The organism is Streptomyces sp. NPDC058955, from assembly GCF_042741435.1.
In the GTDB taxonomy this organism is placed as follows: Bacteria; Actinomycetota; Actinomycetes; order Streptomycetales; family Streptomycetaceae; genus Streptomyces.
This window is the reverse complement of record NZ_JBHYKM010000036.1, coordinates 22,905-63,759: the sequence shown is the minus strand read 5'-3', so window position 1 is coordinate 63,759 and position 40,855 is coordinate 22,905. Positions and strand designations below refer to the sequence as shown.

Annotated in this window: 40 protein-coding genes; 25 read left to right on the top strand and 15 right to left on the bottom strand. The window is 73.3% G+C overall.

Going from position 1 to position 40,855, the window contains the following annotated elements:
• Positions 1–119 precede the first annotated feature (119 nt).
• Entirely contained in the window at positions 120–1,883 is a 1,764-nt protein-coding gene (locus ACFW1I_RS16755; RefSeq protein ID WP_384670366.1) for a glycoside hydrolase family 6 protein, read from the bottom strand.
• Between the two features lie 17 nt (positions 1,884–1,900).
• Positions 1,901–3,454 carry a cellulase family glycosylhydrolase gene (locus tag ACFW1I_RS16750; protein ID WP_384670365.1) on the bottom strand — a complete coding sequence of 518 codons (1,554 nt, stop codon included), beginning with the start codon at positions 3,452–3,454 and terminating at the stop codon, positions 1,901–1,903.
• Positions 3,455–3,798: 344 nt separating this feature from the next.
• Between ACFW1I_RS16750 and ACFW1I_RS16745 the strand changes: the two genes are divergently transcribed.
• Both ACFW1I_RS16745 and ACFW1I_RS16740 read left to right on the top strand, forming a co-directional pair.
• Entirely contained in the window at positions 3,799–6,714 is a 2,916-nt protein-coding gene (locus tag ACFW1I_RS16745; RefSeq protein ID WP_384670364.1) for a glycoside hydrolase family 48 protein, read from the top strand.
• A gap of 180 nt (positions 6,715–6,894) precedes the next feature.
• A complete protein-coding gene (locus tag ACFW1I_RS16740) occupies positions 6,895–8,409 on the top strand; it encodes an alpha-N-arabinofuranosidase (protein ID WP_384670363.1) in 1,515 nt (504 codons plus the stop codon).
• 69 nt (positions 8,410–8,478) lie between these two features.
• Here ACFW1I_RS16740 and ACFW1I_RS16735 read toward each other — a convergent pair whose 3' ends face one another.
• Complete coding sequence (locus tag ACFW1I_RS16735; protein WP_384670362.1) at positions 8,479–9,363, bottom strand: ABC transporter permease; 885 nt, start codon at positions 9,361–9,363, stop codon at positions 8,479–8,481.
• Positions 9,360–10,337, bottom strand: a complete 978-nt coding sequence (locus tag ACFW1I_RS16730) for an ATP-binding cassette domain-containing protein (RefSeq protein WP_384670361.1) — start codon at positions 10,335–10,337, stop codon at positions 9,360–9,362. Before ACFW1I_RS16730 ends, ACFW1I_RS16735 begins: the two co-directional genes overlap by 4 nt.
• Before the next feature lie 133 nt (positions 10,338–10,470).
• Here ACFW1I_RS16730 and ACFW1I_RS16725 point away from each other — a divergent pair, with 133 nt between their 5' ends.
• The 6 genes from ACFW1I_RS16725 to ACFW1I_RS16700 all read left to right on the top strand — a co-directional run bounded on the left by ACFW1I_RS16725 (position 10,471) and on the right by ACFW1I_RS16700 (position 15,597).
• Positions 10,471–11,655 (top strand): sensor histidine kinase, encoded by a 1,185-nt coding sequence (locus tag ACFW1I_RS16725; RefSeq protein WP_384670359.1) that lies wholly within the window; start codon positions 10,471–10,473, stop codon positions 11,653–11,655.
• Positions 11,652–12,329: a response regulator gene (locus ACFW1I_RS16720; RefSeq protein WP_384670358.1), complete on the top strand. Its 678-nt coding sequence runs from the start codon at positions 11,652–11,654 to the stop codon at positions 12,327–12,329. Before ACFW1I_RS16725 ends, ACFW1I_RS16720 begins: the two co-directional genes overlap by 4 nt.
• Before the next feature lie 87 nt (positions 12,330–12,416).
• Positions 12,417–13,016: a DUF4328 domain-containing protein gene (locus ACFW1I_RS16715; RefSeq protein WP_384670356.1), complete on the top strand. Its 600-nt coding sequence runs from the start codon at positions 12,417–12,419 to the stop codon at positions 13,014–13,016.
• Between the two features lie 379 nt (positions 13,017–13,395).
• Positions 13,396–14,430, top strand: coding sequence for a LacI family DNA-binding transcriptional regulator (locus ACFW1I_RS16710; protein WP_384670354.1), 1,035 nt, complete (start codon positions 13,396–13,398; stop codon positions 14,428–14,430).
• Entirely contained in the window at positions 14,417–14,959 is a 543-nt protein-coding gene (locus ACFW1I_RS16705) for a SigE family RNA polymerase sigma factor (RefSeq protein WP_384670353.1), read from the top strand. The genes ACFW1I_RS16710 and ACFW1I_RS16705 overlap by 14 nt, the downstream gene beginning before the upstream one ends.
• A complete protein-coding gene (locus tag ACFW1I_RS16700) occupies positions 14,959–15,597 on the top strand; it encodes a hypothetical protein (RefSeq protein ID WP_384670352.1) in 639 nt (212 codons plus the stop codon). Before ACFW1I_RS16705 ends, ACFW1I_RS16700 begins: the two co-directional genes overlap by 1 nt.
• A gap of 120 nt (positions 15,598–15,717) precedes the next feature.
• On the opposite strand, the gene ACFW1I_RS16695 is transcribed toward ACFW1I_RS16700, so the two are convergent.
• On the bottom strand, positions 15,718–16,542 hold the full coding sequence (locus ACFW1I_RS16695) for a DUF2382 domain-containing protein (protein ID WP_384670351.1): 825 nt from the start codon (positions 16,540–16,542) through the stop codon (positions 15,718–15,720).
• A gap of 340 nt (positions 16,543–16,882) precedes the next feature.
• Between ACFW1I_RS16695 and ACFW1I_RS16690 the strand changes: the two genes are divergently transcribed.
• Together ACFW1I_RS16690 and ACFW1I_RS16685 are read left to right on the top strand one after the other, a co-directional pair.
• A complete protein-coding gene (locus ACFW1I_RS16690) occupies positions 16,883–17,737 on the top strand; it encodes an alpha/beta fold hydrolase (protein ID WP_384670349.1) in 855 nt (284 codons plus the stop codon).
• 52 nt (positions 17,738–17,789) lie between these two features.
• Complete coding sequence (locus tag ACFW1I_RS16685; RefSeq protein WP_384670348.1) at positions 17,790–18,191, top strand: VOC family protein; 402 nt, start codon at positions 17,790–17,792, stop codon at positions 18,189–18,191.
• On the opposite strand, the gene ACFW1I_RS16680 is transcribed toward ACFW1I_RS16685, so the two are convergent.
• From ACFW1I_RS16680 to ACFW1I_RS16665, 4 genes are all read right to left on the bottom strand, one after another.
• A complete protein-coding gene (locus tag ACFW1I_RS16680) occupies positions 18,188–19,087 on the bottom strand; it encodes a GNAT family N-acetyltransferase (RefSeq protein ID WP_384670347.1) in 900 nt (299 codons plus the stop codon). The two genes, ACFW1I_RS16685 and ACFW1I_RS16680, sit on opposite strands and share 4 nt — an antisense overlap.
• Before the next feature lie 291 nt (positions 19,088–19,378).
• Positions 19,379–20,230, bottom strand: a complete 852-nt coding sequence (locus tag ACFW1I_RS16675) for an RCC1 domain-containing protein (RefSeq protein WP_384670345.1) — start codon at positions 20,228–20,230, stop codon at positions 19,379–19,381.
• Positions 20,231–20,265: 35 nt separating this feature from the next.
• Positions 20,266–20,673: a DUF3224 domain-containing protein gene (locus tag ACFW1I_RS16670; RefSeq protein WP_384670343.1), complete on the bottom strand. Its 408-nt coding sequence runs from the start codon at positions 20,671–20,673 to the stop codon at positions 20,266–20,268.
• A 161-nt stretch (positions 20,674–20,834) separates the two neighbouring features.
• Positions 20,835–21,569: a hypothetical protein gene (locus ACFW1I_RS16665; protein WP_384670342.1), complete on the bottom strand. Its 735-nt coding sequence runs from the start codon at positions 21,567–21,569 to the stop codon at positions 20,835–20,837.
• A 77-nt stretch (positions 21,570–21,646) separates the two neighbouring features.
• Here ACFW1I_RS16665 and ACFW1I_RS16660 point away from each other — a divergent pair, with 77 nt between their 5' ends.
• Positions 21,647–22,219: an ArsR/SmtB family transcription factor gene (locus ACFW1I_RS16660; RefSeq protein WP_384670340.1), complete on the top strand. Its 573-nt coding sequence runs from the start codon at positions 21,647–21,649 to the stop codon at positions 22,217–22,219.
• Positions 22,220–22,297: 78 nt separating this feature from the next.
• Here the strand turns inward: ACFW1I_RS16660 and ACFW1I_RS16655 are convergent, their stop codons facing one another.
• Together ACFW1I_RS16655 and ACFW1I_RS16650 are read right to left on the bottom strand one after the other, a co-directional pair.
• Positions 22,298–22,543, bottom strand: coding sequence for a hypothetical protein (locus ACFW1I_RS16655; protein ID WP_384670339.1), 246 nt, complete (start codon positions 22,541–22,543; stop codon positions 22,298–22,300).
• Positions 22,540–23,004 (bottom strand): hypothetical protein, encoded by a 465-nt coding sequence (locus ACFW1I_RS16650; RefSeq protein ID WP_384670337.1) that lies wholly within the window; start codon positions 23,002–23,004, stop codon positions 22,540–22,542. Before ACFW1I_RS16650 ends, ACFW1I_RS16655 begins: the two co-directional genes overlap by 4 nt.
• A 94-nt stretch (positions 23,005–23,098) precedes the next feature.
• On the opposite strand from ACFW1I_RS16650, the gene ACFW1I_RS16645 reads away from it, so the two are divergent.
• The 5 genes from ACFW1I_RS16645 (at position 23,099) to ACFW1I_RS16625 (ending at position 26,580) form a co-directional block, all read left to right on the top strand.
• On the top strand, positions 23,099–23,938 hold the full coding sequence (locus tag ACFW1I_RS16645; protein WP_384670336.1) for a Scr1 family TA system antitoxin-like transcriptional regulator: 840 nt from the start codon (positions 23,099–23,101) through the stop codon (positions 23,936–23,938).
• Positions 23,935–24,117 carry a DUF397 domain-containing protein gene (locus ACFW1I_RS16640; protein ID WP_384670334.1) on the top strand — a complete coding sequence of 61 codons (183 nt, stop codon included), beginning with the start codon at positions 23,935–23,937 and terminating at the stop codon, positions 24,115–24,117. The genes ACFW1I_RS16645 and ACFW1I_RS16640 overlap by 4 nt, the downstream gene beginning before the upstream one ends.
• The gene (locus ACFW1I_RS16635) at positions 24,114–24,578 is read left to right on the top strand and encodes a pyridoxamine 5'-phosphate oxidase family protein (protein ID WP_384670333.1); all 465 of its coding nucleotides are present in this window, start codon (positions 24,114–24,116) and stop codon (positions 24,576–24,578) included. The genes ACFW1I_RS16640 and ACFW1I_RS16635 overlap by 4 nt, the downstream gene beginning before the upstream one ends.
• A 30-nt stretch (positions 24,579–24,608) precedes the next feature.
• A complete protein-coding gene (locus tag ACFW1I_RS16630; RefSeq protein ID WP_384670331.1) occupies positions 24,609–25,028 on the top strand; it encodes an Imm10 family immunity protein in 420 nt (139 codons plus the stop codon).
• A gap of 394 nt (positions 25,029–25,422) precedes the next feature.
• Complete coding sequence (locus tag ACFW1I_RS16625; protein ID WP_384670329.1) at positions 25,423–26,580, top strand: Cmx/CmrA family chloramphenicol efflux MFS transporter; 1,158 nt, start codon at positions 25,423–25,425, stop codon at positions 26,578–26,580.
• On the opposite strand, the gene ACFW1I_RS16620 is transcribed toward ACFW1I_RS16625, so the two are convergent.
• On the bottom strand, positions 26,540–27,106 hold the full coding sequence (locus ACFW1I_RS16620; protein WP_384670327.1) for a hypothetical protein: 567 nt from the start codon (positions 27,104–27,106) through the stop codon (positions 26,540–26,542). The two genes, ACFW1I_RS16625 and ACFW1I_RS16620, sit on opposite strands and share 41 nt — an antisense overlap.
• A gap of 197 nt (positions 27,107–27,303) precedes the next feature.
• Between ACFW1I_RS16620 and ACFW1I_RS16615 the strand changes: the two genes are divergently transcribed.
• The 3 genes from ACFW1I_RS16615 to ACFW1I_RS16605 all read left to right on the top strand — a co-directional run bounded on the left by ACFW1I_RS16615 (position 27,304) and on the right by ACFW1I_RS16605 (position 28,690).
• Positions 27,304–27,426 carry a hypothetical protein gene (locus tag ACFW1I_RS16615; protein ID WP_384670326.1) on the top strand — a complete coding sequence of 41 codons (123 nt, stop codon included), beginning with the start codon at positions 27,304–27,306 and terminating at the stop codon, positions 27,424–27,426.
• Positions 27,423–28,163: a hypothetical protein gene (locus ACFW1I_RS16610; RefSeq protein WP_384670324.1), complete on the top strand. Its 741-nt coding sequence runs from the start codon at positions 27,423–27,425 to the stop codon at positions 28,161–28,163. Before ACFW1I_RS16615 ends, ACFW1I_RS16610 begins: the two co-directional genes overlap by 4 nt.
• A gap of 218 nt (positions 28,164–28,381) precedes the next feature.
• On the top strand, positions 28,382–28,690 hold the full coding sequence (locus ACFW1I_RS16605) for a putative quinol monooxygenase (RefSeq protein WP_384670322.1): 309 nt from the start codon (positions 28,382–28,384) through the stop codon (positions 28,688–28,690).
• A 62-nt stretch (positions 28,691–28,752) separates the two neighbouring features.
• Here the strand turns inward: ACFW1I_RS16605 and ACFW1I_RS16600 are convergent, their stop codons facing one another.
• Both ACFW1I_RS16600 and ACFW1I_RS16595 read right to left on the bottom strand, forming a co-directional pair.
• Positions 28,753–30,333, bottom strand: a complete 1,581-nt coding sequence (locus ACFW1I_RS16600) for an arabinogalactan endo-beta-1,4-galactanase (protein ID WP_384670321.1) — start codon at positions 30,331–30,333, stop codon at positions 28,753–28,755.
• 121 nt (positions 30,334–30,454) lie between these two features.
• Entirely contained in the window at positions 30,455–32,476 is a 2,022-nt protein-coding gene (locus ACFW1I_RS16595) for a beta-galactosidase (protein WP_384670319.1), read from the bottom strand.
• A gap of 217 nt (positions 32,477–32,693) precedes the next feature.
• On the opposite strand from ACFW1I_RS16595, the gene ACFW1I_RS16590 reads away from it, so the two are divergent.
• From ACFW1I_RS16590 to ACFW1I_RS16575, 4 genes are read left to right on the top strand one after another with little or no spacing between them, the layout of a single operon-like run.
• Entirely contained in the window at positions 32,694–34,013 is a 1,320-nt protein-coding gene (locus ACFW1I_RS16590) for an ABC transporter substrate-binding protein (RefSeq protein WP_384670318.1), read from the top strand.
• Positions 34,010–34,993 (top strand): carbohydrate ABC transporter permease, encoded by a 984-nt coding sequence (locus ACFW1I_RS16585; RefSeq protein ID WP_384670317.1) that lies wholly within the window; start codon positions 34,010–34,012, stop codon positions 34,991–34,993. The genes ACFW1I_RS16590 and ACFW1I_RS16585 overlap by 4 nt, the downstream gene beginning before the upstream one ends.
• Entirely contained in the window at positions 34,990–35,928 is a 939-nt protein-coding gene (locus ACFW1I_RS16580) for a carbohydrate ABC transporter permease (protein WP_384670316.1), read from the top strand. The genes ACFW1I_RS16585 and ACFW1I_RS16580 overlap by 4 nt, the downstream gene beginning before the upstream one ends.
• Before the next feature lie 29 nt (positions 35,929–35,957).
• A complete protein-coding gene (locus ACFW1I_RS16575; protein ID WP_384670315.1) occupies positions 35,958–36,983 on the top strand; it encodes a LacI family DNA-binding transcriptional regulator in 1,026 nt (341 codons plus the stop codon).
• 79 nt (positions 36,984–37,062) lie between these two features.
• On the opposite strand, the gene xylA is transcribed toward ACFW1I_RS16575, so the two are convergent.
• Positions 37,063–38,235: a xylose isomerase gene (gene xylA / locus ACFW1I_RS16570; protein WP_384670314.1), complete on the bottom strand. Its 1,173-nt coding sequence runs from the start codon at positions 38,233–38,235 to the stop codon at positions 37,063–37,065.
• A 122-nt stretch (positions 38,236–38,357) separates the two neighbouring features.
• Here xylA and xylB point away from each other — a divergent pair, with 122 nt between their 5' ends.
• Both xylB and ACFW1I_RS16560 read left to right on the top strand, forming a co-directional pair.
• Positions 38,358–39,836 (top strand): xylulokinase, encoded by a 1,479-nt coding sequence (gene xylB, locus ACFW1I_RS16565; protein WP_384670312.1) that lies wholly within the window; start codon positions 38,358–38,360, stop codon positions 39,834–39,836.
• Between the two features lie 220 nt (positions 39,837–40,056).
• Positions 40,057–40,855: FAD-dependent monooxygenase (locus ACFW1I_RS16560; protein WP_384670310.1), on the top strand; the 799-nt coding region annotated here is incomplete at its 3' end.

Here is a 40,855-nt window from a genome sequence, read left to right as displayed (position 1 = left end):
GCGCGCCCCCCGCGCGCCGCGGGGCGGCGGGGCGGCGGCGCGCGCGCCCCCCCCCCCCGATCTGGGGGGGCTCCCGGCCCCGCCCCGGGTCCGCGGGGGGCGGGGGGGGGGCGGGAGGGTCAGAGCGCCGGGTGGGCGTTCCTCATGAGCTCCTGGAACTGGGCCGAGAACCACTGGCCCGCGAGGGGCGCGTCGGGGAGGGAGCCGGACATGCTGTTGCCGTTGCGGACGTTGCCCGTGTAGGTCGGGTCGCACATGCGGTCGAAGCCCTTGCCCTCGTCGTTCGGGATCTCCTTCGAGGCGCCGTCGGACTCGCCCGGGGGCTTCATCCAGACGTACGCGTCGATGCCGGCGGCCGGGGCCGCCTGGGGACGCTCGCCGAGGCCCGCGCCGGCCTGGTTGCACCAGTTGCCGGGGTTGATGCGCCGGTCGAAGCGGCCGCCGTCGACGTAGGTGTCGACGCTGGTGAGGGCGCCCGGGCCGGTGGGACGCGCGGTGCCGCCCCAGCCGTTGCGGGAGGTGTCGATCAGCATGCCGAGCTTGCTGTCGAAGCCGAGCGAGACCAGCTTGTCGCGCATCGCCTGGGCATAGGACAGCTCGTCGACGTACCAGTTCCAGTCGACCCACTTCGACTGGCGCACGGTGGTGCCGTTGACGGTGTCGGTGATCTTGAAGTTGTCCTCCTTCAGCGCGCTGTAGTTGGCGGTGTTGACGATGAAGCCGTGGACGTTGGCGACGGTCGAGCCCTCGGCGGTCGCGGCCTGCTTGAACAGCTCCGCGGAGGGGCCGAAGTTGGAGTCCCAGCCGAGCCAGCCGTGGTGGCCGGCGTCGACGTAGTTGTAGACGTTCGGGATCGCGCCGAGCTTCTTGAGCGCGTAGCCGACGCCCTTGATGTAGTTGCCGTTCTCCTTCATGACGTTGCAGTTCTCGGTGGCCGTGTCGCGCCCGGCCACGTTCGTCACGAGGTTCGGGAGGGAGTCGATCTCGACCGTGGTGACGATCCGGAGGCCCGCGTACTTCGGGTCCGCCAGGATCGCCGCGATCGGGTCGATGTACTCGGTCCTGTAGCGGTCGATCTCCGTCGGGCCCAGCTCGCCGTTGGAGGCGAGCGCGGCGCAGTCGCGGCCCGGCAGGTTGTAGATGACCAGCTGGACGACCAGCTCGCCGGAGCCCTTCTGGACCAGCGCCTCGTCGAGGTGGGCGCGCAGGCCCCGGGCGCTGCCGGTGCCGGTGACGGCGGCGATGCGGTCCAGCCAGATGCCGGTGGGCTGGTTGGAGATCCGGCTGCCGCCGGGCTCGGCCTCGGCCTTGGCGCGCCAGTCGGGGTTCACGTACACCTTGGCCCCGGCGTACGGGTTGTCGGCCTTCGCACCGGCCGGCGGGGTGGTCGGCGGCGTCGTGGGTGGGGTGGTGGGCGGGGTGGTCGGGGGTGTGGTCGGCGGGTCCGTCGGCTGCGTCGCGGTGTTGCAGGTGACGCCGTTCAGCTTGAACGTCGCCGGCACGGCGTTGGTCCCGCTGTAGGAGGCGTTGAAGCCGAAGGAGGTCGAACCTCCGGTCGCGAGCGCGCCGTTGTACGACATGCTCGTGGCCCTGACGGCGGTGCCGGACTGCGTGACGGTGGCGTTCCAGCCCTGGGTGACCTGCTGGTTGCCGCCGTAGCTCCACTCCAGCGTCCACGCGGTCACCGGGTCGCCGGTGTTGGTGACGACGACGTTGGCGCCGAAGCCGGTGTTCCACTGGTTGGTGATCGTGTAGTCGACCTTGCAGCCGGGGGTGGCGGCGCCGGCGGTGGTGCCGAAGACCGTGGCGGTGGCCCCGGTCGCGGTGATGAGGCCGAGGGCCGCCAGGAGGGCGGTGCGGCTGGTGTTCCGGGTGCGGCTCATGCGGGTGGGGATTCCTCTCAGGAGGTGCGGGCGCGCAGGTGGTCGCGGAGCCCGATGCCGAAGGACGTGGGGGTGCCGTCGTACGAACTGATCAGCGCGGGACCGGAGTTGCAGTTCCAGGTGTTCCAGGTCCAGCCCAGGTACGAGAGCCCGCGGTCGTCGAACCACTTCATGACGCGGTCGATGAACGCGTGCCCGCAGGTGTTCTCGCCGATCTCGCCCGCGAGGAGGGGCACTTGGGCGGCCACGGGGGCGAGGGTGTCGTTCCAGCACGTCTCGGTGGAGCAGGTGTTGAAGTTGTAGACGTGCCAGGCGGCGGCCAGATTCGCCGCCGGATCCGTGGGGCGGTACGTCAGCCACTGGCTGAGGTCGTTGGCGTACGCGAGGCCCGGGACGAGGACGAGGTTCTTCGCCCCCGTGGCGCGGACCGCGTCCACCAGGTCCTGCATGCCGGCGACCTCGTACCCGATGCCGGGGCAGGTGCCGCCGTCGCGCCAGCAGGTCCACGCCTGGGTCGCGGTGGAGGTCGCCCGGTCCGGATAGGGCTCGTTGAAGAGGTCGAAGACGACTCGCTGGTCGTGCTTGAAGGTGTTCGCCACCGAGGTCCAGAACGCCGGGGTGTACCGGGCGTTCGGCATCGGCTTCTGGCAGCTGGCGTGCACGTCGGCGCAGCCCGAGGAGTTTCCGGTGTACTGGCCGTGGGTCCAGTGCAGTTCGACCACCGGGGTCATGCCGTGGGCGAGGACCTTGGTCACCAGGTCCTTCACGGCGTCGATGTAGTTCGCGCCCCGGTACTCGGGCTTGATGTTGTCCAGGCCGAGCCAGCACTCCTCGTTGAGGGGGATGCGGACCGTGTTGGCCTTCCAGTCGGCGATCGCCCGCACGGAGGCGTCGTCGACCGGACCGTCCCAGATGCCGTGGCCCTGGACGCACATGAACTCGCCGCCGGAGCGGTTGACGCCGAGCAGCCGGCGGACCGCGCCGTTCTGGTCGGTGAACGTGTTGCCGGTGACGGAGAGTTCGGGCGCGCCGGAGACGGGGGTCGGCGGCGGGGAGGTGGGCGGTGTGGTGGGAGGTGTGGTGGGCGGTGTGGTCGGGGGAGTGGTGGGCGGGGTGGTCGGGGGCCCGGTCGTCGGCGGGGTGGTCGGCCCGCCGGTGGCGCAGGCGACCCCGCCGAGCGTGAACGCGGTCGGGGCGGTGTTGGTCCCCGTCCACGAGGCGATGAAGCCCGTCGTCGCCGTCGCGCCGGTGCCCAGCTGGGCGTTCCAGCTCTCGTTGGTGACGGTGACGGCGTCGCCGGACTGGGTCCACCTCCCGCCCCAGCCCTGGCCGACCCGCTGGCCGGCCGGGAAGGAGAAGCCGAGGCTCCACCCGTTCAGCGCGGTGCTGTTGTTGGTGACGGTGACGGCACCCTGGAAGCCTCCGGCCCACTGGTTGGTGACCGAGTACTCCACGGTGCAGACGGGTGCGGCCGCGGCTCCTGAGGCCGTACCCACGACGGCGAGCGCGGTGCTCGCCGCCATGACCGCTGCTCCTGCGAGCAGCGCGGTGAGACGTGGGGGATGTCGCATGAGCGAGTCCTCGCAGCGAGGGCACGCCCCCTACGGCGTGCCGACTGGATGGAATCGCTCCCACTGGTCGGGCAGACCGTAGCGGCAACAAGCGCCAAGCAAAAGAGGAGTTGTGGAAATTCCTCGTTGCCCGCCTTCGACTCTTCACGCATCTTGACGCGGTTGCGTCACGCTTGCACAGTGGGAGCGCTCCCACTGGTTCAGGGCTTGTTCTCCATGCCCGCCCCCGCACCACAGAGCACCGCCCCCGCGCCGCCCGACCACCGCGCGAGCACCGCCCCGCACTCCCCGTACGGCCCGCTCTTCGCACACCCGACCTCCCGAGCCGCGAGGAGATCCACCGCATGCCACGCTCGAGACCACGCCGCCCCCGCAGGCACCTGACCGCCCTGACCGCCGCGCTCTCGCTCCCCCTCGGCCTGCTGGCCGCCGGCGCCGGCGCCGGGACCGCGCAGGCCGCCGCCGTGCAGTGCAGCGTCGACTACAGGACCAACGACTGGGGTTCGGGCTTCACCGCCGAACTCACCCTGACCAACCGGGGCTCCGAGGCCCTGAACGGCTGGACGCTCACCTACTCCTACGCCGGCGACCAGAAGCTCACCAACGGCTGGAACGGCGTCTGGTCCCAGTCCGGGAAGAACGTGACCGTCACCAACGCCGACTGGAACCGCACCGTCGCCGCCGGCGCGGCCGTCACCGCGGGCGGCCAGTTCACCTACACGGGCGCCAACACCGCACCCACGAACTTCGCCGTCAACGGCACCCTGTGCGTCGGTGCCCACCAGCCGCCGGTCGCCGTGCTCACCAGCCCCGCCGCAGGCGCGGTCTACACCGCGGGCAGCGCCGTCCCGCTCGCCGCCACGGCCGCGGCGGCCGACGGCGCCACCGTCGACAAGGTCGAGTTCTACAGCGACACGACCCTGCTGGGCACCGACACCACCGCGCCCTTCACGCACAGCGCCACCGGTCTCGCCGCCGGCGCCCACTCGCTCTACGCCAAGGCGTACGACAGCCAGGGCGCCTCCGCCGAGTCCGCGCCGGTCGGCATCACGGTGGCCGCCGGAGCCGCGCTGGTCGCCACGCCGGGCCAGTTGGCGGTACGCCAGGGCGCCACCGGCACCTTCGACCTCAAGCTCTCCACGGCCCCGACGGCGAACGTCACGGTCACGGTGGCCCGCACCTCGGGCAACACGAACCTCACCGCCTCCCCGGCCACCCTGACCTTCACCCCGGCGAACTGGAACACCGCCCAGAAGGTGACCGTCACCGCGGGCGCCACCGGCACCGGCGTCGCCGTCTTCGCCGCGACCGCCCCGGGCCACGCCAAGGCCGAGGTCCAGGTCACCCAGCTCGCCGCGGACTCCACCTACGACGCCCGCTTCCTCGACCTGTACGGGAAGATCACCAACCCGGCCAACGGCTACTTCTCGCCCGAGGGCATCCCGTACCACTCCGTCGAGACCCTGATCGTCGAGGCCCCCGACCACGGGCACGAGACGACCTCGGAGGCGTACAGCTACCTCATCTGGCTCCAGGCCATGTACGGCAAGATCACCGGCGACTGGACCAAGTTCAACGGCGCGTGGGACACCATGGAGAAGTTCATGATCCCGACCCACGCCGACCAGCCCACCAACTCCGGTTACAACGCCGCGAAGCCGGCCACCTACGCCCCCGAGTGGGACCTCCCCTCGCAGTACCCGGCCCGCCTCGACTCCGGCGTCACCTCCGGCGCCGACCCGATCGCGGCCGAACTGAAGAGCGCCTACGGCACCGACGACATCTACGGCATGCACTGGATCCAGGACGTCGACAACGTCTACGGCTTCGGCAACGAGCCGGGCAAGTGCTCCGCGGGTCCGACGGCGACCGGCCCCTCGTACATCAACACCTTCCAGCGCGGCCCGCAGGAGTCCGTCTGGGAGACCGTCACCCACCCGACCTGCGACAACTTCACCTACGGCGGCAAGAACGGCTACCTGGACATCTTCACCGGGGACGCGTCCTACGCCAAGCAGTGGAAGTACACCAACGCGCCCGACGCCGACGCCCGCGCCATCCAGGCCGCCTACTGGGCCGACCTCTGGGCCAAGGAGCAGGGCAAGGGCGCGCAGGTCGCGGCCACCATCGGCAAGGCCGCCAAGATGGGCGACTACCTGCGGTACGCCATGTTCGACAAGTACTTCAAGAAGATCGGCAACTGCGTCGGCCCGACCGCCTGCCCGGCCGGCACCGGCAAGGACAGCTCCCACTACCTGCTGTCGTGGTACTACGCCTGGGGCGGCGCCGTCGACACCTCGGCCGGCTGGGCCTGGCGGATCGGCTCCAGCCACAACCACAGCGGCTACCAGAACCCGCTCGCGGCCCACGCCCTCAGCTCCTACGCCCCTCTCAAGCCCAAGTCGCCCACGGGGCAGACGGACTGGGCGACCAGCCTCGACCGGCAGCTGGAGTTCTACCGCTGGCTCCAGTCGTCCGAGGGGGCCATCGCGGGCGGTGCCACCAACAGCTGGCAGGGCCGCTACGCCACCCCGCCGGCCGGCACCCCGACCTTCCACGGCATGTTCTACGACGAGAAGCCCGTCTACCACGACCCGGCGTCGAACCAGTGGTTCGGCTTCCAGGCCTGGTCGATGGAGCGGGTCGCCGAGTACTACCAGCAGACCGGTGACGCCGAGGCGAAGACCGTCCTCGACAAGTGGGTCGCGTGGGCGCTGTCGGAGACCACGGTCAACCCCGACGGCACCTACCGCATCCCGGCCACGCTCCAGTGGTCCGGTGCCCCGGACACCTGGAACGCGGCGAACCCCGGCGCCAACGACGGCCTGCACGTCACCGTCGCCGACTACACGAACGACGTCGGCGTCGCCGCCGCCTACGCCAAGACCCTGACCTACTACGCGGCCAAGTCCGGCCACGCGGAGGCCAAGCGGGTCGCCAAGGCCCTCCTCGACGGCATGTGGGACCACCACCAGGACCCGCTGGGCATCGCCGTGGAGGAGACCCGCGCCGACTACAACCGCTTCGACGACCCGGTGTACGTGCCGACCGGCTGGACCGGCGCGATGCCGAACGGCGACGCGGTCGACTCCACCTCCACCTTCGCCTCGATCCGCTCCTTCTACCAGGACGACCCGGCCTGGCCGAAGATCGAGGCGTACCTGGCGGGCGGCGCCGCCCCCGTCTTCACCTACCACCGGTTCTGGGCCCAGGCGGACATCGCCCTGGCCATGGGCTCGTACGCGGAGCTGCTCGAATAACAGCCCGCCCCGCGCGAGGGGTTCCGCGTACGACGAGGCCGGGCGGTCCCCGAAAGGGGGCCGCCCGGCCCTCGGGCGGGCGGGGCGGTGATCCATTGACGCCCGGGTGCCCCGCTCCTACGTTCTCGTTCGGACATACGGCCGTTGGTCGAACACCGAGCGAGAACGAGAGGGATCCGCGTGTCACTTCCCGAGCACACCGCCCGCTTCACCCTCGACCCCGACTTCACCGTCGGTCCCGTCGACCCCCGCCTCTTCGGCTCCTTCGTCGAACACCTCGGGCGCTGCGTCTACACCGGCGTGTACGAGCCCGGCCACCCCGCCGCCGACGCCGACGGCATCCGCACCGACGTCCTCGACCTCGTCCGCGAACTGGGCGTCACCGCCGTGCGCTACCCGGGCGGCAACTTCGTCTCCGGCTACCGCTGGGAGGACGGCGTCGGCCCGGTCGCCGACCGGCCGCGCCGACTCGACCCCGCCTGGCGCACCACCGAGTCCAACCGCTTCGGCCTGAGCGAGTTCATGGGCTTCCTGCGCAAGCTCGGCCCGCAGGCCGAGCCGATGATGGCCGTGAACCTCGGCACCCGCGGCATCACCGAGGCGATGGAGCTGGTCGAGTACGCCAACCACCCCGGCGGGACCGCCCTCTCCGACCTGCGGGTGGCCCACGGCGACAAGGAGCCGTTCGGCATCCGGCTGTGGTGCCTCGGCAACGAGATGGACGGCCCCTGGCAGACCGGGCAGAAGACCGCCGAGGAGTACGGCCGGCTCGCCGCCCAGACCGCCCGCGCCCTGCGGCAGATCGACCCGGGTCTCGAACTCGTCGCCTGCGGCAGCTCCGGCCGCGACCTGCCCACCTTCGCGGCCTGGGAGGCGACCGTGCTGGCGGAGACGTACGAGGTCGTGGACCACGTCTCGCTGCACGCCTACTACGAGGAGACCGACGGCGACCGCGACTCCTTCCTCGCCTCCGCCGTCCACATGGAGGCGTTCATCGAGGAGGTCGTCGCCACCTGCGACCACGTGGCCGCCCGGCTGAAGTCGGAGAAGCGGCTCACGCTCTCCTTCGACGAGTGGAACGTCTGGTACCAGCGTCGCCCCGCCCCGCACCCCTTCGAGGACTGGCAGGAGGCGCCCCGCCTCCTGGAGGACGTCTACACGGTCACCGACGCGGTCGTCCTGGGCTCGCTCCTCATCACGCTGCTGCGGCACGCCGACCGGATCGCGGTGGCCTGCCTCGCCCAGCTGGTGAACGTGATCGCGCCGATCATGACCGAGCCCGGCGGCCCCGCCTGGCGGCAGACCACCTTCCACCCCTTCGCCCAGGCCGCGCGGTACGGCCGGGGGACCGTCCTCGACGTGCGTCCGGTCTCGCCCGCGCACCGCACCGAGAAGCACGGCGAGGTGCCGCTGCTGCACGCGACCGCCGTGCGCGCCGAGGACGGGAGCGTCACGGTCTTCGCGGTCAACCGCGACCGGGAGAGGCCGCTGCCGCTGGAAGTCGCCCTGCGCGGCTGCGCCTTGACGCGGGTGGTGGAGCACAGCGCGCTCGCCGACGCCGATCCGGAGGCGTGCAACACGGCGGCCGCGCCGGACCGGGTGGTGCCGCACGAGGTGACCGGCGCGGAGCTCGTGGACGGGGTGCTGACGGCCGTCCTGGAGCCCATGTCGTGGAACGTCGTACGGCTCGCCTGACCCCCCCTTGGATCCTTTCGACGAAGCGCCGCACGCCCTCGTTTCGAAGCGCTTCGACCGGCCCGGCGCTCAGACGTCGCGGTGGTGGACCGCCGCCATCGCGACGGCCAGCCCGAGCACCCCCCAGGCGCCGAGGACGGTCCACGCCTCCGCCGCCGTCGCCGGGTACTTCTCCGTCACCGGCAGCGCAGGGTCGTGGACGAGCGTCGCCCAGGCGTCCAGGGGCAGCAGATGGCCGGTCTCCCTGACCCAGCGGTACGTGTCGCCCTGGAACAGCGCGGGCAGCAGCAGGAGCACGCCGATCACGGTGACGGCGGCCCCGGCCGCGTGGCGCACCAGCGCCCCCGCCGCCATGCCCACGAGCCCGCACACCGGCGCGAGCAGCGCGGACGCGACGACGGCACGCGCCGCGCCCGGATCCGACAGCGACAGGCCGCCGTGGTCCCGCAGCAGCGCCTGGGTCGCCGCGAACGAGGTCAGCGCCACGCAGGCGCCGAAGACGAGCAGCACCGCCGTCACCACGACCGCCTTCGCCGCGACGACCGACCGCCGGTCCGGCACGGCGGCGAACGTGGTCCGCGCCAGGCCCGTCGCGTACTCGCCGGAGAGCGCGGCCGCGCCGAGGCAGGCGGCGAGGACCATCAGCAACTGCCAGGCCGGATCGACGAACGCGGTCCCCAGCGCGTCGAACGCGAACGCGGGGAGGCCGGAGTCGGCGTCGGCCGCCGCCCCGGGGTCGGGGCCGGGCCCGGGGCGCGGACCCCGGTCGAGCCGGTCGGCGTTCGACCGGGCCGCGTTGACGCAGATCCCGGTCACCACGAGGCCGCCCGGACCGAGGACGTACGGGGTCGAGCGCAGCGACCGGAGTTTGATCCACTCCGAGCGGAGCAGGTGCCGGAAGCGGGCCGGCACCTCCGGCGGGGCGAGGTGGCGGACGGATGCGGGGGCGTTCATCGGGCGGACTCCTCACGGGCGGACACGGGCAGGGGCACGTCGGGGCGTTCCGGCCCCGGCCCGGCGGACTCCGAGGCGCCGAACTCGACCCGGTCGGCGGTCAGTTCCAGGAAGACCTCCTCCAGCGGAGCCGTCCGGGCGGTCAGCGCGTGCAGCCTTACCCCGTGCGCGTGCGCCAGGTCGCCGACGCGCTCGGCGCCCACGCCGGTCACCGTCCAGCCGCCGTCGTCCGCCGCCCGGAGCGCCGCCCCGGGCTCGGCCCGCAGCGCGTCGGCCAGGGCCGACGGGTCCGGGGTGCGGACCGTGACGGTGGCGCCCCCGCCCCGCGCGGCGAAGACGGCGAGCGGCTCCGCCGCGACGACCCGGCCCCGGCCCACCACGAGCAGGTCGTCGGCGGTGTGCTCCATCTCGCCCATGAGGTGACTGGAGACGAGGACCGCCCGGCCCTCCGCGGCCAGGGTCCGGAACAGGCCCCGCACCCAGCGCACGCCCTCCGGGTCGAGGCCGTTGAGCGGCTCGTCGAAGAGGAGGACCGGCGGGTCGCCGAGGAGCGCGGCGGCGATCCCGAGCCGCTGCTTCATGCCCAGGGAGAAGCCGCCGATCCGCCGGCCGGCCGCCGAGGCCAGCCCGACGGTCCCGAGGACCTCCTCGACCCGGCGGGCCGGCAGCCCGTTGCCGTGGGCCAGCGCGGAGAGATGGGCGCGGGCGGTGCGGCCCCCGTGCACCTCGTGGGCGTCGAGGAGGGCGCCGACGTGCCGGAGCCCGCGCGGCCGGTCGCGGAACGGCCGCCCGTCGACCGTGACCGTGCCGGAGGTCGGCGTCGTCAGGCCGAGGACCATCCGCAGGGTGGTGGACTTGCCCGCCCCGTTGGGGCCGAGGAAGCCGGTCACGCGGCCCGGCCGGACGGTGAAGGACAGCCGGTCGACCGCCGTGACAGCGCCATAGCGTTTGGTGAGTGCGTTCGCTTCGATCACGCCGTCCACGCTGCCGCCGGACGCCCCCTCCCGGCATCGGCCGACGGGCGCGCTCCACCGCCCGCCCTGTCACCCACGGGTGTAAGCCCGTGGGCCGATGCGCCGCCCGCGGGGCACTTCCTAGGATCTCGTCATGACCGTTCCTCCGGCGGTGACCGGTGCCCTCACCTGGGCCGCCGCCCTCGCCTACCTCGTCGTGCCGACCGTCCTGGTCCTGCACACCGTGGAGCCCACCGGGGCGCGGCTGGTGCTGCCCGTGCTGTCGGCGGCGCTGGTGGCGCCGCTCCTCCCGCGCCGGCCGGGGATCGCGCTGGCCGTGCTGCTGGCCGGTTCGGCGTCGGCCGCGACAGCGGCCTCCTCGCGGATCGCCGCGCTGTACGCGCCCGGCGCGGGCGCCGGCTGGCAGCTCGGCCAGGCGCAGGCGCTCCTCGCCGACCTCGTCGTGGCGTACGTGGCCGCCACCCGCCGCCCGCTCGCCGCCGGCGCGGCCGCCGCCGCGACCCTCGCCACCCACGCCGTCTCCCTGGCGTACGCGCGCACGGGCTCGGACGCGTACCTCTCCCAGCTCGTCGTCCTCGCGCTCACCACCGCGCTGGCCTGGACGGCCGGCCACCTGCTGCGGGAGCGGCGCCGGCACGCCCGGGAACTGCGGTCCAGGGAGGCGGCCGAGGCCGTCACGGCGGAACGGCTCCGCATCGCCCGCGAACTGCACGACATGGTGGCCCACAGCATCGGCGTCATCACCATCCAGGCCGGCGTCGGCCGCCGGGTCGCCGGATCCCGGCCCGAGGAGGCCCAGCGGGCGCTCGCCACGATCGAGAGCACCGGGAAGGACACCCTGGCCGGGCTGCGCCGGATGCTCGTCGCCCTCCGCGCGGACGACCCGGAGGCCGCCCCGCGCGAACCCGCACCCGGTCTCGCGGACCTCGACCGGCTGGTCGCGGCCACCGCCGACGCGGGCGTGCGCGTCGGCCTGGAGCGGCGCGGCGCGCCCCGCGGGCTTCCGCCGGACGTCGAACTCGCCGCGTACCGGATCGTGCAGGAAGGCGTCACCAACGTGGTGCGGCACGCGCACACCGACGCCTGCCGGGTCGTCGTCGACCTGGGCGACGACGCCGTCAGCGTCGAGATCACGGACGAGGGACCCGGCCTCCCGGCCAGAGGCGGCACCGGTCACCGGGGATCCGGCGCCGGCTACGGCATCACCGGCATGCGCGAGCGGGCCGCGCTGCTGCGCGGGCAGTTCACCGCCGGGCCCCGGCCGGGCGGCGGCTTCCGGGTCGCCGCCCGGCTGCCGCTCCCGCAGGAGGCCCGGTGAGCACCCCTCCGGTCCGGCTCCTCCTCGTCGACGACCAGCCCCTCATCAGGGCCGGCCTGCGCCTGCTCGCCGCCGAGGCGCCGGACCTCGACGTCGTCGGCGAGGCGGCCGACGGCGCCGCGGCCGTCGCCCTGGCCGAGGAGACCCGGCCCGACGTCGTCCTCATGGACGTACGGATGCCCGGCATGGACGGCATCGAGGCGACCCGGCTCATCACGACCGGGCCCAGCGGCGCCCGCGTGCTCGTCCTCACCACCTTCGACGACGACGAGAACGTGTACGGGGCCCTGCGCGCCGGAGCCGGCGGCTTCCTCGTCAAGGACATGGACCTCGACGACATCCTCGGCGCCGTGCGGGTCGTCGCGGGCGGGGACGCGCTGATCGCCCCCGCGGTCACGAGCCGGCTCATCGCGGCCTTCGCGCGGCAGCAGGACCCCACCCACACCGCCTCCGCGCCCCGCCCCCTCCCGGCGGCCGTCACCGACCGCGAGCGGGAGGTGCTCACCCTCGTGGGGCGCGGTCTGTCCAACCAGGAGATCGCCGGGGAACTCTTCATCAGCCCCGCCACGGCGAAGGCGCATGTGGCCCGGCTGCTCAGCCGGCTCGGCGCCCGCGACCGCATCCACCTGGTCATTCTCGCCTACGAGTTCGGACTGGTGGCCCCGGGCCGGTGAGCCGCGGGGCGGCCGTAGGATGCCGCTCGTCACCGCCGCCGTGCCCGGTCACGGCGGCGCCACCGTATCCCGGGGGGGAAACAGTTCATGGACGCGTACAACGTGCCCGTCGGCCCGGCCGCCGTGCGAGGGCCCCGCTACAGATTCCGGAATCCGGCGGGGCCCGCGCTCGTCGTCCAGTCGCTGATCGCCACCCAGGCGCTCACCGACGTCTACATCATCGCCTCGGGCGGCAAGGACTCGCCCTGGCTCGCCGAGGACATGGTGCCGTTCCCGGCCGTGCTCCAGGTGGCGTGCTGGATCTCGTTCCTGGTCTGGTTCCACCGCGCCCGCTGCAACGCCGAGGTGCTCGCCCCCGGCAGCCACAGGTACACCCCGCCGTTCGCGCTCGGCGCCTGGATCATCCCGCTCGCGATGTGGTGGGTGCCGCGCCGCATCACCCTCGACATCCGCCGGGCCGGCGGCCCGCCGCGTGACGCCTGGCTGATCAACGCCTGGTGGATCGCCTGGCTCTGCGACGGGCCCCTCTCGGTCGCCTTCCACTTCCTGGTCCTCGACCACTTCGACTACCGCAACCCGGTCGACCAGGGCCTCAACATCCTGACCGCGGTCCTCGCCATCGCCGTGATCCGGCGGGTGACCGCCGACCAGCCCGCCGGACCGCTGCCCTACTTCAACATGACCTGAGCGGCGCGAAACGACCTGAGCGACGCGAAACGACCTGAGCGGGGCGAAGGACAGCGAGCAGGACGCCGGGACGGCCTCGAAAGTACCCAGTGCCCGGGCACGGTGACGGTCCGCCGTGGGGCGCGGAGAAGGCGCGGGGGGCGGACACCCGCCGGAATGCGCTTGCGCGGCGGCTTCCCTCCCATCGCGCCGCACGCCCCCGCACAACCCCGCGAGAAACCCGGGCCCTTGGACTCTTCGTGCCCCGCCTGGACAGTGCGGCGAGCGGCCGCTTAGGGTCGGGGGTCCCCGTCCTCCGACGGGCACTCCCCATCCACCCCGGACGCCGCTCCGGGGAACCGCCCCGGAGAACCGCCCGGACCAGCCGAGGAGCACGCACGTGGTCACCCTCGCCGACGTCGCCCGTCACGCCGGTGTGTCGGCCAGCACCGTCAGCTACGTGCTGAGCGGCAAGCGCTCCATCTCCGCCGCCACCCGCGAACGCATCCAGCACTCCATCGACGCGCTCGGCTACCGCCCGCACGCCGGCGCCCGCGCCCTCGCCGGCGGCCGGACCAGCGTCCTCGCCCTGATGATGCCGCTGCGCACCGGCCTCTACCTGCCGGTGATGATGGAGATCGCCATGGCCGTCACCGCCGCGGCCCGCGCCCACGGCTACGACGTGCTGCTGCTCACCGGCGAGGAGGGCCCCGAGGCCGTCCGCCGTGTCGAGGGCAGCGCCATCGCCGACGGCATGATCGTCCTGGACGTCGAGCTCGACGACCCCCGGCTGCCCTGCCTCCAGGAGGCCGAACGGCCCTCCGTCCTCATCGGCCTGCCCGCCGACACCGCCGGACTCGACTGCGTCGACCTCGACTTCGCCGCCGCCGGCGCCCGCTGCGTCGACCACCTCGCCGGCCTCGGCCACCGCCGCCTCGCCGTCCTCGGCGAACCCCCCGCCGTCTACGCCCGGGGCACCGGCTACGCCGAGCGCACCCTCACCGGCATCCGCGCCGCCGCCGCCGAGCACGGCCTCGACGTGCTCCACCGGCCCGTCGACGGCACCTACGCGGCCGTCTCCGCCGCCGTCACCCGGATCTTCGAGGAACGCCCCGGCACCACCGCCCTCGTCGTCCAGAACGAGGCCGCCGTCGAACCCCTCCTCGCCGTCCTCCGCCACCAGGGCCGGGCCGTCCCCGAGGACGTCTCCGTCGCCGCGCTCTGCCCCGACCAGGTCGCCGCCCACGCCTCCGTACCGCTCACCGCGGTCGCCGTGCCCGCCCAGGACCTGGGGCGGATCGCCGTCGAACGGCTCGTCGCCCGGCTGCGCGGCGAACCCGCCCGCGGCACCGAACTCCTCACCCCCCGCCTCACCGTCCGCGCCGGCACCGGACCTGCGCCCACCCCGCCGGGGGACGGCCGTGACCGTCGCTGACCCCCGGCGGGACGGGGACAGCGACGCCGAGTTCCGGGACTTCTTCGACCGCCACTACGCCGAACTCGCCCGCCTCGCCCACCTCCTCACGGGCGAGACCGACGCCGCCGACGACCTCGCCGCCGACGCCATGCTCGCCCTCTGGCACCGCTGGGACCGCGTCCGCGCCGCCGAGCACCCCGCCGCCTACGCCCGGGGCGTCGTCGCCAACCTGGTCCGCACCCGCATCCGCGGCGCCGTCCGCGAGCGCCGCCGGATCGCCGCCTTCTGGGACCGCCGCCCCGAGCACACCGAGGACCCGGACGTGCCCGCCGTCGTCGACGTACGGACCGCGCTGCGCGCCCTGCCGTTCCGCAAGCGCGCCTGCGTCGTGCTGCGCCACGCCTTCGACCTCTCCGAGCGGGACACCGCCCTCGCCCTCGGCGTCTCGGTCGGTACGGTCAAGAGCCAGACGGCCAAGGGGATGGCGGAGCTCCAGCGGCTGCTCGGCGGCCGGGCCGCCACCGAACTCGCCGCGGGGAGGCGCTGATGGACGAGACACGGCTGCGCGGCGAGCTGCGCGAGGCGGCGCTCGCGCACCGGCCCGACCGGGCCCGGATGCTGGCCCGGGTCGAGCGGGGCATGGCCGGCCCGCCGCTGGCCCGCGCCGGGCTGCCCCGGCGCCGCTGGACGGTCGCGGTCGCCGTGGCCGCCACCGTGGCCGCGGTCCTGGGCCTCGGCGGCCTCGCCGTGACGACCCTGAAGGACCCGCCCGCGCCCCCGCCGGCCGTCGCCGCCCAGCCCGGCCCGGTGGCCCGGGCGGCCGGCACCGTCGACGCCGGCAGCAACCGCTGGTGGGCGCAGAGCGACCTCGCCGTCACCACGGAGGCCGAGGTCGCCGGCCTCACCGTCGAGCTGCGGGTCGCGCTCACCGGCGGGATCGCGAGCACCGGCCACTGGCAGACCCGCCCCGCCGAGGACTTCACGGTCACCGTCGCGGAGGAGGCCGGCGCCCTGGTCTACCGCTGGACCCTGAAGGAGGGCCGCGCGCTGCCGCCGGGCCCGCACACCTTCGCCGCCCAGTACAACCACGCGGAGGGCACCCGGAACGCCTCGGCCGACGCGTACACCGTCGTCCTCACCGCCCCCGACGGCGGCCGCACCACCCTCAGGGGCGGCTTCGACTGACCGGCCGGTGCGGGACGGCCCCCGGACGGCACCCTGCCCGGCTGGTCTGATGCCCTGTGCCGGGGCCGGGTGGTGTGGCGGCCCGGCCCCGGCGGCGCGGGGCCGCGGACGGCGGGTGCGTCACATCCCGCCGCGTTCGTCGGCCTCGCGGGCGACGACGGTGTCGTCCGCCTCGACCTCGATGCGCTCCTTGCGGATCTCTCCGGTGACCGTCCGCTCCTCGGTCACCTCGTCCGTCACCAGGCTGACCCGCTCCACGGGCATCGCCCGGGTCTCGATGACCGGGCGCTCCTCGTGGAGGGTCACCTCGTGTTCGGCCTCGGCGATCTCGGGGCCGGACAGGGCCGCGTCGCGGTTGGCCTCGGTGATCGGCTCGCGCACCACGCGCACCTCCTCGTGGTGCACCGGCACGGTCTGCTCGACCTCCTCGGTGACGACGTACTTGCGCAGCCGCACGCGGCCGGTCTCGACCTGCTCCGTGCCGACGTGCATCCGCTCCTCGGAGCGGGTCATCGCGTCCGCGGCGGGCCCGAGGTCGCCCTTCATCCCCGGGGCGCCCGCCATACCGGCCGATCCGGTCGTGCCGGTCGTGCCCGCGGTGCCGCCGTGGGCCTTCCAGGCGTCGTCCCAGTCGATGCCGTAGTAGGCGTAGAGGCGCTGTTCCTCGCTCTCGTCGAGATGCCCGCCGCCGTCGACGTCGACGTGCGGAGCCCCCTTGACCCGGTCCTTCGGGTAGGGGACCTGCAGGTGGTCGTGGACCAGGGAAGCGTCCCTGATCGGCACGAAGGACTCGCCAGTGCCGAACAGGCCGGTCCCGACGGTGACCCATTCGGGGCGGCCGGTGGCGTCGTCGAGGTAGACGCGCTTGGCGTCGCCGATCTTCCTGCCCTCGGTGTCGTAAACGGGATGGTCCAGCACAGTCGCAATCTGTTCCTGGGCGATCATGTTCACCCTCCAGGCGTTGTCGCGGTCTCCCGGCGACTAACCGGAGCAACGAGGGGAAAACCCCTTCCGAGTCGGTAAAAATGGTTGATTCCCGACCAGTTGACCGTTGAATCGAAGCCGGTGGCGGGTTCAGTCCCTCGTCCAGCCGGTCCGCGCCGTCCGGCGAGACGCGCCCCGCTCAGCATGCAGGCACGGGCCGCGAACTCGACCGCAAACAGGCCGAGTTCGACATCGACGACCCAGGGGGGCGCACTGGCCATCGACTCCCTCGTCGGGATAATTGCTGAGCGGGCCTCACACGAGGACGGCGGCTGTTTCGAGACCAGCAGGGGGCAGGACCATGGAGCAGGGCGGCCCCGGTGGCCAGGCGGCTTTCCTCGCGGCGTACGACGCCCTGCTGCGGCGCTGGCCCGCGGACGTCACCGGCGTCGACGTGCCGACGCCGTACGGCAGCACCCGGGTCCACGTGTGCGGTCCGGAGGGCGGCGCCCCGCTCGTGCTGCTGCCCGGCGGCGGCACCACCTCCATGGTGTGGTTCGGCAACGTCGGGGACCTCAGCCGCGACCATCGGGTGTACGCGGTCGATGTGATGGGCGACTACGGCCGCAGCGTCCACGACGGGGCGCCCCTGCGTGGGGCCGGGGACCTGATGGTGTGGCTGGACGCGGTTCTGGACGGGCTCGGCCTGGGGGAGGCGCGGCTGTGCGGCCACTCCTACGGGGCCGCGATCGCCCTGCGCTACGCGCTGCGCGCGCCCCACCGCGTCAGCAGGCTGGCCCTCCTCGACCCCACCAACTGCTTCGCCGGGCCGAGCCCCCGCTATCTGCTGCGCGCGCTCCCGTCGCTGGCGAGACCCACCGTCGCGCGCCAGCGGTCCTTCCTGCTGTGGGAGACCGGCCGGCCACCCGAGGACCCCGAGTGGCAGCACTTCCTCGACAGCACCACGACGGCGGTGCGGTCCAAGGTCGTGGCCCTGCGCCGCCCCTGGCCGAAGGAGCTCAGGGCCTGCACGATTCCGACCCTGGTCCTCCTGGCCGAACGCAGCCGGACCCACGACGCGCGACGCGTCGCCGCCAGGGCCCGCGACCTGCTGCCCGCGGCCGACGTCGCCATCCTGCCGGACGCCTCCCACCACTCCATCCCCACCGAGCGGCCCGCCGAACTCAACCGCCTGCTGGAGCGGTTCCTGGCGTGACACCCCCCGGTCCGGGAACTCTTGAGGCCGAGCCGAGGACCTGGGCCGCTTCGTGCTCCCGGACGGCACGATCGGGCACGCCGAGCTGCGGATCGCAAACGGCCGGATCATGGCCTTCGACAGCCCGCCGGGCTGGGCGCCCACCCCCGCGTTCGTCCGCCTGTACGTGGACGACGCGCGGGCCGTCCACCGCCGGGCGGTCGAGGCCGGCGGCACCTCGGTCACCGAGGTCACCCACCTCTTCTTCGGCGACCTCGTCGGCCGCGTACGCGACCCCTTCGGCAACCTCTGGTGGATCCAGACGCACATCGAGGACGTCGACGAGGCAGAGATGAACCGCCGTCTGGGCGACCCCGTCTTCACGAAGGCGATGGAGTACGTCCAGGGCGCCCTGTACTCCCCGCCGGGCGGCGGGGAGCCGGACGCCCGGGGACGCGGGCCGCTCGGCGGCTAGTCCCCGCTGCTCACCGGACGGAAGTTGATCCGCTCGCTGGTGACGGGGAAGCCGGCCTTGGCGAAGTTCGCGGCCATGGGGACGTTGCCCCGGTCGGTCGCCGCGCTGATGGACTCCGCGCCGTGCGCGACGAGGTGGTGGACGCACTCCGCGAGCAGGTCGTAGGCGTAGCCGTGACCGCGGTGTTCCGGGACGACGCCGATGAAGCCGATGGTCGGCCCGGACGGGTTGTGGGCCGGGATGTGGATCCCGGCCAGTTCGCCGTCCGGCGTACGTGCGACCTGCCACCACTCCCGCGGGGACGGGCACCAGTGGAAGAAGTCCAGCTCCTCCTGGGCGGCCCGGTCGAGGCCGCCCTCCTCGATGGCCATGAGCGCGTGGGCGTCCAGGGTGACCGAGTGGATGCGCCGCAGCGCGTCGAAGAACACGGCGTCGTCCGGTTCGGCGTCGAACCGCAGGCGGCCGGGCCGCGCGGGCATACCGTGCTCCGGCGTCCAGCGGTACAGGAAGCGTTCCACCAGGAGTTCGTACCCGGCGGCCCGCGCGGCGGCGAAGCGCGCCTCGGCGGCGGCGCGCGGGCCCGCCTCCTCCCGCCAGCCGCCGGGCAGGTTGATCTCCAGCTCGACCCGCCAGGGCGCGGAGCGGAGCAGCTCGACCCCGGCCTCCTCCTCGCCCTCGGCGACGTCGAACCAGTTGATGTTCACGGGCTCCGCGTCGTCGGGCCCGCCCCACCAGGCCCCGCGCGCGACGACCTCGCCGTCGCGCAGGGCGACCCGCTTCCACTCGGGGCGGAAGCGGGTGCGCCGGTGGTTCTCACGGGCGCCGAGGGGATCGGGGAGTGCGTCGAAGAGAGGGGCGTCGTTCGCGGAAAGCGTGCGGATGACCAGACCGGTCATGGAATTCCTCCGGGTTGCAGGCTGCGGGGCGCGCTCCCGGCCGGACGTCAGAACTGACGGACCACCACGCCGGAACAGCGGAAGCGGGAGCGCTGGAAAGGTGTGAACTGCACGGCACTCGCCTCCTTCCGACCGTCTCAGGGCGTGAACCCACACCGTAGGGGAACCGGCACGCGCCCGTCCACGCATTTCCCGCAGGCGTCCCGGGAAGCGCACCCGCCTCGTCGGCCAGGACCCCCGTCCGGCGTGGTCCCCCGTCGAGGTCCCGTCGCGTGGGCGCGGCACGGAGGCTCAGGGAAGCCGGATCGCGGTCCAGGCGTCGACCGCGCACTGTGCGTCGGCGTTGTTCCCCGTGGAGACGACCGTGCCGTCGGCGCGCAGGCCGAGGGTGTGTGTCGAACCGGCCGCCACGGCGACGACGTCGCGCCAGTCGTCGACGTCGCACTGCCCGTGGCTGTTGTCCCCGGTCGCGAGGGCCCGCCCGGAGGCGGTGACTCCGACGGTGTGGTAGCTGCCCGCGTCGAGCGCCACCACGTCCTCCCACGCGTCGACCTCGCACGCCCCGGTCGTCCGGTCCCCGGTCGCCACGGCCCGCCCGTCGGCTCTGAGGCCGACGGTGTGGCAGTACCCGGCCGTGATGGCGGCGAGGTCGCGCCACCCTTCCACGGCGCACTGCCCCCGCCGGTTGTTGCCCGTGGCCAGTGCGGAACCGTCCGACCGCACGCCGACCGAGTGCCAGTCACCGCACGAGAGGGCGACCATCTCGCGCCAGGACCGCACGTCGCACTGCCCTTCCGCGTTCCGGCCGGCCGCCAGCACGCGGCCGTTCTCCAGCAGCCCGAGCGTGCGGCGCCAGCCTGCGGCCAGGGCCGTGACCCCGCGCCAGTCGGCGACGTCGCACTGTCCGTCGCCGTTCCACCCCGTCGCCAGCACCGTGCCGTCCGAACGGAGCCCGACCGTATGGGACTTGCCCGTGTTCCTCGCGGTATGGACGTTGCCGGCGGCCACCTCGACGACGTCCTCCCACCGCTCGACACGGCATTCACCGGCCGCGCCGTCGCCCACGGCGAGAACCGTTCCGTCCCGGCGCCGTCCGACCGAGTGGCGCCGTCCCGCTGCCAGCGCCGACGGACGAGTGAGCATGCTTCCTCCTTGTGCCGGCGTATCCCGTCCCCGGGCTACGGGCCGAGCTCGTAGTCGAACCAGATCCGGTGGGTGCCGTCCGCGTCGACCGCGAGGCCGCCCGTCCCGGTGATCCCCGCCATCGCGCCCGTCCCGCTGGCCGGCACGATGACGAAGAACTCGCTCTCCCGCCCCTCGCCCAGGGTCGTCGCGGAGTGCGCGAAGTTGAAGGCGCCCGCCCGGCCGTGGAGCGTGCCTTCGAAGGACTCCATCGCGACATACGTCCCCGTGCCGGTGGACTGGTCGAACGCGGCGGTGAACAAGGTGACGGAGCGCCCGACGACCTCGCCTTCGTACTGCTTCTCCAGCGTGGCCACACCGACGGGCAGGGCCGTCCCGATCGCAGGGCTGGGCACCGGCGCCGGAGCGAAGTCGGCGACCTGGAAGGTTCCGGAAGCTCTCATCCCCGGATCGTATGCCGCACCACTGACATCGCCCCCGGGAGATGCGCCCGCGACCCGTCGGACCGCCCTACGGCGCCTCTTTCCGGTCACCGATTCCTCGGCCTGATCGGGCCGTTGGCCGACCGTCAAAGATGCGGACAGCGGGCGGCCTGCCTCCGGACCTAGGCGTAGGGGCGGATGGCCACCGTGACGTCCATGTGGAAGACGTTCGACCCTGCCGCGGACGGCAGGCCCAGGACGCGGTCGAGTGCGCGGCCCAGGGGGCCGCAGCCACTGGTGCCGGGGGCGGCGAACTCCGCGTCCTCGGCGCCGAAGGCGACGACCAGGGGGTTCCTGGATATCACCCGGGTGGGAGCGGTGTCCTTGAGCACCAGATGGACCGCGTCCTCAGCGCTGCCCACCGAGCAGCCCGACGACGCCAGGGCCGGCAGGCCGTGCGCCGAGCCCAGGGCGAACGTGACGTCGAACTCGCCGCGCCGGGTGTCGTCGGACAGGAAGTCCGAGTAGCCGCCGTACTGCGGAGTCAGGGTCAGCGGGGTGCCTCCCACCCGGATGGGCGCGGCGGTCATCCTCCCGAACACCTGGCGGAACTCGCCGCCCACGCGGCCTTCCGCGAAGGCGATCTTCATGGGTTCGGTCAGCGGCTCGTCGACGGCGCCCATGCGCAGGTGCCCCGTGGCGTGCATGACCTCGCAGCGCCAGGTCCCGGGGTCCGCGCCCGCGGGCAGCTCGTCGACGGCCGGGCAGGCGGAGAAGTCGAATTCGGGCAGATCCGCGGCCGGTTCGGCTCCGTGCGCGGGCGCCGCGCCCAGGGCGAGTCCGGCGAGAAGTACCGCCGCGGCAGCACTGGTGAAGCGGCGGACGGTGCGATGTGAGGTCACTCGGTTCGTCGTCATGCATCCAGCATTGCAGAGATTTCTCTGCAGAGGAAGCTCTGCAGAGAAAAACCCGCCATCCGGATAGACTGGCCACCATGACGAACCAACCCGGAGCGGAAGCCGCAGGGCGGCGGACGGTCGACAGTCCCGAGATGCTCAAGGCCCTCGCGCACCCCCTGCGCCTGCGCATCCTGCGCCACCTCGGCGCGTCGGGCCCGGCCACCTCGACCACCCTCGCCGCCGCCCTCGGCGAGAACACCGGGACGCTCAGTTACCACCTGCGCATGCTGGAGCGCAGCGGCCTCATCGAGGACATCCCCGAGCGTTCCACCGGGCGCGAGCGCTGGTGGCGCGGAGTGCGCGGCCTCGACATCCGCAGACCGCCGCAGGCCGAGATGACGGAGGCCGAGCGCGCCCTGTCCTCCGAGCTGGACCGGATGAGGCTGGAGGAGGACGTCGCGCTCGCCCGGCAGTTCACCGCCGCACAGGCGGAGTCCGACGGCTGGATGCGGGGTTCACGCAGCCTCGTCCACCTCACGAAGGACGAGCTGGACGCCTTCCACGACGACTATCTGGCCCTGCTCGCGCGCTACGCCCGCGGTCCCGAGGACGCCCCCGACGGCGCCCGTCCCGTCCTCCTCCGCTGGTTCGGCCTGCCCGCCGACTGACCGGGCGACCGGTGGCGTCTCCGCCTCGCCCCGTGCGCACCCGGGTGACGAGGTGACGAGGTGGCGCTGGTGGCCGCGTCAGCCACTGCCTTCCTCGCTCCCTGCCGCCCCGGCGGTCACCAGCGCGATGTACTCCAGACGGACCGCGAACGTCCCGTGCCCCGTGGCGGCCGAGTGCGCCACGCAGCCGGCCGCGCCGGCCGTCGGCCGCGGCGTCGGCGCCGACTCCCACGCGCACCCGCCGTCCATGCAGCGCGCGGTCATGGTGAGTTCGGACTCCGGCCCCGGGTGCCTGGCCATGCGGTAGACCGGGACCGCGGTCACGGCAGCTCCCGGGGGAGCGTCAACTTCGGTTCCGTGTGCGGGTGGTTGCGGATCTCGACCCGGAAGTCCGCCGCCGCGGAGTGGTCGTGCGTCCGGCGGTGGTGGCGCTCGTGCGCGGCGGCGATCGTGCAGGTGACGCAGCCCGGCGTCGGCACGGCCGGCGGTACGGGGCCGACGGAGAGGACGACCGGTGGCTCCGGGCACCGCTGCGGTGGCGGATCGGCCGCCGCCGTCGGCACGGGCGTCGTGAGGACGCGGATCAGTACGCGCTCGTCCTCGGTCGGCCGGCGCAGCTCGCACGGCGCCGCCGTCCACTCGGCCCCGCCGCCGGGCCGCCGGAGGTGGACGAACTCCCCGTCCCAGGCGGTCACCTTCCCGAGGCGGGGCCGGCCCTCGGGCGTGTCCGCCGCCATGAATGTTCCGAGGTCGGGGACCGGGCCTGGGTGGTCGCTTTCAGGCATGGATGCTCCTCTCTGTAGCGGATTCGCTACGGGGTGCACCCAGCGTGACCTACAGTCGGAAGCCCTTCAACGGACAAACGGCTGAGGGAGAGTTGTGGTCCATCGCAAGGTGCTTGAGCCGGACAGCGGGCCTTTGGCGGCGTACGGGGCACGTGTGCGCAGGTTGCGCGAGGAACGGGGCTGGACGCAGGAGGAGCTGGCGGCCCGTACGAAGTACTCCAGCAAGCACATCTCCGCCGTGGAAACTGGCAGCCGACCCTCAACTCTCAAATTTTCGGGAGCTCTCGACGCGGCGTTCGGACTGACGGGGACGGATCAGTCGTTCGACCGCGAGTGCCAGCAGCTGCGGCACGGCGTGCTCATGGAGGGCTTCCCGGAGTACGTCCACCAGGAGCGCAGGGCCATCGAGATCCGTCTCTTCGAGATCGGTCTCGTCCCGGGGCTCCTGCAGACGCCGGAATACGCTCAGGCGTTGGCCGACGCCTCGGTGGCGCGCGGAGCGGCAAGCGCGGACCAGGCCGCCGGGCGCCTGACCTTCCTGTTCGAGCGTCAGCAGATCCTGGAACGGGAGCGACCGCCGATGCTCTTGGTCGTAATGGACGAGAGTTGCATCCGCCATCTGGTCGGTGGTCCTGACGTCATGGCGGCGCAGCTTCGTCGGTTGGCGGAGTTCGCGGCGCGGCCCTACACGGTCCTCCAGGTCGCGCCGTTCGCCCTCGGGGAGCGGCGTTCGTTCAACCGGCCCGTGACCCTGCTGACCCTGCCCGATCGGTCCGTGCTCTCCTACGCCGAGTCGCAAGCCCAGGGCAACCTGGAGCGGGAGAGCGGAGCCGTGACGTCCATGCTCACGCATTACCATCAACTCGCGGCGGAATCGCTCTCCCAGGCGGACTCCGTGGCCATGATCGAGGAAGCACGAAAGGGCATGTTGTGACCCCCCATTGGTTCAAGTCTTCCTACAGTGCCGACGGCGGACAGTGCGTGGAGGTCGCCCACAACCTCGTCCCCACCCACAACCTCGTCCCCCTCCGCGACTCGAAGGTCCCGGCTGGTCCCACCCTCACCGTCTCCGCCGCCGTCTTCACCGCCTTCATCGAATCCGTCAAGCGGTGACCGGCGGCGCCGTTCCGCCGCGCGACCGCGCGCAGCGCATCGCGGACGTACGGGACCGCCTGGAGCGGGAGGTGGACCTCTGGGTCGCCTCCGCCGGTCCCGACGGCCTGCCCTACCTCGTGCCGCTCTCGTTCTTCTGGGACGGGGCGGACGTCTGGCTCGTCACCCGGGCGGCCAACCCCACCGGTCGCAACCTCGCCGCCCACCCCCGTACCCGTCTCGCCCTCGGCGACACCAGGGACGTCGTCCTGCTCGACGGCGAGGTCACCACGTACACGCACGACGAGGTCCCGGCGGAGGCCGCCGACGGCTTCCACGCCAGGACGGGCTGGGACGCGCGCCGTTCGGGTCCGGCCTACCGCTGGTACCGCGTCCGCCCGACGGACCTCCAGGCATGGCACGAGGAACCCGAGCTGGCGGGACGGCAGTTGATGACGGACGGGGAGTGGGCCGACGCCTGACGGGCGCACCGGGTCTGGTAGAACACGCGCATGACCTACAGGTTCGTGGCGAACGTCGCCTACGGCTGGCACCAGGAGCTTCCCCCGGGCATAGGCGTCCCGACGGCCGGAATCGCCGAGTCGGAGGGCGACGAGGGCTTCGCGCTCGAATTCCAGGGCGGCGTCGAGGAGCCGGACGAGCAGGCCGTCCGCCTCGGCATGGACTCGTACTGCGTCGTCACCCCCGACCAGAACGCCGCGTACGGATGCGTGCGCACGGTGGAACTGGAGCGCAACCTCCTGCGGGTCACGTTCGACCCCGCCGCCCTGGACGACCTGGAGTTGGACGATCCCGTGGTCGAGGCGGTCCTCAACGCGCCGGCCGAGGACGTGGCCCGCATACGAGACGCGCTCATCCACGCGCTCAGCTACGGCCGCTCCGCCGCGCTGCCGATCGTGCTCGTGGTCTGAACCGGCGGGTCGCTGCCCCGGCCACCGGGCCGTTGGTCCGGTCGGTTCAGTCGTCCCGATGAGCGCGGCGAGCAGCTCCGCGTCGTCGGCGGCCTCCTCGAGGAGCCGGAAATGCGGATGCGGGGGAGTGGGGGCGGGGCGTAGCCTGCCGCGCATGTCCAGTCCCGAGGCATCCAGAGTGGGGGGCTTTCGGTCACGCCGTCAGCCCCTGAGCCTCCGCATCCCCTGAGTCGGTGAACAGGCACCGGCCCCCCCGCAGCGCTCAGCGCCGTGCGGGCGGTCGGGCGTGTCCGCGCGTCCCGAGGGGGCGGGGGAAGCGGGCCGACGGCGGTGACGCGACGACGTTCTTCGTCCTTCTCGTCTCGTCCCCTCCCGCCTCGCCTCGGAGTTCTTTGTGGCACTTCCCCTTCCCCTTCCCCTGTATCTGCTCGCCCTGGCCGTCTTCGCCATGGGCACCTCGGAGTTCATGCTCGCCGGTCTGCTGCCGGACCTCGCCCGCGACCTGGGGGTGAGTGTCGGTGCCGCCGGGGCGCTGACCTCCGCCTTCGCCGTCGGCATGGTGATCGGCGCGCCGCTGATGGCCGTGCTCGCCAGGAGGTGGTCCGGGCGGTCCGGGCTGCTCGTCTTCGTGGTGGTCTTCCTCGGCGCGCATGTCGTCGGTGCCGTGACGACCAGCTTCGCCGTCCTGCTCGTCAGCCGGTTCGCCGCCGCCCTCGCGAACGCGGGCTTCCTCGCCCTCGCCCTCACCGCGGCCACCGCCATGGTCCCGGCGGACCGCAAGGCGCGGGCGCTCGCCGTGCTCCTCGGCGGGACGACCGTCGCCACCGTGGCCGGCGTCCCCGGCGGCGCGCTGCTCGGCTCGCTCGCCGGATGGCGGGCGGCGTTCTGGGCGGTGGCGGCGCTGTGCGTGCCCGCCGCGCTCGGCGTCCTGCGGGGCGTTCCCGCCGGCCGTGGCGAACGGGCCTCGCTGCGGGCCGAGTTCCGTGTGCTGCGTACGCCCCGGCTCGTACGGGTCATGGTGCTCGCCGCGCTGGTGAACGCCGCCACCTTCGGCGCCTTCACCTTCCTCGCGCCGGTCGTCACCGGGCCGGCCGGGCTCACCGCGCCCTGGGTCTCCGTGGCCCTCGTGCTCTTCGGCGCGGGCTCCTTCGCCGGGGTCACCCTGGCGGGGCGGTTCGCCGACCGGCACGCGGAACGGCTCCTCGCCGTCGCCGGCCCGCTGCTCCTCGCGGGCTGGCTCGCGGTCGCGGTGCTGGCGGACCGTCCGGCGGCCCTGCTGGCGCTCCTGCTGGTCCAGGGGGCCCTGTCGTTCGCCCTCGGCGGGACGCTCATCGCCCGGATCCTCTACGAGGCGGCCGGGGCGCCCGCGCTCGCCGGGGCCTACGCCACGGTCGCCCTCAACGTGGGGGCCGTGGCCGGGCCGTTGCTCGCGGCGCCGGTCCTGGAGCGGCCGACGGGGCCGTTCCTGCTGAGCGCGGGGCTCGTCGCGGCCGCGCTCGCCGTCGCCGTCGTCAGCGGTAGTCGTCGGGGTGGTCCTGCATCCACGTGTTGATGAAGTCCCGGGTGCCGATCAGTTCCTTCTTGTACTTCGCCAGGTTCTCGAAGGAACTGTCCCCGGCGAGGGTCCTGTTCAGCTCCGCGATCCTGGCGATCGGCTCGGGGAAATGACCGGGACCCTTCGGGTCGGACTTCATGGCCATGTCCATCTCCTGGATCTCCTTGTTGACGCGGCCCAGGAAAGAGGAGCAGTCCGTCGTGCAGGAGTCGTAGAGCGTGGCCTGGAGGGTCGCGAAGGCGTCGCGGACCTTCTCGCCGGAGAAGGGCGCGTACGGGTCGGCCGATCCGGCCGCGGTGGGGGGCAGGGAGTCGTCGGGCAGGGCGTCGGTGGCCTCGGGCGCGGCCGTGGGCTCCGCCGACGCCGTCGCCGACGCGCTCCCGGCCCCCGCCGCGGCCGTGGCGGAGGGACGGGGAAGCTCCACCGTCCGGTCCGGCTCCGGCGTGGTCACGCACGAGACGGCGAGTGCGGCGAGTGCCGCCGCGAGCAGGGCGGAGCGGCGTACGGACGTCGTGCTGGTCATGGGACCCCCAAGTGGACGATCGAGAGAGCCTAGCCGTCTTGACCCGCCGCGTTGTCGGTGCGGCTGATCGGGAGGAAGCACGACGGTCTGCGCCGAGGCGACTTCGGCGTCTTCGCGATCGGCGGCAACCTTCACGCCGTCGGCGGCGACAGAGACGTAGCCCCTGTCCCGGGGCGCGGAAGGAGGCGACCGTCGCCGTGGGCCCCGAACCGGAACGTCCCCCGGACGACCCGGCCGCCGGGCTCGTCCGCCGACGCGCGCACCGGGCCGCCCTCACCCTCGACCGCTTCGGCGCCGCCGTCCTGGAGGAGCACCCATGAACGGACCCGCGCACGGCACCTGGGAGCCGTCGCCCGCCACTCGCCGGGGAGAGGACGCCTTGGTCGTCGGGAACGGTCGGCACGGGGCCCTGGTGTACGGCGACCCCCGGGACGACCGGGTGATCGTCACCCACCACACCCTCGTACGCCCCGACCACCGGCCCATCGACGCCGAACCGCCGCAGTGGATCCAGTCCTCCCACCCCGGCTTCCGGACCCGCGTCCGCGCCGACGACGTGACCGCCGGCCCCGGGGCGCGGCGCGCGGTCGACCTCGCCACCGGGGTCGTCACCGCCACCGCCGGCGAGCGCACCAGCCGGGTCCTCGTCTCCCGGGCCGACGACGTCCTCGTCCAGTACGTCACCGAGCCCGGCCCCCGCGTGCGCGTCGAACTCGACCACCGCCTCGACGGCGCCCCGCCCGGCCTCACCGCCGCGCGCGGCATCGCCACCGCCCACGGCGAGACCGTCCTCACCCTGAGGGTCGGCTGTCCCGGCGCGAGCCACGGCTACACCGGCGTCACCCTCGTCGTCGCGGACAGCGGCCGGACCACCCTCACGGATCGGGGCATCCGCGTCGACGGCGCCGGTCGGCTCCTGCTGCTCACCCGGCTCCGGCGCCACGACGGCCCGTACGACCCCGCCGGGGCGACCGCCGCCCTGCGCGCGCTCACCGGTGAGGACGGGCCCGCCGCCGCGTACACCCGGCTCCTCGACCGGCACACCGCCCTCCGGTGAGCCGCAGGCGGGCGGCGGACCGGAACCGGCCCGCGCGGTCAGCCTCAGGACCGCCCGCAGCGCTTGACGGAGGGGCCACGGCCATCGACAGAACGGTTCAGTATTGACACTGAACTGGTCGGTGTAGTTCAGTCGTCGGCGGAGGCGGCGCGCGCGGCACGGGCGGCGCATGCGACAGGGGCGGCTCGGCCGCCGTACCGGACGAGGGAGGCGGAGAGATGTTCGCGGTGATCTACCGGTGGAAGGTGCGGCCGGGGCGGGAGCAGCAGCTCATGGACGGCTGGCATCGGGTGACCCTGGCGATCCATCAGGAGTGCGGCAGCTACGGCTCCCGCCTCCACCGCTCGGATGACGACACCTGGGTGGCGTACGCCCGCTGGCCCGACCGCGAGACGCGCGAGAAGTGCGGGACCCCGGACCCCGAGGGCGAGGCGATGATGCGCGAGGCGATCGCCGAGTACTTCCCCGAGACCCGCCTCACCCTCGTCGACGACCTCCTCGCCGAGCCGGAGTTCGAGACCCCCTGAGGGGGCCGTACGGCGGGTGCGCGCCGGACTCCCTTGAGGAGTCCGGCCCTTGACCTGAGTTTCTACCGGTGGGCGAGCCAGTTCGCGGCCGGCAGCAGTCTGCTGTCGTAGTCGAACAGCGCCTGGTTCTCCCAGGCGTTGCCCGACGACGGGTCGGTCGGGTCCCAGCCGTTGCCGGTCGCCGCGGTCCAGGCCGGCTCCCAGTAGACGACGCCGAGCCCGCGGCCGCCCGGGACGGCCTCCACCACGTTCATCACGTCGCGCAGCCACGCCGACTGGCCCGCCGGGGAGGCCGGGTAGCCGGAGACCAGCTCCGAGGGCAGGTCGATGATGTTCTCGTGCGCGTCCTCGCTGTCCAGGCGGAAGGGGTACGCCGTCTCCGCGACCAGCACCTTCTTGCCGTAACGGGCCGAGATGTCGTCCAGGTTGGCCTGGAGCGAGGACAGCGCCCCGTGCCAGTAGCCGTAGAAGGACAGCGCGATCACGTCGTAACTCACGCCCTGCGCCTTGGCGTTGTCGAACCAGGTGCGGTACAGCGCGTTGTCGCCGCCGTTCGCCAGGTGGAGCGCGATCTGGGTCGTGGGCGACACCGCCTTCGCCGCCGAGATGCCGGAGTTCAGCAGCCCCGCGAGCTGCGTCCAGTTGCTCGTCGAGCCCTCCGGCCACAGCATGCCGGTGTTGATCTCGTTGCCGATCTGCACCATGTCGGCCGTGGTGCCCTGCGCCCTCAGCGCGTCGAGGACGTCGAACGTGTGGTGGTACACGTCCGCCTTCAGCTGCGGGTACGAGTGCCCGGCCCAGGCGGCGGGCTTGCTCTGCGCGCCCGGGTCGGCCCACACGTCCGAGTAGTGGAAGTCCACCAGCAGCTTCATGCCCTGCGCCTTGATGCGCTGCGCGGTGGCGAGGACCCGGGCCTTGTCGTTGTAGCCGTCGGCAGGGTTCACCCACACCTTCAGCCGGCCGTAGGTGGCGCCCGCGCCCTTGAGGAGCGCGACCGGGTCGCCGGTCGTCCCCGAGGCGTTCTTGTACGTGGCGCCGAAGTCCTCGTTCTTCTTGAGGGCGGACAGGTCCACGCCCTTCACGGCGAGCCCGGTCGAGCCCGGGGTGAAGGCCAGGTCGTCGACGTTGAGCCAATTGCCCGCGTTGGCATCGGAGTTGACGCTGATCGTGCAGCCGCCGCCGACCACCCTGACGGAGGTCACGACCCGTATCCAGGAGCCGGTCGTCACCGGCAGGTCGGTGCGCTGCTCGGCGGAGCCGCAGTTGCGCAGGGCGAGGTAGGCCGCCTTCTGGCCGCCGCCGGAACGCACCCAGGCGCTCAGCGTGTACGTGCCGTCGGCGAGCCCGCTGAGGTACTGGTACGTCTCCACCTTGTAGGCGGACGACGACCAGTGCGACAGCCGGTACCCGCCGCCGCGGCCGCCGGCATGGGAGAACGAGGCCGCGTTCTGTCCGGCGGCCGAGTAGGTGGACCAGCCCGACGGCGTCGCCGTGCCGGTCCCGTCGGCCTCGAAGCCGGTGTTGGTGAGCGTGCCGGCGGCCACGGCCTGCCGTGCGGGCAACGGCCCGAGCGACAGCCCCGCGCCGAGCGCGGTGACGAGAACGGCGGAGCGAAGCCGGAAACGGCCTCGGACGATACGCATCGCCGATGTCCCTTCGACGGTGACGGATGGGGGAGTGGTGGTGCGGTGGCGCCGTTCCTCGGGGAGATCGGGGGCCGGCCCCGTGACGGGGCCGGGTGCGGGGCCGGGGGCCGCGGGTCCGTCAGTCGTCCAGTCGGACGACCCTGGCGCCGCCCGCCGGGACGGTGAGGGTGCCGCTCGCCCCGGTGCCGGTGAGGAGGTCCGTGCCGGTGCCGTCCAGGGGGACCTTCGCCTCCTCGGGGGTGTGGTTGAGGGCGAAGAGGTAGTGGCCGTGGGCGCCGGACCGGCGGACGACCTCCACGTCGTGCGGGATGCCGACGCGGGTCGGGAGGCCCGCGTCCTCGGACGCCGCCGCGACGATCGCGTCCAGGGAGGCCGCGTCGAGGCGGGTGGAGACGTACCAGGCGGTGCCCCGGCCGAGGCGGTGCCGGGTGACGGCGGGGCCGCCGGCGGCGGGGCCGTCCGCGTACGTCCAGACGGTCTCGGCCCCGCGCGGGCGGACGAACTCGGTCCACAGGTCGGCGGTGAGCGCGGCCCCGCCGGGGCCGGTGAGGCGGACCTGCTGGTGGTCCAGGAGCGGCGACCACTCGTCGACGGTGAGGCCGAGGACGTCCCGCAGGGCGCCGGGGTAGGCGCCGGGGTGGACGGCGTCGTGCTCGTCGACGATGCCGGAGAAGTACGAGACGACGAGGGTGCCGCCGTTCTCCACGTACTCCCGCAGGTTCTGCCCGGCGGCCTCGGTCATCAGGTACAGCGCGGGGACGACGACCAGCGGGTAGGCGGAGAGGTCGGCCTCGGGGTGGGCGAAGTCCACCGTGAGGTGCCGGTCGTAGAGGGTCTCGTAGAAGCTGTCGGCGCGCTCGCGGGCGTCGTGGGCCTCGTGCGGCCGCCACTCCAGCCGCTGCGCCCACCAGGACTGCCAGTCCCACAGCATGGCCACGTCCGGGACGGTCCGGCTGCCCCGGATCTCCTCCAGGGCGCCGAGGCCGGCGCCGAGCTCGACGACCTCGCGCCAGATCCGGGTGTCGGTGCCGGCGTGCGGCACCATCGCCGAGTGGAACTTCTCGGCGCCGCGCCGGGACTGCCGCCACTGGAAGAACATGGCGCCCTCGGAGCCGCGGGCGACGTGGGCGAGCGAGTTGCGGGCCATCTCGCCGGGCCGCTTGGCCGGGTTGCGGGGCTGCCAGTTCACGCCCGAGGTGGAGTGCTCCAGGAGCAGCCAGGGCGCGCCGCCGGCGACGGAGCGGGTGAGGTCGGCGGCCATGGCGAGGTTGACGTGGGTGCGGCGGCCGTCGGTGATCAGATAGTGGTCGTTGGTGACGACGTCCACCTCGCGGCCCCAGGCCCAGTAGTCGATCGCGTCGCACTGGCTGAGGGCGGTCATGAAGTTGGTGGTGACCGGGACGCCCGGGGACAGCTCGTGGAGGATGTCCCGCTCCGCGCGGAAGTTCTCGCGGAGGGTGGCGTCGGCGAAGCGCCGGTAGTCGAGTTGCTGGGCCGGGTTGCCGGCGGTCGGGGTGGTGCGGGGCGGCAGGATCTCCTCGTACGCGCCGTACCGCTGGCCCCAGAACGCGGTGCCCCACGCCTCGTTCACCGCCTCCACGGAGCCGTACGTGCCGTCCAGCCAGCGCCGGAAGTGCCCGGCGCAGCCGTCGCAGTAACAGGCGCTGACGGGGACGCCGTACTCGTTGTGGACGTGCCAGAGGGCGAGCGCCGGGTGGTCGGCGTACCGGCGGGCCAGCTCGGTGGTGATCCGGGCGGCGGCCTCGCGATAGGCGGGGGAGCTGTGGCAGATCGCCCCGCGCGAGCCGTACGTGTGGCGGACGCCGTCGGCGGTGACCGGCAGCGCCTCGGGGTGCGCGCGGTAGAACCAGGCGGGCGGCGCGACCGTGGGGGTGCCGAGGTCGACCCGGACGCCGTGCGCGTGCAGCAGGTCGAGGACCCGGTCGAGCCAGCCGAAGTCGTACCGGCCCCGCTCGGGCTCCAGGAGCGCCCAGGAGAAGATTCCGACGCTCACCATGGTGACGCCGGCCTCCCGCATCAGCCGTACGTCCTCCTGCCAGACGCCCTCCGGCCATTGCTCGGGGTTGTAGTCCCCGCCGAACGCGAGCCGGGTCAGGCCCTTGGGGGTCGTGGCTGGCATGGGTCTCTCCTGAGCGCCGGTGAAACGGAAGGGGGTGTTCGGTGGCCGTATCTGTGAACGTACACACACCACATTTCGAAGTGGCAACGCAACATAACCGCACAGGAACAACCATTGACAAGTGTCCGGAACGTTTCTCTACTGTGAACGCTCACAGATGCATGGTCGGCCTCTCCGTCCGATGGAGAGGCCCCTTTCGGTCAGGGAGAACCCACCCATGCCCCAGATCACGCGCCGCAGCCTCGCCGCCGCCACCGCCGTCCTCCTCGGCGCCACCGCGCTCACCGCCTGTGGATCCTCCGACTCCGGCGACGAGGCGGGCGCCGGGTCCGGCCCCGTCGAGCTCACCTACTGGGCGTGGGCCCCCGGCATGGACAAGGTCGCCGCGCTCTGGAACGCCAAGCACCCCGACGTCCGCGTCACCGTGCAGAAGCAGGCGTCCGGCGACGACCTGGTCACCAAGATCATCACGGCGGCGAAGGCGCACAAGGGCCCCGACCTCGTCCAGGCCGAGTACCAGGCCCTGCCGACCCTCGTCAGCAACGACGCCCTCGCCGACATAGCCGGCGAGGTCAAGGGCGTCGAGAAGCAGTTCGCCCCCGGCATCTGGCAGCAGACCACCTTCGGCGGCGACGCCGTCTACGCCCTGCCGCAGGACTCCGGCCCGCTGATGTTCTTCTACCGCGAGGACCTGTTCGAGCAGTACGGCCTCACCGTCCCCACCACCTGGGGCGAGTTCGCCGAGACCGCCCGCGCGCTGAAGAAGAAGGACCCGAAGAAGGCCCTCACCACCTTCTCCGCCAACGACTCCGGCCTCTTCGCCGGCCTCGCCCAGCAGGCCGGCGCGAAGTGGTGGACCTTCGAGGGCGACGCCTGGAAGGTCGGCATCGACGACGCCGCCACCCGGAAGGTCGGCGACTTCTGGGGCGGCCTGGTCGAGGAGGGCGCCATCGACAACCAGCCGATGTACACCCCCGCCTGGAACAACGCCCTCAACACCGGCGAGCAGATCGCCTGGGTCTCCGCCGTCTGGGCCCCCGGCACCCTCACCACCGCCGCCCCCGCCACCAAGGGCAAGTGGGCCATGGCCCCCCTCCCGCAGTGGAGCAAGGGCGAGAACGCCACCGGCAGCTGGGGCGGCTCCTCCACCGCCGTCACCACCGACTCGCGGCACAAGGCGGCCGCCGCCCGGTTCGCCACCTGGCTGAACACCGACCCCGAGGCGCTGGCGGCCCTCGTCAAGGAGAGCGGCATCTACCCCGCCGCCACCGCCGCCCAGACCAGCGGCGCCCTCGCCAAGGCCCCCGACTACTTCGCGAACCAGCCCGACTTCTACCCCAAGGCCGCCGAGATCGCGAAGACCACCGCCCCCGCCGCCTGGGGCCCCAACGTCAACGTCGCCTACACCGCCTTCAAGGACGAGTTCGGCAAGGCCGCCAAGGCGAGGACGAAGGCCGCCTTCGGCGCCGCCCTCACCACGCTCCAGGCGACCACGGTCGCCGACCTCGACAAGCAGGGCTTCGAGGTCGCGAAGTGACACAGCCCCCCGAGGGCGCGCGCCGGTCGTACGGGGCCGAGGCGGTCCCGTACGCCCTCCCGTCGCCCACCACCCCTCTCAGACGGGCCCGCAGCGCCCCCTACTTCTTCCTGCTCCCCGCCGCCGTCCTCTTCGTCCTCTTCTTCGCGCTGCCCATCGGCTACGCGGTCTGGCTCAGCTTCCACAGGACCGAGATCAAGGGCAACGGCCTCGGCAAGGGCGCCAAGTCCGAGGTCTGGGCCGGGCTGGAGAACTACGCCTCCGCCCTCACCGACGCCGAGTTCCTCGCCAGTGCCCTGCGCGTCCTCGGCTACGGCGCCATCGTCGTTCCCGTGATGCTCGGCCTCGCCCTCTTCTTCGCCCTCCTGCTCGACTCCGCGCGCGTCCGGGGCCGCTCCTTCGCCCGGCTCGCGATCTTCCTCCCGTACGCCGTCCCCGGCGTCATCGCCGCCGTCCTCTGGGGCTTCCTCTACCTCCCCGACGTCAGCCCCCTCCACCACCTCCTGGAGAAGGCCGGCCTCCCGCAGCCCGACCTCATGGACGGCGGCCCGCTCTACCTCGCGATGTCCAACATCGCGGTCTGGGGCGGCACCGGCTTCAACATGATCGTCATCTACACCTCGCTGCGCTCCCTGCCCGCCGAGGTCTTCGAGGCCGCCACGCTCGACGGCTGCTCCGAGCTGCAGATCGCGCTCCGCATCAAGATCCCGATGGTGGCGCCCTCCCTGGTCCTCACCTTCTTCTTCTCGATCATCGCCACCCTCCAGGTGTTCAACGAGCCCACCACGCTCAGGCCGCTCACCAACGGCATCCCCTCCACCTGGAGCCCCCTGATGAAGGTCTTCAACGACGCGTTCACCGGCGGCAACATCTACGCGGCCTCCGCCACGGCCGTCGTCCTCGCCCTGGCCACCTTCGTGCTCTCCTTCGCCCTCCTCAGGATCTCCAACCGCCGCACCACACAAGGAGCCAGCCGATGACCGGGCCCTCCTCCCCGACGCTCCGCAAGGCGGCCCCCGCCGCCGGCACCACCCCCGGCGTCCCGCAGGGCCCTCCTCCCGCCTCCGGCGGGGGGACCCCGAGCCCCCGCCGCACCGCGCTGCTGCCCACCGCCGCGCTCGTCCTCGGCGCCGTCTACTGCCTGCTCCCGGTCGCCTGGGTCGTCGTCGCCGCTACTAAGGCCGACGACGAGCTCTTCTCCACCTTCAGCTTCCTCCCGGGCAGCGGCTTCACCGACAACCTCGGCGACCTCACCGCCTACCGGGACGGCATCTACTGGCGCTGGATGGGCAATTCCGTCCTCTACGCCGGCCTCGGCGCCGTCCTGTCGACCGTGGTCTCCGCCTTCGCCGGCTACGCCCTCGCCGTCTACCGCTTCCGAGGCCGCGAGCTCTTCTTCAACGTCATGCTCACCGGCGTCCTCATGCCCCCGGTCATCCTCGCCATCCCGCAGTACCTGCTCATGGCCGAGGCCGACCTGACGGACAGCTACGCCTCCGTGCTGCTGCCGCTGATCCTCTCCCCGTACGGCGTCTACCTCGGCCGCGTCTACGCCGAGGCCGCCATCCCGAGGGAGCTCGTCGAGGCGGGCCGCATGGACGGGGCCGGCGAATGGCGGATCTTCGCCCGGATCGCCGTCCCGATGCTCGCCCCCGGCCTGGTGACGATCTTCCTCTTCCAGTTCGTCGCCATCTGGAACAACTTCCTGCTGCCGTTCATCATGCTCGGCGACGACGAGAAGTTCCCCATGACCGTCGGCCTGTTCACCCTCCTCAAGCAGGGCGCCAGCCAGCCCGCCCTCTACACCCTCGTCATCACCGGCGCGCTGCTCGCGATCGTCCCGCTGATCGCCCTCTTCCTCGTCATCCAGCGGTTCTGGAGCCTCGACCTGCTGTCGGGCGCCGTAAAGTCCTGAGCACAGGGGAACGAGGGGAAACACCGAGCATGAGCACAGCAGCGAGCAGGCGCCGCCCGGCCACCATCCACGACGTGGCCCGCGAGGCGGGCGTCTCGCGCGGCACCGTCTCCCGCGTCCTCAACGGCGGTCACTACGTCAGCCCGGCGGCGAAGGCGGCCGTCGACGCCGCGATCCGAAGAACGGGCTACGTCGTCAACCGGCACGCCCGCTCGCTGATCACCGGCAGGTCCGACTCCGTCGCCTTCCTCCTGACGGAACCGCAGGAGCGCTTCTTCGAGGACCCCAACTTCAACGTCCTCCTGCGCGCCTGCACCCAGGCCCTCGCCGACCGCGACATCCCGCTGATCCTGATGATCGCCGGCACCGAGGACGAACGCCGCCGCAACCTCCGCTACATCGAGGCCGGCCACGTCGACGGCGTCCTCCTCGTCTCCAGCCACTCCGGCGACCCCGTCGTGGCCCGGCTGCACGAGGCCGGCGTGCCCGTCGTCGCCTGCGGCAAGCCGCTCGGCCAGACCACCCGCATCGGATACGTCGCCGCCGACGACCGCGACGGCGCCCGCGAGATGGTCCGCCACCTGTACGCCACCGGGCGGCGCCGGATCGCCACGGTCACCGGCCCGCTCGACACCCCCGGCGGCGTCGAACGGCTCGCCGGCTACCGCGAGACCCTCGCCGAGTGCGGGCTCACCGTCGACGAGGACCGGATCGTCACCGGCGACTACAGCCGCGCCAGCGGCGCCGAGGCCGCCCGCACCCTCCTGGAGCGCGCCCCCGACACGGACGCCGTCTTCGTCGCCTCCGACCTGATGGCCCAGGGCGTCCTGGACGTCTTCGCCCGGGCCGGCCGACGGGTCCCCGAGGACATCGCCGTCGGCGGCTTCGACGACTCCCCGGCCGCGCACGACTCCCAGCCGCCGCTGACCACCATCCGGCAGCCCTGGGACCGGATCAGCGCCGAGATGGTCCGCACCCTCCTCGCCCGGATAGCGGGCGAGGACCCGGCGACCGTCATCCTCCCCACGGAGCTGGTGGTCCGCGACTCCGCCTGAGCGCGCCCGTCCGTCCGGGACACCGAGGAGCCGCTCCAGCCTCACCGCCCGCCGACGCTTCCCCGGCGGGGGCGCGGGCTCAGCGCCGGACGCCGAGCAGGTGCTCCAGCGCCAGCTGGTCCAGCCGCTCGAAGGCCATCGAACGCGCGGCGGCCGCGTCCGCGTCGAAGGTCTCGTAGGCCGTCGGGTCGGCCAGCAGCTCGGCCAGCCCCTCGGCGGCGGTGGGCACGGACAGCTCGGGCAGCCGGGACGCGGCGAGGGCCGCGACGACCTCCGGGTCGGCTCGGAACTCCGCCGCCCGCTCCTTGAGGATCAGGTAGTTGCGCATGCAGTTCTTCGCCGACTCCCAGACGCCGTCGACGCCGTCCGTGCGCACCGGCTTGAAGTCGAAGTGGCGCGGGCCCGTGTAGCCGGCCGACTCCAGCAGGTCCACCAGCCAGAACGCCTGGCGCAGGTCGCCGGCGCCGAAGCGGAAGTCCTGGTCGTACTTGATGCCGGACTGGCCGTTGAGGTCGATGTGGAACAGCTTGCCCGCCCACAGCGCCTGCGCGATGCCGTGCGGGAAGTTCAGCCCCGCCATCTGCTCGTGGCCCGTCTCCGGGTTCACGCCCACCAGCTCGGGCCGCTCCAGGCGCTCGATGAAGGCGAGGGCGTGGCCGATGGTGGGCAGCAGGATGTCGCCGCGCGGCTCGTTCGGCTTCGGCTCGATCGCGAACCGCAGGTCGTAGCCCTGCTCGGTGACGTACTGGCCGAGGAGGTCGAACGCCTCCTTCATCCGGTCCAGGGCCACCCGCACGTCCTTCGCCGCGCCGGACTCGGCGCCCTCGCGTCCGCCCCAGGCGACGTAGGTGGTGGCGCCGAGCTCGACGGCCAGGTCGATGTTCCGGATCGTCTTGCGCAGCGCGAAGCGGCGGACGTCCCGGTCGTTGGCGGTGAAGGCGCCGTCCTTGAACACCGGGTGGGTGAAGAGGTTGGTGGTGGCCATGGGGACCTGGAGTCCGGTGCGGTCGAGGGCGTCCCGGAACCGCTTCACGGTGGCCTCGCGCTCCGCCTCGGGCGCGCCGAAGGGGATCAGGTCGTCGTCGTGGAAGGTGACGCCGTACGCCCCGAGCCCGGCCAGCCGCTCGACCGACTCGACCGGGTCCAGGGCCGGGCGGGTCGCGTCGCCGAAGGGGTCGCGGCCCTGCCAGCCGACGGTCCAGAGGCCGAAGGTGAAACGGTCCTCGGGGGTGGGGGAGAAACGCTCGGGCATGGTGGATTCCTTCTCCTCGCGACCTGGCGGCCGGATTTGTTTTCTGAGATAACTAATACGCCACCGACCCCGGCGGCGCCAGACCCGCGAGCCGCGCAGATGCGGAGAAGAGAGGTGAGGGCGTGCCCGTCAGCCGCTCCGTCGTGATCGGCGTGGACAGCTCCACGCAGTCCACGAAGGCCGTCGCCGTCGACACCACCACCGGCGAGGTCCTGGGCCTCGGCCGCGCCCCGCACACCGTCACCGGCACCGGCGGCGCCCGCGAGAGCGACCCCGACCAGTGGTGGACCGCCCTGGTCGCCGCCGTCCGCGCGGCGGTACGCGACGCCGGCGTCGCCCCGGAGGCCGTCACCGCCCTCGCCGTCGCAGGCCAGCAGCACGGACTCGTCGCCCTCGGCGCCGACCGCCGGCCGCTGCGCCCGGCCCTCCTCTGGAACGACACCCGCTCCGCCCCCCAGGCCGTCGCCCTCACCGACCGCCTCGGCGGCCCGAAGGCGTGGCTCGACCGCACCGGCTCCGTCCCCGTCGCCTCCATGACCGCCGCCAAGTGGCAGTGGCTGCGCGACCACGAGCCCCACCACGCCGAGGCCACCGCCGCCGTCCGCCTCCCGCACGACCTCCTCACCGAACGCCTCTCCGGCGAGGCCCTCACCGACCCCGGCGACGCCTCCGGCACCTGCTGGTACTCCACCGCCGACGGCGCCTACGACCCCGCCCTCCTCGACCTCCTCGGCCTCGACCCCGCGATGCTGCCGACGGTCGCCCCGACCGGCGCCGCCCGCGCGGGCACCCTCACCGAGGCCGCCGCCGACGCCCTCGGCCTGCCCCGCACGGTCGTGGTCGCCGCCGGCACCGGCGACAACATGGCCGCCGCCGTCGGCCTCGGCCTCGGCGCCGCCGGCCTCCTCGACCACCCCGTGGTCAGCCTCGGCACCTCCGGCACCGTCTACGCCGCCACCGGCACCCGCCCCGCCGACCCGGCCCTCGCCGGATTCGCCGCCACCGACGGCACGTACCTGCCCCTCGGGTGCACCCTCAACTGCACCCTCGCCGTCGACCGGTTCGCCACCCTCCTCGGCCTCGACCGCGAGGACGTGCTCCCCGGCGGCGAGACGGTCGTCCTCCCGTACCTGGACGGCGAGCGCACACCCGACCTCCCCGCCGCCTCCGGCCTCCTCACCGGCCTGCGCCACACCACCGACCCCCGCGCGGTCCTCGGCGCCGCCTACGAAGGCGCCGCCTTCACCCTGCTGCGCGCCCTCGACGGCCTCCTCGCCGCCTGCGGCCTCGACCCCGCCGACCCCGCCGTGCGCGACCGCCCGCTCCGCCTCATCGGCGGCGGCGCCCGCGGCCGCGCCTGGACGGACACCGTCCGCCGCCTCTCCGGCCGCCCCCTCGTCCTCCCCGCCGCCACCGAACTCGTCGCCCTCGGCGCCGCCGCCCTCGCCGCCGGCGCCGCCACCGCCGAGGATCCGGTCGCCCTCGCCACCGCCTGGGGCACGGGCGCCGGCGAGACCCTTCCGGCCGTCGCCCGCGACGAGGAGACGTGGGGCCGCATCGAGGGGGTGCTGGGGGCGGCGGCGCCCGGGCTGCTGGCCTGAGGGCGGGGGCGCGGTTGGATCCAAGATCCAAGATCCAAGAGATTGGATCCAAGAGATTGGATCCCGGACATTGGGTCCAAGATCCCGGACATTGGATCCAAGATCCTGGACCTTGGATCCAGGATCCAACCGCGCCCCCACCCGACTGGCGCCCCTCCCCGCCCCCGGGCGACCATGGTGACGGAACGACCGTGCGGGGCCCGCACGCCCGGGAGGCGCCGTGGCACACACCAGCGGATCAGCGGCGGGCGACGCCGGCGGGACGGCCGTGCTCGTCGTGGGGGCGGGGCCGGTGGGGCTCACGGCGGCGCTGGAGCTGCGCCGGCAGGGCGTGGACTGCCGGATCGTCGACCGGCTGCCCGAGCGGCTGCCGTACGCCAAGGCCGTCGGGGTCCAGCCGCGCACGCTGGAGGTCTGGGACCGGATGGGCGTGGTCCGGGCGGCGCTGGAGGCGGCGGTCCCGATGCGGGGACAGTACGTGTTCGTGGACGGCGTCGAGCAGGGCCGCCACGACCTGGCGCTGCCGCCCGAGGTGCCGTACGGGTTCGCCGCCCTGCCCCAGTACGAGACCGAGCGGCTGCTCGAAGAGGCGCTGGCGCGCCACGGCACGTCCGTCGAACGCGCCACGACGCTCGACGCGTTCGAGCAGGACCAGGACGGCGTCACGGCCCGTCTGACCGACGCCTCCGGAGCCCGGGAGGAGCTGCGGGTCGGCTACCTGGTGGGCTGCGACGGCGCGCACAGCACCGTGCGCAAGGGGCTCGGACTCGCCTTCGAGGGCGGCGCGTTCCCGGAGGAGTACATGCTCGGCGACGTGGAGGTCGACTGGGACCTCCCCGAGGGGTACGGCCTGCGCTCGATGCGCCTCGACGGCACCGGGGCCGTCGACGACGTCCTCGTCTGCATCCCGCTCCCCGGCCGCCACCGCTACCGGATGTCGATGCGGGTGCCGCCCGGACTCTCCGTCCGGGACACCGGAACCGCCGCCGCCGAGGCCGCCGTCGCACACGGCCTCGGCG

Excerpts from the sequence above, each read along its gene's own strand:
- ACFW1I_RS16755 (WP_384670366.1), bottom strand. The coding sequence starts at position 1,883 with ATGAGCCGCACCCGGAACACCAGCCGCACCGCCCTCCTGGCGGCCCTC.
- ACFW1I_RS16750 (WP_384670365.1), bottom strand. The coding sequence starts at position 3,454 with ATGCGACATCCCCCACGTCTCACCGCGCTGCTCGCAGGAGCAGCGGTC.
- ACFW1I_RS16745 (WP_384670364.1), top strand. The coding sequence starts at position 3,799 with ATGCCACGCTCGAGACCACGCCGCCCCCGCAGGCACCTGACCGCCCTG.
- ACFW1I_RS16735 (WP_384670362.1), bottom strand. The coding sequence starts at position 9,363 with ATGAACGCCCCCGCATCCGTCCGCCACCTCGCCCCGCCGGAGGTGCCG.
- ACFW1I_RS16725 (WP_384670359.1), top strand. The coding sequence starts at position 10,471 with ATGACCGTTCCTCCGGCGGTGACCGGTGCCCTCACCTGGGCCGCCGCC.
- ACFW1I_RS16715 (WP_384670356.1), top strand. The coding sequence starts at position 12,417 with ATGGACGCGTACAACGTGCCCGTCGGCCCGGCCGCCGTGCGAGGGCCC.
- ACFW1I_RS16700 (WP_384670352.1), top strand. The coding sequence starts at position 14,959 with ATGGACGAGACACGGCTGCGCGGCGAGCTGCGCGAGGCGGCGCTCGCG.
- ACFW1I_RS16695 (WP_384670351.1), bottom strand. The coding sequence starts at position 16,542 with ATGATCGCCCAGGAACAGATTGCGACTGTGCTGGACCATCCCGTTTAC.
- ACFW1I_RS16690 (WP_384670349.1), top strand. The coding sequence starts at position 16,883 with ATGGAGCAGGGCGGCCCCGGTGGCCAGGCGGCTTTCCTCGCGGCGTAC.
- ACFW1I_RS16680 (WP_384670347.1), bottom strand. The coding sequence starts at position 19,087 with ATGACCGGTCTGGTCATCCGCACGCTTTCCGCGAACGACGCCCCTCTC.
- ACFW1I_RS16675 (WP_384670345.1), bottom strand. The coding sequence starts at position 20,230 with ATGCTCACTCGTCCGTCGGCGCTGGCAGCGGGACGGCGCCACTCGGTC.
- ACFW1I_RS16670 (WP_384670343.1), bottom strand. The coding sequence starts at position 20,673 with ATGAGAGCTTCCGGAACCTTCCAGGTCGCCGACTTCGCTCCGGCGCCG.
- ACFW1I_RS16665 (WP_384670342.1), bottom strand. The coding sequence starts at position 21,569 with ATGACGACGAACCGAGTGACCTCACATCGCACCGTCCGCCGCTTCACC.
- ACFW1I_RS16660 (WP_384670340.1), top strand. The coding sequence starts at position 21,647 with ATGACGAACCAACCCGGAGCGGAAGCCGCAGGGCGGCGGACGGTCGAC.
- ACFW1I_RS16650 (WP_384670337.1), bottom strand. The coding sequence starts at position 23,004 with ATGCCTGAAAGCGACCACCCAGGCCCGGTCCCCGACCTCGGAACATTC.
- ACFW1I_RS16630 (WP_384670331.1), top strand. The coding sequence starts at position 24,609 with ATGACCTACAGGTTCGTGGCGAACGTCGCCTACGGCTGGCACCAGGAG.
- ACFW1I_RS16620 (WP_384670327.1), bottom strand. The coding sequence starts at position 27,106 with ATGACCAGCACGACGTCCGTACGCCGCTCCGCCCTGCTCGCGGCGGCA.
- ACFW1I_RS16610 (WP_384670324.1), top strand. The coding sequence starts at position 27,423 with ATGAACGGACCCGCGCACGGCACCTGGGAGCCGTCGCCCGCCACTCGC.
- ACFW1I_RS16605 (WP_384670322.1), top strand. The coding sequence starts at position 28,382 with ATGTTCGCGGTGATCTACCGGTGGAAGGTGCGGCCGGGGCGGGAGCAG.
- ACFW1I_RS16600 (WP_384670321.1), bottom strand. The coding sequence starts at position 30,333 with ATGCGTATCGTCCGAGGCCGTTTCCGGCTTCGCTCCGCCGTTCTCGTC.
- ACFW1I_RS16595 (WP_384670319.1), bottom strand. The coding sequence starts at position 32,476 with ATGCCAGCCACGACCCCCAAGGGCCTGACCCGGCTCGCGTTCGGCGGG.
- ACFW1I_RS16590 (WP_384670318.1), top strand. The coding sequence starts at position 32,694 with ATGCCCCAGATCACGCGCCGCAGCCTCGCCGCCGCCACCGCCGTCCTC.
- ACFW1I_RS16580 (WP_384670316.1), top strand. The coding sequence starts at position 34,990 with ATGACCGGGCCCTCCTCCCCGACGCTCCGCAAGGCGGCCCCCGCCGCC.
- ACFW1I_RS16575 (WP_384670315.1), top strand. The coding sequence starts at position 35,958 with ATGAGCACAGCAGCGAGCAGGCGCCGCCCGGCCACCATCCACGACGTG.
- xylA (WP_384670314.1), bottom strand. The coding sequence starts at position 38,235 with ATGCCCGAGCGTTTCTCCCCCACCCCCGAGGACCGTTTCACCTTCGGC.